The 57,671-nt window shown below is 58.9% G+C and carries 48 protein-coding genes and 1 pseudogene (1 of these 49 running past the window's edge); 16 read left to right on the forward strand and 33 right to left on the reverse strand.

The window, feature by feature from the left end; all coding sequences use genetic code 11:
• Positions 1–126 precede the first annotated feature (126 nt).
• Positions 127–1,575, forward strand: a complete 1,449-nt coding sequence (gene tldD / locus BN1117_RS16640) for a metalloprotease TldD (protein WP_040099196.1) — start codon at positions 127–129, stop codon at positions 1,573–1,575.
• 131 nt (positions 1,576–1,706) lie between these two features.
• Here tldD and BN1117_RS16645 read toward each other — a convergent pair whose 3' ends face one another.
• From BN1117_RS16645 to BN1117_RS16655, 3 genes are all read right to left on the reverse strand, one after another.
• Positions 1,707–1,910, reverse strand: coding sequence for a hypothetical protein (locus BN1117_RS16645; RefSeq protein WP_040099284.1), 204 nt, complete (start codon positions 1,908–1,910; stop codon positions 1,707–1,709).
• Positions 1,911–2,069: 159 nt separating this feature from the next.
• On the reverse strand, positions 2,070–2,792 hold the full coding sequence (locus BN1117_RS16650) for a MarC family NAAT transporter (RefSeq protein ID WP_040099198.1): 723 nt from the start codon (positions 2,790–2,792) through the stop codon (positions 2,070–2,072).
• Between the two features lie 132 nt (positions 2,793–2,924).
• Entirely contained in the window at positions 2,925–4,241 is a 1,317-nt protein-coding gene (locus BN1117_RS16655) for an MFS transporter (protein WP_040099200.1), read from the reverse strand.
• A 197-nt stretch (positions 4,242–4,438) separates the two neighbouring features.
• Between BN1117_RS16655 and BN1117_RS16660 the strand changes: the two genes are divergently transcribed.
• Entirely contained in the window at positions 4,439–5,113 is a 675-nt protein-coding gene (locus BN1117_RS16660) for a Dph6-related ATP pyrophosphatase (protein ID WP_040099202.1), read from the forward strand.
• A 99-nt stretch (positions 5,114–5,212) separates the two neighbouring features.
• Here the strand turns inward: BN1117_RS16660 and BN1117_RS16665 are convergent, their stop codons facing one another.
• Positions 5,213–5,479, reverse strand: a complete 267-nt coding sequence (locus BN1117_RS16665; protein ID WP_040099204.1) for a hypothetical protein — start codon at positions 5,477–5,479, stop codon at positions 5,213–5,215.
• A 168-nt stretch (positions 5,480–5,647) separates the two neighbouring features.
• On the opposite strand from BN1117_RS16665, the gene BN1117_RS16670 reads away from it, so the two are divergent.
• Both BN1117_RS16670 and BN1117_RS16675 read left to right on the forward strand, forming a co-directional pair.
• Positions 5,648–6,469, forward strand: coding sequence for an HDOD domain-containing protein (locus BN1117_RS16670; protein ID WP_040099206.1), 822 nt, complete (start codon positions 5,648–5,650; stop codon positions 6,467–6,469).
• Between the two features lie 128 nt (positions 6,470–6,597).
• Positions 6,598–7,092 (forward strand): GNAT family N-acetyltransferase, encoded by a 495-nt coding sequence (locus BN1117_RS16675; RefSeq protein ID WP_040099208.1) that lies wholly within the window; start codon positions 6,598–6,600, stop codon positions 7,090–7,092.
• A gap of 156 nt (positions 7,093–7,248) precedes the next feature.
• On the opposite strand, the gene BN1117_RS19540 is transcribed toward BN1117_RS16675, so the two are convergent.
• Both BN1117_RS19540 and BN1117_RS16680 read right to left on the reverse strand, forming a co-directional pair.
• Entirely contained in the window at positions 7,249–7,425 is a 177-nt protein-coding gene (locus tag BN1117_RS19540) for a hypothetical protein (protein ID WP_005340085.1), read from the reverse strand.
• Positions 7,426–7,933: 508 nt separating this feature from the next.
• Positions 7,934–9,211 (reverse strand): cation:proton antiporter, encoded by a 1,278-nt coding sequence (locus BN1117_RS16680; protein WP_040099209.1) that lies wholly within the window; start codon positions 9,209–9,211, stop codon positions 7,934–7,936.
• Positions 9,212–9,425: 214 nt separating this feature from the next.
• Between BN1117_RS16680 and metH the strand changes: the two genes are divergently transcribed.
• Positions 9,426–13,121 carry a methionine synthase gene (gene metH, locus BN1117_RS16685; protein WP_040099211.1) on the forward strand — a complete coding sequence of 1,232 codons (3,696 nt, stop codon included), beginning with the start codon at positions 9,426–9,428 and terminating at the stop codon, positions 13,119–13,121.
• Positions 13,122–13,352: 231 nt separating this feature from the next.
• A complete protein-coding gene (gene rimK / locus BN1117_RS16690) occupies positions 13,353–14,249 on the forward strand; it encodes a 30S ribosomal protein S6--L-glutamate ligase (RefSeq protein WP_040099213.1) in 897 nt (298 codons plus the stop codon).
• An 81-nt stretch (positions 14,250–14,330) separates the two neighbouring features.
• Here rimK and argH read toward each other — a convergent pair whose 3' ends face one another.
• The 5 genes from argH to argC all read right to left on the reverse strand — a co-directional run bounded on the left by argH (position 14,331) and on the right by argC (position 20,211).
• Entirely contained in the window at positions 14,331–15,716 is a 1,386-nt protein-coding gene (gene argH / locus BN1117_RS16695; protein WP_040099215.1) for an argininosuccinate lyase, read from the reverse strand.
• 428 nt (positions 15,717–16,144) lie between these two features.
• On the reverse strand, positions 16,145–17,380 hold the full coding sequence (locus tag BN1117_RS16700; RefSeq protein WP_040099217.1) for an argininosuccinate synthase: 1,236 nt from the start codon (positions 17,378–17,380) through the stop codon (positions 16,145–16,147).
• A gap of 84 nt (positions 17,381–17,464) precedes the next feature.
• Positions 17,465–18,376, reverse strand: coding sequence for an ornithine carbamoyltransferase (locus tag BN1117_RS16705; RefSeq protein WP_040099219.1), 912 nt, complete (start codon positions 18,374–18,376; stop codon positions 17,465–17,467).
• Between the two features lie 25 nt (positions 18,377–18,401).
• A complete protein-coding gene (gene argB, locus BN1117_RS16710) occupies positions 18,402–19,181 on the reverse strand; it encodes an acetylglutamate kinase (protein WP_040099221.1) in 780 nt (259 codons plus the stop codon).
• 22 nt (positions 19,182–19,203) lie between these two features.
• The gene (argC, locus tag BN1117_RS16715; RefSeq protein WP_040099223.1) at positions 19,204–20,211 is read right to left on the reverse strand and encodes an N-acetyl-gamma-glutamyl-phosphate reductase; all 1,008 of its coding nucleotides are present in this window, start codon (positions 20,209–20,211) and stop codon (positions 19,204–19,206) included.
• Positions 20,212–20,492: 281 nt separating this feature from the next.
• On the opposite strand from argC, the gene argE reads away from it, so the two are divergent.
• The gene (argE, locus tag BN1117_RS16720; protein ID WP_040099225.1) at positions 20,493–21,638 is read left to right on the forward strand and encodes an acetylornithine deacetylase; all 1,146 of its coding nucleotides are present in this window, start codon (positions 20,493–20,495) and stop codon (positions 21,636–21,638) included.
• Between the two features lie 232 nt (positions 21,639–21,870).
• Positions 21,871–24,504, forward strand: a complete 2,634-nt coding sequence (gene ppc, locus BN1117_RS16725; RefSeq protein WP_040099227.1) for a phosphoenolpyruvate carboxylase — start codon at positions 21,871–21,873, stop codon at positions 24,502–24,504.
• Between the two features lie 370 nt (positions 24,505–24,874).
• On the opposite strand, the gene BN1117_RS16730 is transcribed toward ppc, so the two are convergent.
• Positions 24,875–25,207 carry a hypothetical protein gene (locus BN1117_RS16730; RefSeq protein ID WP_052441545.1) on the reverse strand — a complete coding sequence of 111 codons (333 nt, stop codon included), beginning with the start codon at positions 25,205–25,207 and terminating at the stop codon, positions 24,875–24,877.
• Positions 25,208–25,824: 617 nt separating this feature from the next.
• Here BN1117_RS16730 and BN1117_RS16735 point away from each other — a divergent pair.
• From BN1117_RS16735 to BN1117_RS16745, 3 genes are all read left to right on the forward strand, one after another.
• Positions 25,825–26,715 carry a GGDEF domain-containing protein gene (locus BN1117_RS16735; protein ID WP_040099229.1) on the forward strand — a complete coding sequence of 297 codons (891 nt, stop codon included), beginning with the start codon at positions 25,825–25,827 and terminating at the stop codon, positions 26,713–26,715.
• Between the two features lie 471 nt (positions 26,716–27,186).
• Positions 27,187–28,461, forward strand: a complete 1,275-nt coding sequence (locus tag BN1117_RS16740; protein WP_040099231.1) for an amino acid permease — start codon at positions 27,187–27,189, stop codon at positions 28,459–28,461.
• A 203-nt stretch (positions 28,462–28,664) separates the two neighbouring features.
• On the forward strand, positions 28,665–29,279 hold the full coding sequence (locus BN1117_RS16745) for an outer membrane beta-barrel protein (RefSeq protein ID WP_040099233.1): 615 nt from the start codon (positions 28,665–28,667) through the stop codon (positions 29,277–29,279).
• Positions 29,280–29,369: 90 nt separating this feature from the next.
• Here BN1117_RS16745 and BN1117_RS16750 read toward each other — a convergent pair whose 3' ends face one another.
• The 10 genes from BN1117_RS16750 to BN1117_RS16795 all read right to left on the reverse strand — a co-directional run bounded on the left by BN1117_RS16750 (position 29,370) and on the right by BN1117_RS16795 (position 38,748).
• Entirely contained in the window at positions 29,370–30,293 is a 924-nt protein-coding gene (locus tag BN1117_RS16750) for a GGDEF domain-containing protein (protein ID WP_040099235.1), read from the reverse strand.
• 319 nt (positions 30,294–30,612) lie between these two features.
• Entirely contained in the window at positions 30,613–31,080 is a 468-nt protein-coding gene (locus tag BN1117_RS16755) for an outer membrane lipoprotein (protein ID WP_040099237.1), read from the reverse strand.
• Positions 31,081–31,216: 136 nt separating this feature from the next.
• The gene (locus tag BN1117_RS16760) at positions 31,217–31,675 is read right to left on the reverse strand and encodes a GNAT family N-acetyltransferase (protein WP_040099239.1); all 459 of its coding nucleotides are present in this window, start codon (positions 31,673–31,675) and stop codon (positions 31,217–31,219) included.
• Positions 31,676–31,788: 113 nt separating this feature from the next.
• Positions 31,789–32,193 (reverse strand): nitrous oxide-stimulated promoter family protein, encoded by a 405-nt coding sequence (locus tag BN1117_RS16765; protein ID WP_040099288.1) that lies wholly within the window; start codon positions 32,191–32,193, stop codon positions 31,789–31,791.
• A gap of 87 nt (positions 32,194–32,280) precedes the next feature.
• On the reverse strand, positions 32,281–34,083 hold the full coding sequence (locus tag BN1117_RS16770) for an aminopeptidase P family protein (protein WP_040099240.1): 1,803 nt from the start codon (positions 34,081–34,083) through the stop codon (positions 32,281–32,283).
• A gap of 33 nt (positions 34,084–34,116) precedes the next feature.
• A complete protein-coding gene (locus tag BN1117_RS16775) occupies positions 34,117–34,782 on the reverse strand; it encodes a GntR family transcriptional regulator (RefSeq protein ID WP_040099242.1) in 666 nt (221 codons plus the stop codon).
• Between the two features lie 193 nt (positions 34,783–34,975).
• A complete protein-coding gene (pckA, locus tag BN1117_RS16780) occupies positions 34,976–36,601 on the reverse strand; it encodes a phosphoenolpyruvate carboxykinase (ATP) (RefSeq protein ID WP_040099244.1) in 1,626 nt (541 codons plus the stop codon).
• Between the two features lie 149 nt (positions 36,602–36,750).
• The gene (gene hslO, locus BN1117_RS16785; RefSeq protein WP_040099246.1) at positions 36,751–37,635 is read right to left on the reverse strand and encodes an Hsp33 family molecular chaperone HslO; all 885 of its coding nucleotides are present in this window, start codon (positions 37,633–37,635) and stop codon (positions 36,751–36,753) included.
• Between the two features lie 77 nt (positions 37,636–37,712).
• The gene (hslR, locus tag BN1117_RS16790; protein WP_040099249.1) at positions 37,713–38,111 is read right to left on the reverse strand and encodes a ribosome-associated heat shock protein Hsp15; all 399 of its coding nucleotides are present in this window, start codon (positions 38,109–38,111) and stop codon (positions 37,713–37,715) included.
• Positions 38,112–38,367: 256 nt separating this feature from the next.
• The gene (locus tag BN1117_RS16795; RefSeq protein WP_040099251.1) at positions 38,368–38,748 is read right to left on the reverse strand and encodes a hypothetical protein; all 381 of its coding nucleotides are present in this window, start codon (positions 38,746–38,748) and stop codon (positions 38,368–38,370) included.
• Between the two features lie 185 nt (positions 38,749–38,933).
• Between BN1117_RS16795 and BN1117_RS16800 the strand changes: the two genes are divergently transcribed.
• The gene (locus tag BN1117_RS16800; RefSeq protein WP_040099253.1) at positions 38,934–40,322 is read left to right on the forward strand and encodes a bifunctional NUDIX hydrolase/phosphatase PAP2 family protein; all 1,389 of its coding nucleotides are present in this window, start codon (positions 38,934–38,936) and stop codon (positions 40,320–40,322) included.
• Positions 40,319–41,404 carry an AI-2E family transporter YdiK gene (gene ydiK / locus BN1117_RS16805; RefSeq protein WP_040099255.1) on the forward strand — a complete coding sequence of 362 codons (1,086 nt, stop codon included), beginning with the start codon at positions 40,319–40,321 and terminating at the stop codon, positions 41,402–41,404. The genes BN1117_RS16800 and ydiK overlap by 4 nt, the downstream gene beginning before the upstream one ends.
• Before the next feature lie 562 nt (positions 41,405–41,966).
• Here the strand turns inward: ydiK and BN1117_RS19545 are convergent.
• The 3 genes and pseudogenes from BN1117_RS19545 to BN1117_RS20000 all read right to left on the reverse strand — a co-directional run bounded on the left by BN1117_RS19545 (position 41,967) and on the right by BN1117_RS20000 (position 44,568).
• Entirely contained in the window at positions 41,967–42,401 is a 435-nt protein-coding gene (locus BN1117_RS19545; RefSeq protein WP_156130029.1) for a hypothetical protein, read from the reverse strand.
• A complete protein-coding gene (locus tag BN1117_RS16810; RefSeq protein ID WP_040099257.1) occupies positions 42,401–43,045 on the reverse strand; it encodes a S1 family peptidase in 645 nt (214 codons plus the stop codon). The genes BN1117_RS19545 and BN1117_RS16810 overlap by 1 nt, the downstream gene beginning before the upstream one ends.
• Positions 43,046–43,445: 400 nt before the next feature.
• Positions 43,446–44,568: pseudogene (locus tag BN1117_RS20000) on the reverse strand (agmatine deiminase family protein).
• A 559-nt stretch (positions 44,569–45,127) separates the two neighbouring features.
• Here BN1117_RS20000 and BN1117_RS16820 point away from each other — a divergent pair.
• From BN1117_RS16820 to dhaR, 3 genes are all read left to right on the forward strand, one after another.
• Positions 45,128–46,198 carry a helix-turn-helix transcriptional regulator gene (locus BN1117_RS16820; RefSeq protein WP_040099259.1) on the forward strand — a complete coding sequence of 357 codons (1,071 nt, stop codon included), beginning with the start codon at positions 45,128–45,130 and terminating at the stop codon, positions 46,196–46,198.
• 138 nt (positions 46,199–46,336) lie between these two features.
• Positions 46,337–48,643 carry a hypothetical protein gene (locus BN1117_RS16825; protein ID WP_040099261.1) on the forward strand — a complete coding sequence of 769 codons (2,307 nt, stop codon included), beginning with the start codon at positions 46,337–46,339 and terminating at the stop codon, positions 48,641–48,643.
• Between the two features lie 177 nt (positions 48,644–48,820).
• Positions 48,821–50,722, forward strand: a complete 1,902-nt coding sequence (gene dhaR / locus BN1117_RS16830) for a dihydroxyacetone kinase operon transcriptional regulator DhaR (RefSeq protein WP_040099290.1) — start codon at positions 48,821–48,823, stop codon at positions 50,720–50,722.
• 89 nt (positions 50,723–50,811) lie between these two features.
• Here dhaR and BN1117_RS16835 read toward each other — a convergent pair whose 3' ends face one another.
• From BN1117_RS16835 to BN1117_RS16870, 8 genes are all read right to left on the reverse strand, one after another.
• Positions 50,812–51,894, reverse strand: a complete 1,083-nt coding sequence (locus tag BN1117_RS16835; RefSeq protein WP_040099263.1) for a glycerol dehydrogenase — start codon at positions 51,892–51,894, stop codon at positions 50,812–50,814.
• A gap of 152 nt (positions 51,895–52,046) precedes the next feature.
• Complete coding sequence (gene dhaM / locus BN1117_RS16840; protein ID WP_040099265.1) at positions 52,047–52,763, reverse strand: dihydroxyacetone kinase phosphoryl donor subunit DhaM; 717 nt, start codon at positions 52,761–52,763, stop codon at positions 52,047–52,049.
• 2 nt (positions 52,764–52,765) lie between these two features.
• Complete coding sequence (gene dhaL, locus BN1117_RS16845) at positions 52,766–53,395, reverse strand: dihydroxyacetone kinase subunit DhaL (protein WP_040099267.1); 630 nt, start codon at positions 53,393–53,395, stop codon at positions 52,766–52,768.
• Between the two features lie 9 nt (positions 53,396–53,404).
• Positions 53,405–54,475, reverse strand: a complete 1,071-nt coding sequence (gene dhaK, locus BN1117_RS16850) for a dihydroxyacetone kinase subunit DhaK (RefSeq protein ID WP_040099269.1) — start codon at positions 54,473–54,475, stop codon at positions 53,405–53,407.
• Between the two features lie 238 nt (positions 54,476–54,713).
• Positions 54,714–56,072: an NCS2 family permease gene (locus tag BN1117_RS16855; protein ID WP_052441547.1), complete on the reverse strand. Its 1,359-nt coding sequence runs from the start codon at positions 56,070–56,072 to the stop codon at positions 54,714–54,716.
• A gap of 305 nt (positions 56,073–56,377) precedes the next feature.
• Positions 56,378–56,587, reverse strand: a complete 210-nt coding sequence (gene cspE, locus BN1117_RS16860) for a transcription antiterminator/RNA stability regulator CspE (RefSeq protein ID WP_167334831.1) — start codon at positions 56,585–56,587, stop codon at positions 56,378–56,380.
• Positions 56,588–57,131: 544 nt separating this feature from the next.
• Positions 57,132–57,416: a DUF3811 domain-containing protein gene (yjbD, locus tag BN1117_RS16865; RefSeq protein WP_005340165.1), complete on the reverse strand. Its 285-nt coding sequence runs from the start codon at positions 57,414–57,416 to the stop codon at positions 57,132–57,134.
• 146 nt (positions 57,417–57,562) lie between these two features.
• Positions 57,563–57,671: the end of a cation diffusion facilitator family transporter gene (locus tag BN1117_RS16870; protein ID WP_040099273.1), read on the reverse strand. The gene runs 794 nt beyond the window's last position; 109 of the gene's 903 nt are visible here — the last part of the coding sequence; its start codon lies beyond the right edge, outside the window; the stop codon is at positions 57,563–57,565.

The following is a 57,671-nucleotide window of genomic DNA, read 5'->3' on the forward strand; positions in this document are numbered from 1 at the left end:
GCGCCCGTTTGCTCTGAAGGTGTGGAGAGAAATTGAAACGCAGCCGTTTGTTGTGATGGTGCGGCTTGTTGCCAACCCGTCGGCAAGACGATTTAAAACATCTCGTTACGAGAGTGGAGAAGAAGATTGAGTCTATTGAGCCAGGTTAGTGCCTCCCTGTTGGCCCCGAATGATCTTGACGAAGGGCGCCTGCAGCAGCTGCTCGGCAGCCTGATGAGCCATCAGGTGGAGTTCGGCGATCTCTATTTCCAGCGCAGCTGGCACGAGTCCTGGATGCTGGAGGACGGCATCGTCAAGGATGGCAGCTACAACATCGATCAGGGGGTCGGGGTGCGCGCCGTCAGCGGTGAGAAGACCGGTTTCGCCTACTCGGACGAGCTGAGCCTGCTGGCGCTGCAACAGTCGGTGACCGCCGCTCGCGGCATCGCCGCAGCCGGTGCGCACGGCAAGGTGAAGGCGTGGGCGCGCACCGAAGCGAACCTGCTCTATCCAGCCATGGATCCGCTGCAGACCCTCGACAAGCAGCAGAAGATTGCCCTGCTGGAGCAGATGGACAAGTTCGCCAGGAGTCTGGATCCCGCCATCAATCAGGTGATGGCCTCCATCAGCGGCGTCTACGAAGAGGTGCTGGTGGCCGCGACCGACGGCACCCTGGCCGCCGATGTGCGTCCGCTGGTGCGGCTGTCGGTGACCGTGATCGCCGAGAAGGGCGATCGCCGCGAGCGTGGCAGTGCCGGTGGCGGCGGGCGCTTTGGTTACGACTGGTTCCTCGAACTGGATGGGCTGGAGAGCCGCGCTTTTGGCTATGTGCGCGAAGCGGTGCGTCAGGCACTGGTCAATCTGGAAGCTATCGACGCGCCAGCCGGCACCATGCCGGTGGTGCTGGGCTCCGGCTGGCCCGGCGTGCTGCTGCACGAGGCGGTGGGCCACGGTCTGGAGGGGGACTTCAACCGCAAGGGATCTTCCGCATTTGCTGGCCGCATCGGCGAGCAGGTGGCCTCCAAGCACTGCACCATAGTCGATGATGGCACCCTGCCGGGTCGACGCGGCTCCGTCTCCATTGATGACGAGGGGACGCCGGGGGGCTACAACGTGCTGATCGAGAACGGTATCCTCAAGGGCTATCTGCAGGACAAGCAGAACGCCCGCCTGATGGGTGTGCCACTCACCGGCAACGGGCGCCGCGAATCCTACGCCGCCCTGCCGATGCCGCGCATGACCAACACCTACATGCTGGCGGGTCAGTACGATCCGGCGGAGATCATCGCCTCGGTGAAGAAGGGCATCTATGCCCCCAACTTCGGTGGCGGCCAGGTGGACATCACCTCCGGCAAGTTTGTCTTCTCCGCCTCCGAGGCCTACCTCATCGAGGATGGCAAGATCACCGCTCCCATCAAGGGGGCGACCCTGATCGGCAACGGCCCCGAGGCGATGAGCCAGGTCTCCATGGTGGGGAGCGATCTTGCGCTGGATCGCGGGGTCGGCATCTGCGGCAAGGAGGGGCAGAGCGTGCCGGTCGGTGTCGGTCAGCCCACCCTCAAACTGGATCAGCTCACCGTGGGTGGCACGTCGTAGGCTGGGTTAGCCGCGCCGCGGTGCAACCCGATGCATTCAAGCCCCGGCCCTCGCCGGGGTTTTGCTTTTCAGGGTATCGCAAATAACAAAAAGCCCCGGTCGGTGGACCGGGGCTGGCGGGTTATTCGGTATCAGTTGACCGAGATGGCGCGGGCGTCGATGAAGTAACGGGCATTGCCCTGTTTATCGATCTGGATTTTGGCAACCAGCTGCTCTTGCTCTTTATATTCCCAGCGTTGCTCAATCTTGGCGAGGGATGGGCTCGCAATCCCAACCACGTTCAGGTACTCATGAAACAGGCTATGGCTCCCTATTTCGGTCAGTATCTTGTCCATCAGCATACTCTCCTGAAGTTGAGTGGGTATTCATCAACAAACCTATCAGCGTCCGTCTGAATGTAGTCTGTATAAAAAACAAACTAACCCATTTCTGTGTCAATAACATGATCAGGAACAAGATCAGTGCAGATAGTCAGGGACTTTTTGATACCGTTTTCAATTAGAGCTGGCGGGCTTCTGTGGCAGTTGATCAATTGCACCGGAAACCTGAGGTGGCGCCGGTGCGGTTTGCACGGACTGGCCGCCGTGGAATACCGGATCCTGTGCCACTTCCTTGATGCCGTTGATGCAAAACTGCATACCCATGCAGACCAGCAGGAAGCCCATGATGCGGGTCATGGCATCGATGCCGGTGGCGCCAAGGATCTTGCAGACCGGATCTGCCAGCTTCAACACCCCCCAGCTGATCAGGCTCATCAGGGCGAACGCAGTGATCATGGCGCCGTAGATGGTGAGGCGGTTGTACTCGTCAGGCAGCTCGGCAATCTGGGCGGCCCCGCTTATCACCAGCGCCATGGTGCCCGGCCCGCACATGCTGGGCATGGTGAGCGGTACGAAGGCAATGCTCTGGTTGATATCGACCCCGCTTTGCTGGCTGGGAGCGGGGAACAGCATGCGAAAGCCGATAAAGCCGATGATGAGGCCGCCGGCCAGGCGCAGGCCCGGAATGGAGATCCCGAACAGATCCAGGATCGAGGATCCGATAAAGAAGGTGATGCAGAGGGTGCAGAACAGATAGAGGGCTGCCAGGTTGACCTGACGGCGCACGTGTTCGCGTGACATTCCCTTGCTCAGTCCCAGCAGCAGGGTGGCCGTGGTGGGCGGGTTGACCATGGGCAGCAGGGCCAGCAAGGCGAGAAAGACGACCTGAAAGAACATGTTGAGCCTCGGCTAAAGAGTGAACATCAGGGGATCGACCAGCTGGCTGACCCCGGAGGGAGGCTATCTTATGCTGGTCAACCTGAACACCAGCAGTACAAAAAAGCCCCGAACCGGGTTCGGGGCTTGGGCTCAGGCCGGTTGGGGCTGCTGTTGCCGGATGGCCCGTTGCTGGAACCAGAGCCAGAGGCCGATGGCAAAACCCAGCACCGACAGGCTGACCACATAGTGGGAGGGGGCCAGCATGTCGCTCTTCATCCAGAGGGTGACCAGCATGGGGGTGAGGCCGCCGAAGATGGCGTAGGCCACGTTGTAGGAGAACGACAGCCCGGAGAAGCGCACTACCGGCGGGAAGGCGTTGACCATCACGTAAGGCACGGCACCGACGATCCCGACCGCAAAGCCCGCCAGCATGTAGAGCGGCACCAGCTGGCTCGTTCCGGCTGCCAGACCGTGATAGAAGGCGTAGCTGGCGCCTGCCAGCAGCAATGAGCCGAGCATAAAGGTGAGGCCGCTGCCAAGGCTATCGATCAGCCGACCGTAGAGGATGCAGCCAAGGGTCAGGGCGACGATGGCCAGCGAGTTGGCGGTCAGGGCGTCCGCCGGGCTGATGCCATAGACCTTCTGCAGATAGGTGGGGGTCATCAGGATCACCACCACGATACCGGCGGATAGCAGCCAGGTGAGCAGCATGGAGAGCACCACACTGCCTTTGTGGCTACGCAACACCGTCTTGAGAGGCAACTCGTCAGCCAGGGTCTTGTTGGCCTGCATCTCGGCGAAGACCGGGGTCTCGTGCAACCAGCGGCGCAGATACATGGCCAGGATGCCGAAAATACCGCCCAGCACGAAGGCCAGTCGCCAGCCCCATTCACTCACCTCGAGTGGGCTCATGCTGCGGTTAATCGCGGTGGCGACGAGCGAGCCGAGCAAGATGCCGGCTGTCAATCCGGCGGTGAGGGTGCCGCAGGCGATGCCGATCCGGCGAGCAGGGACGTGCTCGGCGACAAACACCCAGGCGCCCGGCACTTCACCGCCGATGGCGGCGCCTTGCAGGATCCGCAGCAGCAGCAACAGCAGGGGGGCGGCGATACCGAGCACCGCATAAGTGGGTAGTAAACCGATGAGCAGAGTGGGCAGCGCCATCATGATGATGCTGAGGGTGAACATCCGCTTGCGACCGATGAGATCGCCAAAGTGGGCCATGATGATGCCGCCAAGCGGGCGGGCCAGATAGCCAGCGGCGAAGATGCCGAAGGTCTGGAACTGGCGCAACCACTCGGGAATATCGGCGGGGAAGAACAGCTCGCCGATGACCACGGCGAAGAAGACGAAGATGATGAAGTCGTAAAACTCCAGTGCGCCGCCGAGGGCTGCCAGACTCAGGGTTTTGTAATCCTGTCGATTGAGCGGGCGGGCGTGATCGTGTTGTGGTGCAGTTGTGGTCATATCCGTATGTTTCCCATCGGTTTTTTTAGTTATTGTCGCCCCGCTAAAGGGGGCATATGCAGGTGATCGAGAGTATGCTGCCCGTTGCTTGTGTGTAAATCGCGCAATTCGCAACACTGTCTTGCATCTTTTTGGGCAACCTTTTTGGGAAAACCGGAGCGTTTGGTAAACCAGAGCGCCCCGCTGGCGGAGAATTGATGGAAAAGAAACGGGTGCTGCTCTCCTGGAGCAGTGGCAAGGATTGTGCGTGGGCGCTGCATCAGTTGCGGCAAGACCCCGCCATCGAGGTGGTGGGGCTGTTTACCACCCTCAATCAGGCATTTGAGCGGGTGGCGATGCACGGGGTGCGTAAGCAGCTGTTGACCGAGCAGGCCGCCTGCGTCGGGTTGCCCCTCATCACTATCGATCTGCCCTGGCCTTGCAGCAACGAGGATTACGGCCGCATCATGACAGGCTTTATCGCCGATGTGGTGGCGCAGGGGATCCGCCATATGGCCTTTGGCGACCTGTTCCTTGAGGATGTGCGTGCCTACCGTGAACAGCAGCTGGCAGGCACCGGCATCGAACCACTGTTCCCGCTGTGGGGCAGCAATACCCGTGAACTGGCGTCGCAGATGGTGGCCGCTGGGTTGAAGGCGCGGATCAGTGTGCTCGATCCGAACAAGCTGGATGCCAGCCTGGGTGGCCACGATTATGACGAGATGTTGCTGGCGGGGTTGCCGGATGGGGTCGATCCGTGCGGCGAGAACGGCGAGTTTCACACCCTGGCCTATGATGGCCCCATGTTCTCTCGTCCGCTCGCCATTCGGGCCGGCGAGACAGTGCTGCGTGACGGCTTTGTCTTTACCGATCTGCTGCCACTCGAAGAGTAATTATCGGGCGTCAGATGTCCCCTTTTGCAGGCGCATTCATAGATGTGAAGGGCGGGGCCATTGGCACCCGCCCTTTTTGTATCCGTCATCCAGCTTGGGTCAGTCGTCTGCCCACGGCATCTCGGGCAGGCTGTCGAGGAACTCGCCGTAACGGGTCAGATTGAAGGGGCCCTGCTCGGCCTCCATCGCCATCAGCTCGGCCCCGAGGGCGCAGGCGATATATTGCAGCGCCTCTTCCCGCGGGGTGCCCTTCATCACCAGCCGCATCAGGGTCGCCTTCACATGGGGCGGGTGACCATCGTTGAGCTGATTCTCCACCATCTCCAGCAGCGTCTCTTCGTCAAAAAATTCCTGAGTGTCGTTCATCGGATCATCGCATCAGTGAGTGAGGTGAGCAGTATAACCCGAAGTGGAGGTGCCTCCGTTTACCATCAATGCAAACAATCCGGAGCTGTGCTCTTTGATTGCCCATAATTAACGGGAGTTTGCCAAGGCAAACAGGTTGGAACCGAGATCACATGGATGGACACGCTTATGCCCACGATAGATTCCCTGCTGGCCGAGCCCAGGTTGCTGCCACAGATCCCCGAAGTGATGCGCGATTTGATTCAGACCTTCAATGAAAAGGATCCGGATCTGCTCAAGATCAGCAAGTTGATCAACAAGGACCCGGTTATCTCCGCCAAGCTGCTGCGTCTGGCCAATTCGGCCAAGTTTGGCAGCAGTCGCCAGATCGGCACCGTCAATGAGGCTGCGGTACGGCTGGGGTTGGCCATGGTGCGCAACATGGTGTTGGCCTGCGGGCTCACCGAATCGGTCAAGGCTGTGCCCGGCATAGACCTCAAACATTTCTGGGGCTGCGTCTTCAATGTGGCTGAGCTGGCCCGCCGTCTGGCGGTGCAGAAGGGAATGAAGGGGGATGAGGTCTTTACTTGCGCTCTGCTGCACAATCTCGGCCGCCTGGTGATGCATGTGGGGCTGCCGGAAAATACCGTTCATCACATTCAGGGTCTGGAGCGGCACCAGGGGCGGACCAAGGCTGAGGAGCTGGTGGTTGGCTTCAACTATGCCCAGGTAGGAGCGGCCATGGCGCGTTACTGGAAGTTCCCCGACACCATCAGTACAGCGGTGGAGTATCACTACAACCCCATGCTGGCCAAGGCGTTTTCACCGGAGGCTGGGCTCATCCATCTGGCCATAGTGCTGGCGGCGCAATCCGATGTGGCGGAAGAGGCGCCCCCCGAATGGCCTCACAAGGTGGCAGACCTGTTGGGGCTGAGTTGGGCCGATTGTGCCACCCAGTTCACTGCGCTGCGCGAGCAGGGTAATGGCTATGCCGGATTGCTGGCTGCCTGAACCCGTTTATCCCATCTCATCAGGGGCCAACACGGCCCCTTTTTCATGGCTGACGGTGCCACAGGCTTGCCAGCCCAGTATTGGCGGGGCACTCTTTGTCCTTCACTTGCCGTTTGAGAGCCCTTGTCATGATTACCTCCTCCCGCCTTATCCTGCGTGAAATGATCGCCACCGACGCCCCTTTCATTCTTGAGCTACTCAATGACGGCGACTTTTATCGCTATATCGGTGATCGGGGCATTCGCACCCTGGAGCAGGCGCAGGAGTATATCCAGCAGGGGCCGGCAGTCAGCTATGCCCGCTATGGTCACGGCCTCTATCTGGTGGAGCGCAAGGAGGATGGTGCCAGCCTCGGTATCTGCGGTTTGATCAAGCGCGACACCCTGGAGCAGGTCGATATCGGTTATGCCTTCTTGCCGCAGTATCGCGGTCAGGGTTACGCCATTGAAGCGGCGCAGGCCGCCCTTGTTGATGGCAAAAACCGGTTGGGGATCGGGCAGGTGGTCGCCATTGTCACGCCGGGTAACGAGCGATCCATCGGCCTGCTGGCCAAGTTGGGGCTGGTGCGCAGTCGTCTGGTCAAGTTGAGCGAAGATGAAGAGGAGTGTCTGCTGCTGGAGTAGTGCTCAAGGTCAGAGAGCTGGCAAGCGAATGGCGAGGTGGCAGGGCAGGCTGAGTGACAGCAAGAGGCCGGGTCTGGCGAAAGGCGTGAGAGAAGCAAAGAGGCCGCCGTGAGTTGCGGCCTGTCTGCATCGGGCGCTGCCGGAGGGCAGGCAGGATCAGTTGAGGTCTTCGATGGAGAACTCGCCAGCGATACCATCACAGGAGATGGCGAAACCGCCGCTGAAGCGGGTGCTGAACTGGATCAGAAACGCATCATTGTCGTGCTCTTGCACAGGCAGGTTGATGGGCTTGCTACGACGCAGGGGCTTGTGTGTTTGTACTGCTTTCATCATGGTATTTCTCTATATAAATTAGGTGTTTGCTCCTTGTATTGGCAAATGTCAGGTCAATGGGCGCGGTCGATTGGGTGAACGACAAGCGCGCAGGAATACCCAGCCCGGTTAAGGGGCGTCTGCACTTTCAAGGAATATGCTGATGCATAAATCAAATTGGGTGGGCAGATCGGGTCTGCACCGTGAGAGCCGGGCAACGCAGGCAGACAGCCTGACGGTTCTCAAGGCGAGTAAATCAGAAGAAGGTTATGCGGGTACTGACAGGATTCATCGTGAGGTGAAGCATTGCAGGGCAAACATAAACAGGGCTGATTAACTAGCCGGTGCGCATTCTCTCCTCGAAATGCATAAAAAGCAAACAATAATTTGCCGTTCTCGGGAAATAGACACTTTTTTTCTGTGTAATCAAGGTGCTATCAGTAGCAAATATCCGCAGCTATCAGCCATCAAAAGAGGACGCCCGACAGGCGCCCTCTCTCAATTTCTGCAATCAGCACAGTGGGCCGACTCAGTAGTCGCCACAGGCCTTCTTGGCGGCCGTGATCATCGGGGTGATGGTCATGCCTTGTACCACGATGGAGAACATCACCACCGAGTAGGTCATCACCAGGATGACTTGACGCAGGTCGACGCCATGTTCCGGGATCATCATGACGCCGGAGGGGAGCGCCAGTGCCATCGCCATCGCCAGACCACCGCGCAGACCACCCCAGGTGAGGATCCGCACCGAGAAGGTGTTGTAATTGCGGAATCGGCGGAAAGCCACATAGGGCAGCGACACGCTGATAAAGCGGGCGCCCAGGCAGAGCGGCACCGCAATGACCAGCAGGATCCAGTCACGCCAGGCGAGATCCAGCAGTACCAGCGCCAGACCGATCAGCAGGAACAGCAGGGCGTTGAGGAACTGGTCCATCAACTCCCAGAAATGATCCAGGTGATGGCTGCTCTGCTCGGAGAAGCCGGAGTGACGGGTCCAGTTACCGATCATGATGCCGCACACCACCATGGCCAGGGCACCGGAGACGCCGATGATGTTGGCCAGGGCAAACCCTGCCGTCGGGATGCAGAGGGTGAGCAGCAGTTCGAGAGAACCGTCGTCGGTGGCGCTGATCATGACGTGGGCGATAAGGCCCAGCAGGGCACCAAACAGGATGCCACCGAGGGCTTCGTGCAGGAACAGTCCTGCCACGCTGCCGAAGGTGGGCTCGACGCCGCCAAAGGCCACCGCAAACACGGTGGCGAAGATGACCAGACCCACACCGTCGTTGAACAGGGATTCCCCCTCGATCTGGATGGCGATTTGGGGCGGTGCCTGCATCTTCTTGACGATGGCCAGTACGGCGATGGGGTCAGTGGGGGAGATCAGCGCGCCGAACAGCATGCAGTAGACCAGCGGCAACTCCCAACCCAGCTGCTTGGCGATAAACCAGAAGCCGTAGCCGATCATGAAGGTTGAGAGCAGGGTAGCAATGATAGCCAGGATGGTGATCTCCCACTTCTGGCTACGCAGCGCCTTTAGATTGATGCCGAGGCCGCCGGCGAACAGCAGGAAGCCCAGGATCCCCTTCAACAGGAAGTTCTGGAAGTCGATGCTCTTCATGGTTTCGATGGCCAGGGGTTCCAGGTTGAACCAACCCAGTTTGCCGAACAGCACCATGAGTGCGGAGATCAGCATGGAGCCCGCAGTGATGGCGATGGTGGTCTGGATCTTCACCACATACTGGTTGGCAAAGGCGATAAAGATCGCCAACGCCGCCAGAAAGCAGAGTGTGTAGTAGACGCTCATGGTTATTTTTCTCTTTAGTAGACAGCAAGCTCGTATCCTTCTTCGAGGATCGGCATAGGGTACTCTGGGGCCCCCTGTTACTCATTACCCATAAGTGAGTATATGCAGGTGGTGTGGACTTGTAGATGGCTAGATTTCCATTTTTGAGGTTTGCTGTTAGGATGCGGTTTACGCAGTTGCATGGATGTAAGAGGAAGACGCGGTGTCGAACGAAATGTCGAGCAGAGAGCCGAGCAAGCAGTCGGACGTAACAAGGAAGCTGGAAGCCTGCCTCAGTGAGCGGATCCTGATCATCGACGGGGCCATGGGCACCATGATCCAGGGCTACAAGCTGGGGGAGGCGGATTATCGGGGTGAGCGGTTTGCCGACTGGCATACCGACATCAAGGGCAACAACGATCTGCTGGTGCTGACCCGTCCGGCGGTGATCCGCGAGATCCACGAGCAGTATTGTGCCGCCGGGGCCGACATTCTCGAGACCAACACCTTCAACGCTACCCGCATCGCCATGGCCGATTACGAGATGGAAGAATTCTCGGCCGAGATCAACCGGGAGGCCGCCCGTCTGGCCCGCGCCGTGGCCGACGAGTGGACGGCAAAAGATCCCGCCAAGCCGCGCTTCGTGGCAGGGGTGTTGGGCCCCACCAACCGCACCGCCTCCATCTCGCCGGATGTGAACGATCCCGGCAAGCGCAACGTCACCTATGACCAGCTGGTGGCCGCCTATACCGAATCGACCCATGCCCTGATCGAGGGCGGTGCCGACATCATCCTGATCGAGACCATCTTCGACACCCTCAACGCCAAGGCGGCCGCCTTCGCGGTGGAAGGGGTGTTCGAGGAGCTGGGTTACAGCCTGCCGGTGATGATCTCCGGCACCATTACCGATGCCTCCGGCCGTACCCTCTCGGGCCAGACCACCGAAGCCTTTTACCATTCGTTGCGCCACGTCAAACCCGTTTCGTTCGGCCTCAACTGTGCGTTGGGGCCGGACGAGCTGCGCCAGTATGTGGAGGAGCTGTCCCGGATCAGCGAATCCTGCGTCAGCGCCCACCCCAACGCCGGTCTGCCCAATGCGTTCGGCGAGTACGATCTCGATGCCGTCGAGATGGCGGAGCATATCCGCGAGTGGGCCCAAAGCGGCTTCCTCAACCTGGTGGGCGGTTGCTGCGGCACCACCCCGACCCATATTCGCGCCATGGCCGATGCCGTGGCAGGCATCAAGCCTCGCGTGCCACCCGAACTGCCGGTGGCCTGCCGGCTGTCGGGCCTCGAGCCCCTTATCATCACTCCCGAGTCCATGTTCGTGAACGTGGGGGAGCGCACCAACGTTACCGGTTCGGCCAAGTTCAAGCGCTTGATAAAAGAAGGGCTCTACGACGAGGCCCTCGATGTTGCCAAGCAGCAGGTAGAGAACGGCGCCCAGATCATCGACATCAATATGGACGAGGGGATGCTGGACGCCGAAGCGGCCATGGTGCGCTTCCTCAACCTTATCGCCGGTGAGCCCGATATCGCCCGGGTGCCGGTGATGATCGACTCCTCCAAGTGGGAGGTGCTGGAAGCGGGCCTCAAGTGCGTGCAGGGCAAGCCGGTGGTCAACTCCATCTCCATGAAAGAGGGGGAAGATAAATTCATCGAGCAGGCGAAACTGCTGCGCCGCTATGGCGCCGCCGTCATCGTGATGGCGTTCGATGAAGCGGGCCAGGCCGACACCCGCGCCCGCAAGTTCGAGATCTGCCAGCGGGCTTACCGGATCCTGGTGGATCAGGTCGGTTTCCCGCCGGAAGACATCATCTTCGACCCCAACATCTTCGCAGTGGCGACCGGCATCGACGAGCACAACAACTACGCGGTGGACTTTATCGAGGCGGTGAAGGACATCAAAACCCACCTGCCCCACGCCATGATCTCCGGCGGCGTCTCCAACGTCTCGTTTTCGTTTCGCGGCAACGAGCCGGTGCGCGAAGCCATTCACGCTGTCTTCCTCTACCACGCCATCAAGAACGGCATGGACATGGGTATCGTCAACGCCGGTCAGCTCGCCATCTATGAAGACATTCCGGCCGAGCTGAAAGAGAAGGTCGAGGCGGTGGTGCTCAACCTCAATGACAATGCCACCGAGGAGCTGCTGGCCATCGCCGAGAAGTATCGCGGTGCCGGTGCCCAGGCGGAGGATCCGCGGGATCAGGAGTGGCGCAGCTGGCCGGTGGGCAAGCGGCTGGAGCACGCACTGGTCAAGGGGATCACCGACTTTATCGAAGAGGATACCGAAGAGGCACGCGCTGGCGCCGAGAAGCCGCTGCACGTCATCGAAGGGCCGCTGATGGATGGTATGAACGTGGTCGGCGACCTGTTCGGCGCGGGCAAGATGTTCCTGCCCCAGGTGGTGAAATCGGCGCGGGTGATGAAGCGGGCGGTGGCCTATCTGCAGCCCTATATCGAGGCGGAAAAGTCGGGCGGCTCCAGCAACGGCAAGATAGTGCTGGCGACCGTGAAGGGGGATGTGCACGACATTGGCAAGAACATCGTCGGGGTGGTGCTGCAGTGCAACAACTTCGAGATTGTCGACCTCGGGGTCATGGTCTCCTGCGAGACCATTCTCAAGACTGCGCGGGAGGTCGGCGCCGATATCATCGGGTTGTCGGGTCTCATCACCCCGTCCCTGGACGAGATGGTGCACGTGGCCAAGGAGATGGAGCGTCAGGGCTTCAAGCTGCCGCTGCTGATCGGCGGTGCTACCACCTCCAAGGCCCACACTGCGGTGAAGATCGAGCAGAACTACTCGGAGCCTGTGGTCTATGTCTCCAACGCCTCCCGCGCGGTGGGGGTGGCCCAGAGCCTGCTCAGCCCGGATCTCAAGGAGGCATTTGTCGCCCGCATCGACAAGGAGTACGAGATCGCCCGGGATCAGCATGCCCGCAAGCAGCCGCGCTCCCGCCCGGTCAGTCTGGCCCACGCCCGTGCCAACCGGCATCAGTTGGACTGGGTTGGCTACCAGCCGCCGAAGCCCCGCGAGCTCGGGGTGCAGAAGTTCGAAGATGTGGCCATTTCGGTGTTGCGCCCCTACATCGACTGGACGCCGTTCTTCCTCAGCTGGGAGCTGGCGGGCAAGTATCCGCGCATCCTTGAGGACGAGATCATCGGCGAGGAGGCGACCAAGCTGTTTGCCGACGCCAACGCCATGCTGGATCAGCTGGAAAAGGATCAGAGCGTGCGCTGCGCCGGCATCATCGGCCTGTTCCCGGCCAACGGGGTGGGGGACAGCATCGAGGTCTACAGCGACGAGTCGCGCACCGAGGTCATCAAGGTGCTGCACCACCTGCGCCAGCAGAGCGAGAAGCAGGGCTTCCCCAACTACTGTCTGGCGGATTATGTGGCGCCGAAAGAGAGCGGTAAGCCCGACTGGATCGGCGCCTTCGCGGTGACCGGCGGCATCGGTGAAGAGGCCATCGCCAAGGCCTACAAGGCAGAGCACGACGACTACAACGCCATCCTTATTCAGGCAGTGTGCGACCGTCTGGCCGAGGCGTTTGCCGAGTATCTGCACGAGCAGGTGCGCAAGGTACATTGGGGTTATGCCCCCGATGAAGCCCTCAGCAACGAGGAGCTGATCCGCGAAAACTATCAGGGCATCCGTCCGGCCCCCGGTTATCCGGCCTGCCCGGAGCACACCGAGAAGGGGAGCATCTGGGAACTGCTGGAGGTGGAGCAGGCCATCGGCATGCAGCTCACCGAATCCTACGCCATGTGGCCGGGGGCGGCGGTGTCGGGCTGGTACTTCTCCCACCCCGAGAGCAAATACTTCGCGGTGGCGCAGATCCAGAAAGATCAGGTGGAAGATTACGCCGTTCGCAAGGGGATGACGCTGGCAGAGGCCGAGCGCTGGCTGGGGCCAAACCTGAACTGACTCCCGCGTGACATCGGTTGATCTTTAACGAGAAACGGCGGCATCCTTGCTCGGGTTGAACAACCTGCGCAGAGCCGCCGTTTAACTTGTTGGTCACAGTGACCGGGTTGCGTGCGGTTTGGCGTGGTTTGTCTTGTTGTCAGGATAAACAATTGGCGTTGTCTTGGCGTTGTGGCACCTTATACTCTCCCGCCCCATCCTGCCCAGGCACAGCCTTCTAGCGGAATTGTCATGAAGATCGCCATTTTATCCCGTGAGCCGAAAAACTACTCCACCCGCCGTCTGGTCGAGGTGGCACAGGCGCGCGGTCATCAGGTAGAGGTGCTCGACACCCTGCGCTGCTATATGAATATCGCTTCCCACAACCCCTCCATTCACTACGAGGGTGGGGAGCTGGGAAGCTATGACGCCGTGATCCCCCGGATCGGTGCCAGCATTACCGCCTACGGCACCGCCGTGCTGCGTCAGTTCGAGATGATGAATACCATGTCCCTCAACAGCTCGGTGGCCATCAGTCGTTCCCGCGACAAGCTGCGGGCGATGCAACTGCTCTCCCGCCACGGTATCGGCCTGCCCATCACCGGCTATGCCCACAGCACCCACGATGTGCCCGACCTCATCACCATGGTGGGCGGGGCGCCGCTGGTGGTGAAGCTGCTGGAGGGAACCCAGGGGATTGGCGTAGTGCTGTGCGAGACCCAGAAAGCCGCCGAGAGCGTGATCGAAGCCTTTATCCAGACCAACAACAACATTCTGGTGCAGGAGTACATCCGCGAGGCCAACGGCGCCGACATCCGCTGCCTGGTGGTCAACGGCAAGGTGGTGGCCGCCATGCGCCGCCAGGCCCAGCCGGGGGAGTTTCGCTCCAACCTGCACCGGGGCGGCACCGCCGAAGCCATCAAGATCACGCCGGAAGAGCGTGCCACTGCCGTGCAGGCCGCCAAGATCATGGGGCTGGACGTGGCCGGGGTGGATATTCTGCGTAGCGCCCGCGGCCCGCTGGTGCTGGAGGTGAACTCCTCCCCCGGCCTGCAAGGGGTGGAAGCCGCCTCCGGTAAGGATGTGGCCGGCAAGATCATCGAGTTCCTCGAACTCAAGGCGAGCCGCAAGAATAAACCGGTTGAGTAAGCTTCGGGCTTGCCGCCGCCTGAGAAAACGGCAACCGAGGTTGCCGTTTTGCTTGCTATTCTGGATGACGATTAGCGTGGATTAACCCGCTCGCTGGGCCAGCCACTGCTCTGCGGCGGTCAGGGCTGCCTCTACCTGCTCGCGGGCGACGCCGCCTTTGGCGACCCGCTTGGCTAGGGTCGCTTCCAGTTCCAGATTGGGGTAGACGTCGAACGCGATCACCGGGCTGAAGCGCTGGAACTCGCCGATGGAGAGCTCCTCCAGCGGTTTACCCACGCTGATGGCGAATACCACGGTTTCGCCGACGATATGGTGCGCTTCACGGAACGGAATCCCCTTGGCTACCAGATAGTCTGCCAGCTCGGTGGCATTGGCGTAGCCGCCCTGGGCCGCCGCCATGGTGCGCTCGCCATTCACTTTCAGATCGATCAGCACCAGCGCTGCCATATCGAGGCAGTCGTGCCAGGTGTCGAGGGCATCGAACAGCCCCTCTTTGTCTTCCTGCATGTCCTTGTTGTAGGCCAGCGGCAGCGCCTTGAGGCTCATCAGCATGCCCATCTGGGCGCCGACCACACGGCCAGTCTTGCCGCGGATCAGCTCCAGCGCATCGGGGTTTTTCTTCTGCGGCATCAGGGAGGAGCCGGAGGTAACCGCATCGGAGAGTTCGACAAACCCAGCCTCGCCGGTGTTGTAGAAGATGAGATCTTCGGCAAAGCGCGACAGGTGGGTCATGGAGAGGGACGCCACGTGCATCAGCTCCACCACGTGATCCCGGTCTGAGACCGAATCCAGGCTGTTGCGGGTGGCAGCGGCAAAGCCCATGTCCTGCGCCAGCGCTTCGCGGTCGATGGCGTAGGCGGTGCCCGCCAGCGCGCCGCAGCCGAGCGGGCTGGTGTCGAGCCGCTTGAGGGCATCCTGCAGCCGGGAGTAGTCCCGCTCCAGCATCTCCACATAGGCCAGTGCCCAGTGGGCGTAGGTGACCGGCTGGGCCCGCTGCAGGTGGGTGTAACCTGGCAGCACGGCGGCCTGATTGGTGCGAGCGGAGGCGACCAGCCCCTGCTGCAGGGCTGTGATGGAGCCGAGCAGCAGCTCGCCCTGCGCCTTGCACCAGAGTTTCAGGTCGGTGGCGACCTGATCGTTGCGCGAGCGACCGGTGTGCAGTTTCTTGCCGAGATCGCCGACGGCGGCGATGAGTTGGCTCTCGACCCAGGAGTGGATATCTTCGGCATCCGAGCTCAGGATCTGTTGCGGATCCTGCTGCACCGAGGTGAGCAGCACCTCCATCGCCCGTTGCAATTTGCCCTGCTCATCGGCAGTCAATACACCCACTTTCACCAGCGCGCGGGCCCAGGCCATGGAGCCCTGAATATCCTGCTCCGCCAGCCGGTAATCGAACCGCAGCGAATCGTTGAACTGCTTGAACCGGCTATCGGCTCCCTGACTGAAGCGTCCACCCCAAAGTGCCATACTGCTCTCCTTGAATGTGTTGTCGGTAGGCGTTTTCGCCTGCCGTACTCGCGCGGCCTCTTGGCCTGCGCGCAGAAATCTTGCCCTGTATTTTCCTGCATAACAGTGCGGAGGTGAGGAGTGCTGTTGCCGTTGGTCACGTCACATCCAGCAACTGCGAATCGGTTCCCTCTCCCTTTGGGAGAGGGCTAGGGTGAGGGTAATTCCCCCCTCATCCCCAACCCTTCTCCCCCTGTTTTCCACGTAAGCGGGAGAAGGGAGAAAATACGTCAGCATCATATTCACCCAGCCCCTGTTATCTCACAGAAGCGGCCGGGGCGCTGCCGCGCTTGTCACACCCGCCGCTGATGGGTCAGGGGTTATGCCCTCTGCCCGTAGAAGAGGGGGCCATGCCCCCTCTTCGGTACCAGCAGATTAACGCCAGCGGCTTAACCGTGGGTGTGGTCGCCACCGATGGCCTGATGCTGCTCCTTCATGGCGCGGATCCGGCTGGCCAGGGTGTAGAGGCGGATAAAACCGTCAGCATGGCTCTGGTCATACACTTCGTCGGCGCCGAAGGTGGCGAAGTCTTCGGAGTAGAGGCTGTTCGGCGACTTCTTCTGCACCGCGCTGACCTGCCCCTTGTACATCTTCAGCACCACTTCACCGTCGAGATCTTCGGCGATGGCGTTGGCAGAGGCGAGGATCGCCTTGCACAGCGGGGTGAACCAGCGACCGTCATAGACCAGGTGGGAGAACTCGGCACCCAGCTTCTCCCGCCAGGCGCGGGTCGGTCTGTCCAGTACCAGCTCTTCCACGGCACGCAGCGCGGCGACCATCACGGTACCGCCCGGGGTCTCGTAGCAGCCGCGGGACTTCATCCCCACCATCCGGTTTTCGGTGATGTCGATGCGGCCCACGCCGTGCTTGCCTGCACGCTCGTTCAGGGTCATCAGGATCTGGTGCGGGCTCAGCGGCTGGTCGTCAACGGCCACCACTTCACCCTGCGCCACGGTCAGCTTGACGTACTCCGGCTGATCCGGTGCCTGTTCGGCCGGTACGGTCCACTGCCAGACCGCTTCGGAGGGCTCGTTCCAGGTGCTCTCCAGCTCGCCACCCTCGGTGGAGATGTGCCAGGCGTTGGCGTCGCGGCTGTAGATCTTCTTCAGTGTCGCCTTGCAGGGGATGTTGCGGGTCTCCAGATAGGAGAGCAGATCTTCCCGGGAGCGCATGTCCCAGATCCGCCACGGGGCGATCACTTTCAGCTGGGGCGCCAGTGCGGCGACCGCGCCTTCGAAACGCACCTGATCGTTACCCTTGCCGGTGCAACCGTGGGAGATGGCATCGGCCCCTTCCGCCAGCGCCGCTTCGACCATCGCCTTGGCGATCACCGGACGGGCCATTGAGGTGCCCAGCAGATAGGTGCCTTCATAGACGGCGCCGGTCTTCAGGGTCGGGTAGACGTACTCTTTGACGAACTCTTCCCGCAGATCCTTGATGATGCACTTGGTGGCACCGGAGGCGATCGCCTTCTGCTCGATCCCTTCCAGATCGTCGCGCTCCTGACCGACGTCGGCCACGAAGGCGATGATGTCGGCGTCATAGTGCTCTTTGAGCCAGGGAATGATGGCCGATGTATCCAGTCCACCCGAGTAAGCCAGTACGATCTTGTTGATTCCGCTCATGTTACTTCTCTCCGTGATGATTCGATGATGATTCAATAAAAGGGTCGTGATTCAGGTTGATTGCCGCGTTATTTGCCGCCCGGGCTATTTATGTCCAAACAGGGTCAGCAACACGGCGTTCTGGATATGCATCCGGTTTTCGGCCTCGTCCATGATGAGGGAGGCGGGGCTATCCATCACCTGCGAGGTGATCTCCAGCTCCCGGTGCGCCGGTTGGCAGTGCAGCACATGCTGGATGCCGGTGCGGTCGAGCAGGGCCTGGTTGATCTGGTAAGGCATAAAGAGGTCTTTGACCTGCTCCATCGGGGTGTTGTCGCCCATGGAGACCCAAGTATCTGTGTAGGCCACGTCGAACCCTTCGATATCTGCCACGTCATCGCTGATGTGGATGGTCGCCCCCGACTTGGCCGCCAGAGCGTGCGCCTGCAGGAAGATCTGGGTATCCGGGCCGTGGCCTTTCGGGCAGATAAGGGTGACGTCGGTGCCCAGGGTGGCCCCCAGCAGCAGCAGAGAGTGGCTGACGTTGTTGCCATCACCGAGGTAGGCAAGCTTCACCTTCGACAGATCGTCGTATTGCTCGGCAATGGTCATAAAGTCGGCCAGCCCCTGACAGGGGTGGTAGAGGTTGCACAGGCTGTTCACCACCGGCACAGAGCCGTGCTCCGCCAGCTCGACCAGAGTCTGGTGATCGAACACCCGGGCGACAATGGCATCACACCAGCGGGACAGGTTGGCGGCGAAATCCTTCACCGACTCCCGCTTGCCCAGCGCGCCATTCTGCTGATCCAGATAGACGCTGTGGCCGCCCAGTTTGGCGATGCCGATGTCGAAAGTGACCCGGGTGCGCAGGGAGGGTTTCTCGAACAGGGTGACCACGCTCTTGCCGGCCAGCGCCTGGCTGTACTTCTTCGGGTCGGCCTTGACCGCTTTGCCCAGCGCAATCAGCGCTTCGATCTGGGCTTTGTTCAGATCACTGTCTTTCAGAAGATGTTGCATCGGATGTTCCTTGTTCCGGTGGAGATCAAATGGCCACTTGGGTGCCGACCGCGCCGCCAGCCAGCAGCTTGAGCAGCTGATCCGGGTAACGCCAGCTGGCGACACAGACCGGCTTGCCGAGGGTCTCGGCGGCGTGCAGGGCCGCTTCTACCTTGACAGCCATGCCATCCGTGATCACCCCTTTCTCCATCAGATCCAGCGCGGTCAGTTTGTCGAGCTGGGGCACCAGCTTGCCCTTGCCATCGAGGATGCCGCTCACATCGGAAAGCATCACCAGATCGGCACCGAGCGCCTCGGCAATGGCGGTAGCCGCCTGATCCGCGTTGACGTTCATCAGCTGCCCCTCGGCGGTGATGCCGATGGAGCTCACCACCGGCAGGAAGCCCTGACCGAGGATGCCTGCTACCAGCGCCGGGTTGCCCGGCTTGCACTCGCCGACGGCGCCGAGATCCGGGTCGAGCTGGGTCACCTGACAGAGGCCGCCATCCGCCAGACAGAGCCCCACCGCCGGAATGCCGGTGGCGATCGCCTTGGCCATCATCTGCTTGTTGGCAGTGCCCGCCAGCGCCCCGGCAATGAAGGGGATCTGCTCGAACGGGGTCACCCGCAAGCCATTCTTCTTGGTGGAGGTGAGACCCAGCCCCTTGAGCAGGTCATCCACCAGACAGCCACCGCCGTGTACCAGCACCAGAGGACGGTGCTGATCGTCGAGAAAGGTTTTGAGGGTGGCGAACAGGGCGGTCAGCGCCTCGTCGTTCTCGATAAGGGCGCCGCCCAGCTTGATTACCAACGTCTGTTTGTCCATGTTCGAGATCCTTCCTAAGTCCTTAAATCAGGCCGGTGGCCGGTTCAAAACCAAATTTGATATTTATGCACTGCATGGCTTGCGAGGCGGCGCCCTTGAGCAGGTTGTCGATGGCAGAGACCACCACCAGCATGTTGCCCTGCTGTTGCCATGCAATGTCGCAGTAAGGGGTGCCCGCGACGCCGCGAATAGAGGGCATCTGGCCGGTGAGGCGCACCAGCGGCTTGCCTTCGTAAGCCTTGAGGAAGGCCTGATCCACCTGAGTGGGGGTGACGCCGTCCGCCAGCTGCACATAGATGGTGGCCAAGATGCCGCGCACATAGTTGCCAAGGTGGGGCTGGAACAGCACCTCCTTGCCGAGGTGGTGGCTGATCTCCGGCTGGTGTCTGTGGTTGAAGGTGCCGTAAGGGTTGAGGCTCACTTCGCAGAAGCTGGTGTTGATGGCCGCCTTGCGACCGGCGCCGGAAACCCCGGAGACAGCGTTGATGATGGGCTGCCACCCCTTGGCAATCAGGCCATCCTGCTGCAGCGGCTTGAGGGCGCACAGCGATGCGGTCGGGTAGCAACCCGGCACGGCAATCAGCTGGGCGGTGGCGATGGCATCGGCGTTCCACTCGGCCAGGCCATAGACGGCTTGATCCAGCCACTTTTCGCTGTCGTGGGTGAAGCCGTAGAAGTTGTCGTAGAAGCCCTGATCCTTGACCCGGAAGGCGCCGGAGAGATCGAACACCGGCAGCCCCTTGGCGAGAAACTTGGGTGCGAGCTCGGCGCTCACCTCGTGGGCGGTGGCCAGCAATACCAGATCGGCCTGGGTCAGGATCCGGGTCATGCCGTCGTCGTCCAGCGGCAGCAGTGGTTGATCGAGGGCTCCGACCCACTGGGGATGCAGGGAAGAGAAGCGCTTGTGGGCATCCTGACTGCCGGCGGAGACATAGAGACCGAACAGTTTGAGTTGTGGATGGTTCTGTACCAGTGCGGCCAGTTCGGCTCCCGCGTAGCCACTGGCACCGACGATAACGGTGTTAAGCATGTTGAATATTCCAAGTCAGAGTTCGAGATTCACAGCATGGCGCTGCAGTGCATGGGGTTTGTTCACCCCGGAGCACCGTCTTGATAAACAAGTGCGGAGGGGCGATTCAGGCGGGTGTGTGTCGTCGGTTATAGATCAGGTGACAGAACATTAACTTTCCCTTACAACTAGAAGCCTTTGTTGGCGAGCTGCTTATCCTGGCAAAATGACAGAATATTCATGCATTCGCACTGCATTTGTATTTTCTAACAGAAACGTTTTGGGGAAGCAAGGAGGAGCTGATGGCCAATCTGGATTTTTTTTCACTTTATAAGAATATTATTGCGATTCCCTCTATCAGCAGCACGGATCCCAAGTGGGATCAGAGCAACGAGGCGGTGATCCGGCTGCTAGCCGACTGGTTCGGCCAGCTCGGTTTTCAGTGCGAGGTAACGGCGCTCCCCGACCTGCCGGGCAAGTTCAATCTGGTGGCGACATATGGTCAGGGGGAGGGCGGTCTGCTGCTGGCGGGTCACACCGATACGGTGCCGTTCGATGAGGGGGGGTGGAGTAAGGATCCCTTCAAGGTGACCGAAGAGGGCAACCGCCTCTATGGTCTCGGCACCATCGATATGAAGGGTTTCTTCGCCTTTATCGTCGAAGCGCTCAAAGAGATTGACCTCACCAAGCTCAACAAGCCGCTGCGTATTCTCGCCACTGCCGACGAAGAGACCACCATGGCGGGGGCCCGCGCCATCGCTGCGGCGGCCGAGTTGAAACCCGACTATGCGGTGATTGGCGAGCCGACCGGGCTGGTGCCTGTGGTGGCCCACAAGGGGCATATGTCGGAGGCGATCCGCATTACCGGCAAGAGCGGTCACAGCTCGGATCCCGCCAACGGCGTCAACGCCATGGAGATCATGCACAAGGCGATGGGGCAGGTGCTGCGCTTGCAGCAGGATCTCAAAGATCGCTACGCCGACCATCGCTTTGCCGTGCCGCAGCCGACTTTGAACCTGGGTTATATTCAGGGCGGTGACAGCCCGAACCGCATCTGCGGCTGCTGCGAGCTGCATATTGACCTGCGGCCCACCCCGCAAGTGGGGCCAGATGAGCTGATGGGGATGCTCAAAGAGGCGCTGTCGCCCATCGAGATCCACCAACCGGGCTGCCTCCATCTGCAACACCTGCACGAGCCCATTCCCGCCTACGCCTGCGCCGACGACTCTGTGCTGGTGCGCGAAGCAGAGAAGGCGAGCGGTCGCGCCGCCGAGTCGGTCAACTACTGCACCGAGGCACCGTTTATCCAGCAGCTTGGCTGCCAGACCATCGTGCTGGGCCCTGGCCATATCGCCCAGGCACACCAGCCGGATGAGTATCTCGACCTCTCCTTCGTCAAGCCGACCACCTCAGTGTTGCAGCACCTGATCAGCCGTTTTTGCCTGTAGCGGCGGCGGTGAAAGGGGCGTAAAAACTGTAAGTAAGTTACATAACAAGCCGGTTGTGGAGTGGTGAGGGAAATACATGTTCTGAATCGGCCTGTTATTTGACCTTGCGCAGACATTCTGGGTAGATTGTCACCCTAAGATGACGGAGCATATGTTGTAATCGCACAACAATAAGTGAGGTCGTCTCGCACCCCAGGATGGGTGTCAGGCACCAACAAGATAAGGATGTGGAATGAACGAAAAGTACGCCGCACTACGCGCCAACGTAGGTATGCTGGGTCAGCTGCTGGGTAAATCCATCAAGGATCATCAGGGTCAGGCCTTTCTCGACAAGATCGAAACCATTCGCCAACTGGCCAAGTCCTCCCGCAAGGGCAATGAATCAGACCGGGAACGTCTGCTCGATACCCTGCGAACCCTGAGCGATGATGAATTGCTGCCGGTGGCCCGCGCCTTCAGCCAGTTTCTCAACCTGGTCAACGTGGCTGAACAGTTCCACACCATCTCTCGTCGTTATGAGGAACAAACCAGTGGCACTGACTTGCTGGAGGATATGTTTGACAAGCTGAAAGCCTCCAACCTGTCCCAGGAGGCCATTATCCAGGCCGTGCGCGAGCTGGATATCGATCTGGTGCTGACCGCGCACCCGACAGAGGTGACCCGCCGCACTCTGATCCACAAGCACGTACAGCTCAACGACTGCCTCGAAGCGCTGGAGCTCTCCGACCTGTTACCCCGTGAGCGGGATAATATTCTCAATCGCATCGAACAGCTGATCAATCAGGCCTGGCACACCAACGAAATCCGTGAGCAGCGCCCGACCCCGGTCGACGAGGCCAAGTGGGGATTTGCGGTGGTGGAAAACAGTCTGTGGCCAGCGATTCCCGAATTTATGCGCAATCTGGACGAGCGTTTGCAACACCATCTGGGTGTGCGGTTACCGCTGGATGCTGCGCCGGTCAAGTTCACCTCCTGGATGGGGGGCGACCGTGACGGCAACCCCTTCGTCACCGCCAAGGTGACTGCCGAAGTGCTGGAGTTGGGCCGCTGGATGGCGGTAAGCCTGTTCTATAAAGACATCAAGGAGCTCACTTCCGAGCTTTCCATGTCCGATTGTACCGAGGCGGTGCGCGCGCGGGTTGGTGACCACCCGGAACCTTACCGCGTACTGATCCGTGAATTGCGTGACGGATTGCGGGAAACCAAAGAGTACCTGACAGCCAAAGTTCAGGGGCAGAGCAGCGAGAGCCGTGATCTCATCAAAACCACCGCTCAATTGCGCGAACCGCTGGAGCTCTGCTACCACTCTCTGCACGCCTGCGGCATGGGCAACATCGCCGATGGCATGCTGTTGGACGTGCTGCGCAAGGTCGCCTGTTTCGGTATCCATCTGGTCAAGCTGGATATCCGTCAGGATGGCGAACGCCATGGCCAGGCATTTTCCGAACTGACCCGCTATCTGGGGATGGGGGATTACGCGGAGTGGAGCGAAGATGACAAGCAGAGCTTCCTGCTCACCGAATTAAGTTCCCGCCGTCCGCTGATCCCTCTCGATTGGGAACCGAGCCCCGAGACCCGCGAGACGCTGGATACCTGCAAGGTGATTGCCCAGCATGACCCGGATGCATTCGGTATCTACATCATTTCCATGGCGGGTGCCGCATCCGATGTACTGGCTGTACAGCTGCTGCTGAAAGAGGCAGGTTGTACGTTCCGAATGCCGGTCGCCCCGCTGTTCGAAACCCTGGATGATCTGGTGGCCGGGCCTGCGGTCATGGCGCGTCTGTTGTCGGTGGACTGGTATCGTGGCTACATTCAGGGCCGCCAGTATGTGATGATCGGCTACTCCGACTCCGCCAAGGATGCGGGCATGATGGCAGCAGGTTGGGCCCAGTACGCCGCCATGGAATCTCTGGTGGGGCTGGCGGAGGCCAACAATATCCGCCTCACCCTGTTCCATGGCCGAGGTGGTACCGTGGGTCGTGGTGGCGCACCGGCTCAGCAGGCGATCCTCTCCCAGCCGCCGGGATCCCTGCGCGGTGGTCTGCGTACTACCGAACAGGGTGAGATGATCCGCTTCAAGTTTGGTCTGCCGAAAGTCGCCATCAAGAGCCTGGAACGTTACACCAGCGCGGTGCTGGAGGGGAATCTGTTGCCACCGCCCAAGCCGAACGCGTGCTGGCGCGAGGTGATGGAACAGCTGGCTGCTGACTCCTGTGATCACTACCGTAGTATCGTGCGTGGCCACCCTGATTTCGTACCCTATTTCCGTGCCGCCACACCGGAGCTGGAGCTCGGCAAGCTGCCGCTCGGCTCCCGCCCCGCCAAACGCAAGCCAAATGGCGGCGTCGAGAGCCTGCGTGCCATACCGTGGATTTTCGCCTGGACCCAGAATCGCTTGATGCTGCCAGCCTGGTTGGGGGCTCACAAGGGGATGCAGAAAGCCATCGACAGCGGCAAGCTGGCGGTGCTGGAGGAGATGAGCGCCCAGTGGCCCTTCTTCCGTACCCGTCTCGAGATGCTGGAGATGGTATTCCTCAAGGCCGATGCCTGGCTCGCCGAGTACTACGACACCCGTCTGGTGCCGCAGGAGCTGTGGGGCCTGGGCAAACAGCTGCGTCAGGAGCTCGCCGAATCCATCGAGGTGGTGCTGAAACTGAGCCCGCGCGGGGGGCTGTTGGAGGATCAGCCCTGGATCAAGGAGTCCATCAAGCTGCGCAACCCCTACACAGACCCGCTCAACGTGCTGCAGGCTGAACTGCTCAACCGCTCCCGCAACCACCCGGAGACCCTGCACCCCGAGCTGGACAAGGCGCTGATGGTCACCATCGCTGGTATCGCGGCAGGGATGCGCAATACAGGTTGATAAATATCATCCCATAGACCTAAAAAGAAAAAGAGCGCATAGCATGCGCTCTTTTTTATGGCGAGCTTATATCGTCTACTGCATATAAACAGGACGTTTCAGGTTAGTCTCAAGACTAATGGTTGCAAATAAAAAATTATATAACAGCCCAGTATGACATCATCACGATGCACCTTGGTAGAATTATATTTAGTCTTTAAAATAATAGTGAAAACAATAAAGGAAATATGTATCCAGACTGATAAATTATTAGGGAAGTAATTGCTTAATATTGCACTGAGCGAGATTAGCAGCAGTGCTATTCGATAAAAATATCTAGTAGTTAATATAAAAGGTGCAGCAATTGCAGCCATCAACGTCAATATTTCTATCATTGATGGCATAAGGCGCTGCCACCGCTTGTTGACAACCCTGGGCGCTCTGAAGCCATCATGCCAAGTGCTCCAGCCTCCATTATGTGGCGCAATTCATCTGTGAGCACACCACCAAAGGCATCAGCAGTAATCTCTCTTGTGCTTGCCCCATGGTTGCTGGCAATGACACTCATCGCCCCCATGACGGCGGATCCGCCGCCTGGCCACGCCATTACAGGAGGCGCTCTTTTCGAAAGTGTATTGGGGTTGTCATCCCTTATGAAAATAAGGTCATCGTGCTCGACGTCGAGAATGGTTATGCTCGAGTTGGTGATCATTAATTTCGACATTGTAGAGATATTTTCACCCTGGTTGTGAGAATTTAAACTGTGAGGTAAATATTCCAGAACTATGTTTATGGTGGTAAGAATTATGCAATCCTCAACATATCCTCTTTATTGTTTTAAAATATATCTCGTTCGTCTCAACATAATAAGGTTTACTCAGTTTTATGGTGTTGAAGTTGGTGCAAAAGCTGTTATTGGTATTGACCCCTGAAATACGGCACAGCCACAGCGCTGTGACAAAGTTGAATTTCATATTGCTTCCCATCATGGTTCTTTTGCAGATCAATTTTCGATCCAGTGATAATGATTGTCAATTGCATTTGTTGGTTGCATATAATTGATCTTGTTATCAAATAGGCTGGGCGTACCGCCGGTCTTACGGATTATGGCGCAGTGCTTGCAGATGAAAGGGGGTGGCAGGAGCTGCGCTGCTCCTCACTGTTCCCTGATTTGAGTGGGGTTTGCTGGTCGCGCCGGGTTATTTCGCCATGCGGGGTAAACTTGCTATAAAGGGCTGTTGGCTAGTGTTGTAAAGCTATCGCTTATGCTGATTTTTGGCGGAGCACTGGATTGGGTCACAATGGGTGGCTCCGCTTGGTCATAGAAGTGCAGGAGTATTTATGGCTCTTTCGGTATCGCAGCTTTACGAGGTGATGGCCCAGCTGCCAGATCCGGTCTTTATCCTCAGTGAAGATGGCTATTACGTGGAATATATCGGCGGCATGGAGCATGAATCCTATCAGGACGGCAATCCGCTGGCAGGAGTGCGGTTGTTGGATGTATTGCCCGAGGCGATGGCGCATTGGGTGATGGCACAGGTCGCGCTGGCACTGGATAGTGGCCTGGTGCAGGTGGTTGAGTACGATCTGGCTGCCAGCGAGGTGGGTGGCATTGATGCCGGTGTCGGGCCGCAAGGGGTACAGCGTTTCGAGGGCAAGATTGCGCCGCTGCCCTCCCTCTATGATGGCAAGCGGGCGGTGGCCTGGGTGACCCGCAATATTACCCGCCAGTTCGAGTTGCAGCAGCGTCTGCAGCATCAGAGTGAAACCGACCAGCTGACCGGCCTCTATAATCGTCGTTTCTTCTTCGAGCACTGTCAGCAGGTGAGGGGCAACGAGGCGCCTGGCGGTCTTATCATGCTCGATATCGATCACTTTAAACAGATCAACGATCGCTTCGGTCATCAGCAGGGGGATCTGGCGCTGCAGCGCTTTGCCGCCTGCGTCGATGCCCGGTTGCGGGCTGAGGATCTATTCGTGCGCAGCGGTGGCGAGGAGTTTCTGATCCTTTTGCCGCGGATCGATGAAGCCGGTTTGCTGCAGATGGCGGAGCAGGTCCGTGCCGCCGTCGAAGCGCTGCCTGCCGATCCGGTCGCCATCACGGTCAGCCTGGGTACAACCCTGGTGCAGCCGGAGGAGGATATCAATCAGGCGCTGGCCCGGGCCGACGAGTGGCTCTATCGGGCCAAGCGGGCAGGCCGCAACCGGGTGGCACACTGCCCGGCAGGTTGAGAGTACCGCCCCGGTCGCTGTCTGAAATAGTCTGCGCTTTTCCCCTGAATAAATTGGCTGACATCACTGTCAATTAGTAGAAAAGTTGGCCGTATTATTTAACTCATATTCCACAGCTTAAGGTGTTAATATTATCGACCTGTTCGCTGGTCTTATTTATGTTGTTGGGCAACAGCATGAGGTTTTATCGGTATGTTATCAAACAGGCCTGAATCGGGTTTTGGGTGACGAATTTGATACATTCAGTTGTCTTTTGAAACATTCCGATTCAAACAGTCATGAATTATTAACCTTGACCCGGATAGCGATTTCAACGATGGTAGCATGGCAGCTCCGTTTCTCTCCGGTGGCCCTATTGGCCACTGGCGGCGTTGTTTTTTCATGTGCAGGGCGATATGCAACGACATATCTCCAGCCTGTTATTTTGGCCAATAAAAATAATGATGACAGACTAATAAGGTATATATTGCAATGAGTGTTTCTATTGCTGAAAAGAGTAACCCTGTTTCAAAGTTGAAATGGGAGAAAAGCGATTCGGTATGGACCATGGGCTTATATGCCACGGCTGTTGGTGCCGGTACCTTATTTCTCCCTATTACCGTTGGCAGTAATTCTCCGGTTATTTTGCTGTTTATATTATTGCTGGCTTTTCCGCTCTCTTATTATGCCCACCGGGCATTGAGCCGCTTTGTACTCTCCAGCTCCCATAAGGAAGGGGACATCACTCATGTGGTGGAGGAGCACTTCGGTGCCAGGGCGGGCAAGCTGCTGATGCTGGTCTATCTGATGGCCTTCTACCCCATCATTCTGGTCTACAGCATCTCCATCACCAATGCGATCCAGAGCTTCGTGATTCACCAGTTGGGGGACGCCGAGCTTCCCCGCGGCTTGCTGGTGCTGGGGGTGATGCTGGGCCTGCATCTGGTGCTGCTGGCCGGCAAACAGATCGTGGTGTCGGCCATCAGCGTGCTGGCACTGCCGATGGTTGCCTTTCTGATTGGCCTCTCCATCTATCTGCTGCCCCAGTGGAGCCTCTCCTATTTCAGCGAGAGTCAGGGGGTGGAGTGGCGTGACCCGGCGTTCTGGAAATCCCTCTGGCTGATCGTGCCGGTGATGGTGTTCTCGTTCAGTCATGCGCCTATTATCTCCTCCTTCAGTGCGGCGCAGAAGAAGCGCTGTCAGGAGCGTGCCGACCTGCGTGCCAAGCGGATCATCAAGTGCAGCAGCATGTTGATTTGCGGCAGCGTGCTCTTTTTTGTGGTGAGCTGTGTAATGAGCCTGAGTCAGGTTGAGATGGCGCAGGCACGCATCGACAATATCTCGGTGCTGTCGGCGCTGGCGAACAAGTTCTCCAATCCGCTGATCGCTTATGTGGGGCCGCTTATCGCCATTCTGGCCATGTCCAAATCCTTCCTTGGCACCTCCATGGGGGTGAGCGAGGGGACGGTGAGCATGGTGAGCGGCGTCTGTCATGGCTTGGGACTTTCGCTGCGCGAAGCGACCATCGCACGGGTCTCGTCAGTCATTCTGTTCGTAGTGACCGGGGGGATTACCTACCTCAACCCCAATGTACTGGAGATCATCGAAAAGGTGAGCGGGCCTTTGATTGCGGTGATCCTGCTTCTGCTGCCGGCCTGCTCCATCTATCGCTTGCCCGTCCTCAAGGGTTATCGCGGGCTGAGTACCCTTTTTGTGTTGGTGATGGGGCTGCTTGCCATCTCGGCCCTTATCTACGATCTGCTTTGACCAGGCGGTATCCCGCACAAATCAAAAAGGGCGACCATCTGGTCGCCCTTTTTCTGTATATCGGGGTTAGCCCAGCAGGCCGTTGGCGCAATGGTGGTGTGTGGCACAAGCATGAAAACGAACCGGTACAGCCGCCGTTTAGGATGGGGGGTGGAGGCTTCTGGTATGCTTTTCGCATAATCACACCAACGCAGGGGATGATAATGAAGAGAGCAGGGATGGCTATGGTGGTGCTGTTGCTGCCTTTCGGGCAAGCCTGGAGTGTGACTACATCAGGTTGGCAGGTGACGCCGTTCTTTGGCTACAGCTCATCCATCGACTTCGAGAAGAGTGACGATGTGGTGCAGCCGGTGCCGCTTTCTGCATCGTTTGATTCACTGCAGGGGCAGCGATCCGGTAGTTGGGGCCTATTTATCAGCAAGGAGGTGGATGACCCAGGCATGATTGAGCTGCTCTACAGCCATCAGACCACCAGGATCTCTCCCGAACAACCAGACCGCCTGACCATAGATATCCTGCACTTTGCCGGGGCGCTGACCCTCTCTGACAACTTGATGGCGCCCTATATCGGCGCCGGGATCGGGGTGACCCGCTTTGCCGCCTACGACAGCGAGGTGACCCCTTCCATGTCGCTGGCGCTCGGGGTGCAACCCAGGCTGAGTGAGCATCTGGCGCTGCGGGCCGAGGTGCGCGGTTATGGCTCGCTGGTCAACGACAACAACCAGTTTCTCTGCAACCCGGAGCAGTGCGTGTTCAAGGTGCGGGGGGAGCTGGTAACCCAGTGGCAGGCCAATATCGGTCTTACCTTCCGCTTTTAGGCGAGGGGATTTCCCCCATGAAACAGGGCTCCCTGGGCCCCTGTTTCAGCAGCAATCTTCCGCTGTGATCGGTAATCAACCGGCAGATCTTCACGTCTCCTTGTTAGTTGGCGTCGCCCATACCGCGCAGTTTCTGCCCGCCTCCTTGGCGCCATAAAGCGCCTGATCCACCCGTTTGAACAGCGAGACTGCCGGTTCCCTGGGCTCGCGGACTCCTACTCCCAGACTGACCGTCATGGTATGGGTCGGGTCGGGGGCTATGGCGCGGGTCGCAGTGAGCAGGGTGTTGGCCAGTTGCTGCAGCTCGGCTTCGTGGGCGACGGGCAGCAGCAGGGCAAACTCTTCACCCCCGACACGGGCAGCCAGCGCACCGGGCGGGCAGTGTTGTTGCAACAGCTCGCCAAACTGCTGCAACACCCGATCCCCGATATCGTGGCCGTAGTTGTCATTGATCCGCTTGAAGTGATCCAGATCCAGCAGGATGAGAGCGTGGCAAATCCCCTGTTCCAGAAACAGCTGCTGATGAAAGTAGCGCCGGTTGGGCAGCCGGGTCAGATCGTCGAACAGCGCCTGTTGTCTGAGCTGGGTATTGATGTGGAAGAGGTGGTGCATGGTGCTCAGGATACCGATGCTGCTGAGCAGGATGCCGCTGGAGCGCAGCAGATCCTCGGCATAGATGGCGAGCCAGAGTGGCTGCGCCACCAGTTCATCCATGATGTCGGCGGTGGCCCCCATGATCCACAACATCAGACCGCAGGAGAGCATGCGGTAGGTGTGGGTGGGCAGGTGGGCGCACTGCACCACCCAGAACAGGAACAGCATGGTGAGCCAGTTGATCACCTCGAAGCCAAAGCTGACGGCGTAAAAGCGCTCGTAAGGGAAGTGGGGCAGCAGCAACAGATGAAGGGCCATGATGACCAGCATCACGACAGCCAGTGAGACAACGTGGGCTTTGTGCTCCCAATCGAGACGCTGATAGCGGCAGAGACTGATATCGAGACGATTGAACTGCATGGGTTTCCTCGAAATGGGCCCGGTTTCACCCGCCAGCAGGGTCTGTGAAATGGCGCCCTGACCAGATAACTAAATCAGGCTGGCCTACCAGTGTATACGCGCAGGCTTGCCCAGGCGATCTTGATTGCATCAGCCTGTGGACCAGCTCGGGTTTATCTCACGTTTTTTGGTGAGGGGGCGCCATGGGACCAGAGGGATGCTGGTTGCCTCAAGGGGTAACCGATGCTCCATCATTGCCCCACCGGGTTCATCTCGATGAAAAAGCGCCGGAGCTGGGTCCGGCGCGTTGGGTATTTATTGCGAGGGTGACAGGTGGCGGTTAGTTGACCACCGCCACGTTGATGCTGCCATTGCCCTGGGTCATGCGGACGCGGGCGCCCGGGGTGAAGGTGGGGCTGGCTTTCTGCACCACCACGATGGCTTCGCCATTCTCTTTCTTGATCTCCAGCTCGACCCCGTCGACCTGATTCATCTTGTCGCCGACAGCCTTGCCTGCCGCGGCACCGGCGATGGCGCCGCCTGCGGTTGCGATGTCGCGTCCGGTGCCGCCACCGACTGTGCTGCCCAGCAGGCCGCCGACTACGGCACCGCCAATGGTGCCTATCAGGGAGTTCTCATCGGCCTGGATCTTGACCGGGCGGGTGGAGATGATGGTGCCGTAACTGACGGTTTGTACCTGTTTGGCACGGTCCTTGGTGTAGACATCGCCAGAGTAGATATCGCTATTGGCGCAACCGGTCACGGTGGTAGCGGCCAGCAGGGCAATAAGGGTCATACGTTTCAACATGATGGGCCTCCGGGGCTGCATAAAACTTGAACAATTCGAGTGCTGCAGTGAACTGTACTGCAAGCTTGTGGTACATGAAATCAGCGAAATGTAACCAATTATGTAACCTGTTACGGCGAAATGCCCCGGTGGCGAATTATTCTGTTAGGCGCTTGACCAATACCAACCGGTGCTCGCCAGCGCCAAAATAGTCTGCTACTTCTTCAACCAATTGATAACCAAGGCGATAGTAAAGACGTTGCGCAGGATTGGCAGGATCGACCGTGAGCCGCAGTTCGCCGACCTGCAGCGCCTGCTGGTGTGCCTCCATCTGGCGCATCATTCGTTCGGCCAGACCAAAGCCGCGGGCCTCGGGCAGTACTGCCAGCGAGAGCACCCAGCCTTGCGACCGCTCCTGACCGAAGCCACCCAGTACATACCCCACCAGTTGCCCCTCGTATTCGGCAACCAGCAACAACTCGGGCCACAAATCCATCGCCTGCCGGAAGAAGAAGGCGGGATAGACATCGTCACCAAACACCTTGGCATCGATCTGCCAGATGGCATGCATATCGGCATGGGTGGCGGTGCGTAGCAGGGGGGGGTTGTGGTGCATCAGGACTCCATGGGTATCAAACGGATCAGCAACGCCGCTGACCTTGGGGTCAACGGCAGCAAAGGAGTCATAGGGTAGTGGTCATCCCCTGCCGGATGCAAGGGATAGCGCGGTTATGGCGGCAGGGGGCGGCTCTGGGGCAGTTTGGGGGCTTTGCGCAAGCCGTCGAGCAGGTGGCGAAGGGTGAGCCAGGGGTGGCGCAACAACATGCGCGGGCCGCTCCACTTCATCACCTGCTGGATCTGTTTGCGCATCGCCGGGGCGTAGCAGTGGATATTGCAGTTGGCGCAGGTGGGTTTGTGGCCATGGCCATAACGGCAGCGACGAAGGCGCTGATGGGCGAAATCCCGCAACTGGCGACAGTGGCGGCAATGGGGATCCTGATGATGGTGCTGGCAGTAGAGGCGGATCATGGCGCTGACCGTCTGCTGCTCGCGCATGAGTCTGGGATGGTAACTCGCCTTTTTGCTGGCTGCGGCGTGTGAGGCCCGGGCTGGGCTGGCATGATGACTTTTCATGGCCGCCATTCTCCTGACCTGTTCGCTTGGGGTGTTGATACAGGTCAAAAGGGGGGGATAAAAACAGGGCCCGCGGGCCCTGTGTCATCAGATGAGGCTGGTTGCCTGCTCCAGCCAGGCGAGATCCTCGCCCTCGAGCAGCGGGCTCAGGCGGCGGAACACCTCGACATGGTATTCGTTGATCCAGCGGAATTCGGCCGGGCTCAGCAGGCTGCGGTCGATCAGACGGGTATCGAACGGTACATAGGTCAGGCGCTCGAAGCCCAGCATCGGCAGCTCGCCGATCTGCTCCAGCTCGGTGACCACCACCAGGTTTTCACAACGGATGCCAAAGCCATCTTCCCGGTAGTAGCCCGGCTCGTTGGAGAGCACCATGCCCGGCTGCAGCGCCACCATGTTCCCTTTCGGTGAGATACGCTGAGGGCCTTCGTGCACGCTCAGGAAGTGGCCGACGCCGTGACCGGTGCCGTGGTCATAGTTGTAACCGGCTTGCCAGAGCGGCATGCGGGCCAGCACATCGAGCTGGATACCAGCGGTACCGCGCGGGAAGCGGGCCTGATCCAGCGCGATATGGCCCTGCAGCACCCGGGTGAACATCGCCTTCTCCTCGTCACTTACCTCACCCACCTTGATGGTGCGGGTGATATCGGTGGTGCCATCCAGATACTGGGCTCCGGAGTCCAGCAGATAGAGGCTGTCCTGACCAAACGCGCGCGGGGTGCCATTGGTGTGGTTGTAGTGGCACATGGCGGCGTTGGGGCCGAGTGCGGAGATGGTATCGAAGCTTGGCTCGACGTAGTGCGCCTGCTCGCGGCGGAACGTCTCTACCTGATCAGCCAGGGTGGCTTCATCCACCCCTTCGAACTCGCCGGAGGCGATCAGCCGATCCAGCCAGGCGAGGAAGCGGGTCATGGCCACGCCATCGCGCAAATGGGCTGCACGCATGCCGATCAGTTCGATCTCGTTCTTGCACGCTTTCGGCAGCATGGTGGGGTCTTGCCCTGCCACCAGAATGGCGCCCGCCTCTTCCATGACGAGCTGGGTCCAGGCGTTGGCGCTGTCCGGATCGGCCAGCACCTTCTGCTGATCTTCACCGATGCGTTGCAGCACGTCGCCCAGCTTGTCGATGGGGTAGACGGAGACATCCTGCCCAACGTGCTGGGTGAAAGCGAAGCAGTCAATCTTGTCGGTATCGACGAAGAAATCCATGCTGGTGTTGGCGTAGAGCACCGCAAAACCCAGCACCACCGGCAGCCGGTCGATGTCGCGGCCGCGCAGGTTGAGCAGCCAGTTGATGGGCTCGGCCTGGGTCAGCAGCACGGCATCCAGCCCGCGCTTGCGCAGGTCGGCCGCCAGCTGTTCACGTTTGGACTGGCTGGACTGGCCTGCCAGCTCCTCGCTGTAGAGGATGACCGGGCTCTTGGTCGGCTCCGGGCGATCGCTCCAGTTCAGGTCGATGGGGTTCTGCTCGACGCGGATCAGCTCGATACCGCGATCGGCCAGCACGGCCTTGGCATTCTTGTACCAGGTCAGGCTGTGCAGGCGGGCATCAAAGCTAACCCGGGAGCCTGACGGCAGTTGCTCGGCCAGCCACTGCACATGCGGATTTTCAATGAGGTGGAGGAATTCGAACAGTTCGGCGGGAGTTTGCATCCGCGCCTGCACCGTATAGCGACCATCGACAAAGAGGGCTGCCCGCTGGGCCATGATGATGGCGACCCCGGCAGAGCCGTTGAAACCGGTGAGCCAGTCAAGCCGCTCGGCATAGGCGGGGATGTACTCGCCGAGGTGTTCATCATCGTGGGGGACGATAAAGGCGTCCAACTCCTGCATGGCCAGCTCGGCCCTGACTTGGGCGACGCGGGTTTCAATTATCTCGAAATTATTCATGTCGTTAGTGCCAGATGGTTGCTATATGAGTGTTCAGTTTTTATGGCCGCTGGCCAGGATCCGCTTGATCGACTGACCCGCTGCTTCGATATGCTGCCTGAGCAGCACCACCGCCTCGTGCTTGCGCCGGGCGCGGCACAGTTCCAGCAATTGGGCGTGTTCACGCTCCGCCTTGTCCACCCCGTTGCTGGCAAACAGCAGCTCGAAGCGGACATAGCGGTCACAGCTCAGATTGATCTGGGCGATCAGTTCAAGTGCCTGGGGGCGACCGGCTGCCTGATAGAGGGTGGCGTGAAAGCTGTGGTTCAACTCGGCCCAATGTTCGATCTGGGTGCCTGACTCCAGGGCGTGATCAAACTGGGCGAGGATCGCCTCCGCTTGTGCGAAGGTGGCTTCCGTCATCTTGTCGACGGCGTGAAACAGGGTATCGGCTTCCAGCAGCGCTCGCAAATAAAAGAGCTCTTCAATGGCCGAGGCGTCCAGCATGGTGACCACGGCGCCGCGATGGGCTTCGAACTTCACCAGCCCCTGCGCTTCCAGTTGCATCAGGGCTTCGCGCACCGGAATGCGGCTCACGGCCAGCTCTTTGGCAATCGCATCCTGACGCAAGGGGGCGCCAGCGGGGAACTCCCCACGGAGGATCCGGCCACGGAGGTTTTCCATCACCATCTGGGTTCGGGTCTTGTAGGGTGGGGTCATGGTCGGGTCACGATTGGGCGTTACAGAATTGTATATTGTATAAAGTTTGGCTGAATCTAACCTGTCACAATGGGCAAAGGCAAGGTTTTGGCCCCTTTAACGGGGCCGATGGCGGCGTTCGGGGCTCCACAAAAGCAAAAATGCCGGTCAGCGTGGCTGACCGGCATGATGTCACTGATACGAAGCGAGCCAGTTACAGCTGCGGGCCTGCCGCAACCAGACGTTTGCCTTCGTCGTTATCGGTGAAGCGCTCGAAGTTTTTGATGAAGCGCCCTGCCAGATCGACGGCCTTGGCATCCCACTCGGCCTTGTCGGCGTAAGTGTCGCGCGGGTCGAGGATCGCCGGGTTCACATCGTGCAGTGCGGTCGGGATCTCCAGATTGAAGATCGGCAGCACCTTGGTCTCGGCCTTCTCGATGGAGCCATCCAGGATGGCGTCGATGATGGCGCGGGTATCCTTGATGGAGATGCGCTTGCCGGTGCCGTTCCAGCCGGTGTTGACCAGATAGGCCTCTGCACCTGCCGCTTCCATCCGTTTCACCAGCTCCTGACCGTACTTGGTCGGGTGCAGGGAGAGGAAGGCTGCGCCGAAGCAGGAGGAGAAGGTCGGAGTCGGCTCTGTGATGCCGCGCTCGGTACCGGCCAGTTTGGCGGTGAAGCCAGACAGGAAGTGGTACTTGGTCTGCTCCTTGGTCAGTTTGGAGACCGGAGGCAGCACGCCGAAGGCGTCGGCAGTCAGGAAGATCACCTTGGTGGCGTGACCTGCCTTGGAGACCGGCTTGACGATGTTGTCGATGTGATAGATGGGGTAGGAGACGCGGGTGTTCTCGGTCTTGGAGCCATCATCGAAGTCGATGGTGCCATCGGCAGCAACGGTCACGTTCTCCAACAGCGCATCGCGACGGATAGCGTGGTAGATGTCCGGCTCAGCCTCTTCGGAGAGCTTGATGGTCTTGGCGTAGCAGCCCCCTTCGAAGTTGAACACGCCGTGATCATCCCAGCCATGCTCGTCATCGCCGATAAGTGCACGCTTGGGATCGGTGGAGAGGGTAGTCTTGCCGGTGCCGGAGAGGCCGAAGAAGATGGCGACGTCGCCATCCTGACCCACGTTGGCAGAGCAGTGCATGGAGGCAATGCCGCGCAGGGGCAGGAAGTAGTTCATCATGGAGAACATGCCCTTCTTCATCTCGCCACCGTACCAGGTGCCACCGATGAGCTGCATCTTCTCGGTCATGTTGAAGGCCACAAAGTTCTCGGAGTTGAGACCCTGCTCCTTCCAGTTCGGGTTGGTGCACTTGGCACCGTTCATTACCACGAAGTCAGGCTTGAAGGTTTTCAGCTCGGCATCGCTCGGGCGGATGAACATGTTTTTCACAAAGTGTGCCTGCCAGGCCACCTCGGTAATGATCCGCACGGCCAGGCGGGTATCCGGGTTGGCACCGCAGAAACCGTCGATCACAAACAGGCGCTTGCCGGAGAGTTGCTTGGTCACCAGGGATTTCAGATGTGACCACACTTCCGGGGTAATGGGTTTGTTATCGTTTTTACCCTGGTCAGACCACCATACAGTATCCTGGGTAGTGGCATCTTTGACGATATATTTATCTTTCGGGGAGCGACCGGTGAAGATACCGGTGTTCACATTGACGGCGCCCAGCTCGGTCACCACACCGCGCTCGAACCCTTCCAGGTCAGAACGGGTCTCTTCTGCGAAAAGCTGCTCGTAAGAGGGGTTGCGAACGATTTCTTGGCTGTTTTTGATGCCGTACTGGTCCAGTCCTAATTGTTGGGCCAGGGTGGGTTCTGCCACGATTGTCATTATATGCTCCTGGGTTCAGAGGGGTGTAGGGTTCTATCTGGCGTCCATCCTATCACTTAGGTGGTAGAGTTTAGCGATCGCCATCAAACTTTATAAAATATGGGTTATTTTTGTTATTAAAGTTAAAGGCGGGTTTTACCCGCCTTTAATTAGTGTAACTGGTTTGCATCATTGCCGGAAACCCTGCTGAACAGGGTTTCGACATCGATCCCATTAAACTGGTACTGGGCGCCGCAATAATCACAGTGCATGTCGATCTTGCCGAGCTCCTTCACCATCTCCTGTACCTCTTCCTTTTCTATCTGCAGCAGGGCCCCTTCGCAGCGCTCGCGGGAGCAGGTGCAGCGGAACTCGACTGCCTGCGGATCGAACACCCGCACCTTGTCCTGATGGTAGAGACGGTAGAGGATCTCTTCTGCCTGCAGGCCGAACAGCTCTTCATCCTTGATGGTGCTGGTGAGCTGGGTCAGGTGATCGAAATCGTTGCTGTGATCCTCGCTCTGGGCCGGCAGCTCCTGCAGCATGATGCCGGCGGCGCGGGGTTCCCCTTCATGGTAGCCGGTGCGGATCCACAGCTTGGTGGCCAGCTGTTCGGAGCGGGCGAAGTAGTGCTCCAGGCAGCCCGCCAGAGTATCGGCGTCCAGCGCGATGATGCCCTGATAGCGCTCGCCCTGATCCGGGGTGATGGTGATGATCAGCTGGCCATTGCCAATCAGGCTCTGCAGCTTGCCATCGCTCGGCAGCTCCCCTTCATAGCGGGCCACGCCGCGCAGCTGCTGGTTGTTGTCACCGTTGATCACCGCCAGACGCACCGGGCCATCGCCCTGCAACTGCACAGTGATGGAGCCTTCAAACTTGAGGGTGGCGGTCAGCAGGCTGGTGGCGACCAGCAGCTCGCCCAGCAGTTTTTGCACCTGCACCGGGTAGTTCTGGGCTTCCACTACGTGGCGGTAGGTGTGATCCAGCTGGACCAGCTCGCCACGCACTTCGTACTCTTCAAACAGATAGCGATACAGCAGATCTTGGTTGCTCATCATGTATTCCTGGCTTTTCGGTGAGGTAAATCGGGCGGGCTGGGGTTGAGGCCAGCCCGGTATCAAATCGGGGTCGGTCAGTACTGTTTGACCTTGAGCAACTGGCGTCGCTCCTGCTTGTCGGGGCGGCGCTCGGGGCTTGGGGCAAACTGGCTGTTGAAGCGGCGCGCCTCGCTATTCTCGGCCCGCTTTTTCAGGCTCTCGGCGGTCTCTTCATAGAGCTGCTGGGCCAGCGGGGCCGATTTGCGCTGATCACTCAAGGCCAGCACCCGCACTTCCCGTTCGTCCTGCCCCTGCCAGAAGCGGATCAGTGCGCCCACTTCCACCTGTTTGCCCGGTTTGCTGCGCTGACCATTGTAGTGCACCTTGCCCCCGTCTATCTGATCCCGCGCCACGGAGCGGGTCTTGTAGAAACGGGCCGCCCACAGCCACTTGTCGAGACGAACCTCGAGGGCACTTTCTGCATGATTGGGCATGAACAGGCTCCATAACGGGGAAAAGAGGTGGTCGATTATACCAGAGCACGGGGTCGGGATAGAAACCGGGCCGCCGCCGCGCGGGGCGCCAACCATCTCAAGGTGATGCAACATATGGGCAGTTTGCTGATTCACAAGGGAAAGCCGCTGCTTTATCGGGTACTCATGGTGGCTGGGAGGGGCCTTTATACCGCACATATAAAGCTGCCGCCCCGGTTGGGGGCGGCAGCGTTCACATCCATCGACCATATCAGAGTCAGAAGTGATCGTGCTGATCCGGCTTCTTCTGGTCGTGGGGGCCTTCGCTGTGGGCGATGGCGGTGCGGATCAGATCAACCCCGGCGCGGATAATCAGCACCCCCATGTTGACCAGCTTGACGCAGACCCACATGAAGGTGATGAGCAGGATCAGCTTGAGCACGGTCTGGAACGCTTCCAGGAAGTTCTGCTCCAGCTGAGCGGTCAGGCCGTTGGCGCTGGTCATCAGCCAGGTGTAGACCTCGCGCACAAAGGGGATGCGGCTTGGCATCTGCAGTACATCCAGTGCGGCAGGGAGCGCCTGAAAGATAACGATGCTGCCGAACAGTATCAAAATGACACCGATGGCGATGCCGAGGAAAAAGCCGAACTGTCTCATGGAGGGCTCCAGCATTTGCTGTGTGAAATTGAAGATAGCCGCCAATAGTAGGGAGTGCCCTCGCTCATCGCAATCTTCCGTGCACCGCCAGCGCGGCGGGAACGGCGACGATCCGGCCGCTACCGTTGCCCAACTATCTGATTTCTGGGAGGCTTGTCGCCATTGTGCATAGGGAAAGCAAATTGATGTCGAGAACCCTCTTTTTACTCTTGCTGGCGCTGTTTGCCGCTCTGCCAGCCCTGAGTGCCGAACCGGCGGCGCCGACGGCGGCAGTGTGCGCCATCCGCCATCAGGATCAACTGCTGCTGGTGCAGGATCGCATCTCCTCCCGCTACAGCCTGAGCGGTGGCTATATAGATGGCGGCGAGAGCCCGCAGCAGGCGGCGCTGCGCGAACTCTATGAAGAGACCGGCTTGCGGGGGGAGGTGGTGCAGGAGTTGGGCCGCTGGCAGCGGGCGCTTATCTTCGCTTGTCGCACTCTGGAGCCTATCGTCGCCCAACAAGATTCCGATTTTGTCTCGCTGCTGAAAGCTCCCAATCTGGGGGGAGAGATCCTTAACGCCCGGCTGATCGCCATCGACCAGCTGCCCCGCGAGCAGCGCCGCTTCCCGGATCAGCTCGACTGGCTGCAAGCCCTGCTGGATCAGGTGCCCGAGAGCGAGGTGCACTGGCAGGCCGATTTTGTGGCGCAGGGCAATGCGCTGCATCAGGTCGAGATCCCGCTGATACTGCGGCTGCAGCAGTGGCTGGGGCCCGATCTCTGGTGGCTGTCGGTCAGCAATCTGTTTGGTTCAGGCGGCTTTCAGCTTGCCCTGATACCTTTGCTGCTCCCGCTGCTGGGGTGGCCGCGACTGCGTCAGCTGCTCTTTGCCATGCTCTGGCTCGGCTTGCTGGTGCAGGCAAGCAAAGAGGGGATTGGCTGGCCGCGCCCCTTCCATCTGCAACCGCTGCTGGCAACTCACAGTGCGCAAGGCTTTGGCATGCCGAGCGGCCATACCGCCTCGGCCTTGCTGTTCTGGGGGGCGCTGCTTGGCTGGCTCTGGCCTGCCCGGCGCGGGCTGGCCTATTCGCTGGCCTTGCTGCTGGCGCTCACCACTGGGCTGGCGCGGGTCTGGCTCGGGGTGCATTTTATCTCCGATGTGGCGGCGGGGCTGCTGCTGGGCGGTTTGCTGCTGGCTGCTCGCCCCTGCTGGGGTGCCGACAGGCAGTCGGCGGCTTGGCTGCTGCTGATTGCATCTGCGCTGGCGCTTGGGGGGCTGACCCAATCTGCCCATCTGGGCGGGATCGGCCTGACGGCCCTCGGGCTCTGGCTTGGCGGTTTGCTTACCCTGACTCGCGGCGGTTATCCCCCCATTGTGACCGGCGTGGTCACCCTGGCGGGGGGCGCTCTGATAGGGGCGGGACTCTGGGCGCTGCCGCTGTTGACCAGCAGTTCGCTCACTATCCTGCTCGGTCAGTTTGTGCTCTTTTGCGGGCTGGGGCTCTGGTTGAGCGCTGGCCTCTGGTGGATACTCTCTTTCTTGAAATGCGACACACGACCCAAGGGCAACAGCCCTGACAAGGGAACCCTATGAATATGAAAAAAGTGGATTTGGCCAAGATAACCCTGGGGGTGCTGTTTCTCAGCCTGCTCATCATCTCCTGCTTTATGGTGCTGCGCCCCTTCCTGCCTGCGCTGGTGTGGGCCACCATGATCACCATCGCCACCTGGCCGCTGATGTTGATGATGCAGCGCCTGCTGTGGGGCAAGCGCACCCTGGCGGCCCTCTTTATGACGCTGGTGCTGCTGCTGATGTTCGTTATCCCGCTCTTTATGACCCTGGCCAATGTGGCGGAGAAGGCCCCCATGCTGATCGAGCTGGGCACCCATATCAGTCAGTCACCGCCACCTGAGTTGCTCTGGCTGCAACAGATCCCGTTGGTGGGCGACAAGCTCTATGACTTCTGGCAGCAAATTCTGGCAAGCGGTGGTCAGGTGCTGTTTGCCAAGCTGGCCCCCTATTTTGGTCAGACCGCCCGCTGGCTGGCCTCTCAGGCCGGTAATCTTGGCTTGCTGTTCGTCCACTTCCTGCTGACGGTCGGTATCTGCGGTCTGCTCTATCACTCCGGTGAAGTGGTGGCGACCGGCATTCGCCGCTTTGCCCACCGGCTGGCGGGTCAGCGTGGCGACAACGCCACCGTGCTCGCTTCACAGGCGATCCGCGCCGTGGCGATGGGGGTGGTGGTGACCGCGCTGGTGCAATCCTCGGTGGCCGGGGTGGGACTGTGGATCGCCGGCATCCCCTACGTCATGGTGCTGGTGGTGGTGATGTTCCTGCTGATCGTCGCCCAGATCGGCCCCTTCCCGGTGCTGATCTCCTGCGTTGGTTATCTCTACTGGAGTGGGGACACCACCTGGGGCACCTTCTTGCTGGTCTGGTCGCTGATTGCGGGCACCATGGACAACTTCCTGCGTCCCTTCCTGATCAAGCGGGGTGCCAATCTGCCGCTGATCCTCATTCTGGTGGGGGTTATCGGCGGCCTGCTGGCGATGGGGATCATTGGTCTCTTTATCGGCCCGGTAGTGTTGGCGGTGGGCTACACCCTGCTGGATGCCTGGATCAAGGAAGATGACCAACCGGCGGCTGCCGCGGTTGAAGCGCCCAAGGCCCAATAACGATTCAGTAAAAGACGATTCAGCCATCAATCGCTGATGCCAGGAGCCGCCTATAAGGGCGGCTCTTTTGTTTATTGCCGTCCCATGCCGGTTCGATTGGCGAAGCGTGATCGGACGAGCGAGATGCCGCTGTTCCGGTTCTATCCATAAGTCGGCGGTGACCCGACTGAGGGGAAATGCGGGTGACTTATGGCGGCAAAGCAGACCGAGTAAGCGGTATAAGCTGAATTTATGGATTTGTGCTAAATGCCCCAATTTTTGCTTATACCGACGCCTGTCCAGCCCCAGCGCCACGATTTGGCTCGAAACAGGTCTGCCACAGGCAATTGCCGATTTGTGCCAACCCGTATGTACCCCGTGTTACCGCCTATGCCGGTTTGATTAGCGAAGCTTGATTGGAGGATCGAGATGCCGCCGTTCCGGTATTTCCGTGAATCAGCGGCATCTGGCAGAGGAGAAATATGGATGGCCGTTATCGCGGGGAATTTATTTACGCGAACGTCCGATTACGCCTTACGGCTAATCGAACCTACGGGCTCTAATTTCCTCGTTGATGGAGTTGTTAACCAACTTCACACCATGCATTGACTCCCACTTTACCAATAACATGAAGCAGTATTGCAATTGCAGGAGTAATTAGAGCTGCTGCTAAACCTAAGGTTGATGCTATAACACTACTGATGCCAGATACAATAAACATTGCAGTCGGAGTCGCTTGAGCAAGAAGTTTATCCCTGTCTTTTTTATACTTTTTGTCGCCGCATATAAATAAGCGGAACTCCGCCATAAGCCGCTCCCAAAATGGCTGAGGATTTCCTTGCGGTTTTCCTCCAAATTGCTGAGTACTCGAGGGACCATTAGCTGCTAACCATTGTTTTGCAGCCTCTTCTTCACCATGGGCTTCGATTAGTGTTGTAATTGAACTCCTCTGGTATGGCTTCAACCCCGCTAATAGCTCATCAAGACTAAATGTTGGCAATGTGTTTAGGTCTGTCATTACATCATCTCCCGAATGTACTCAGCAGAAATTATGTGAGTTGTTTGATTCAATTCAGCTGGATTGATTCCCCCAAGAGAGATACCAAACTGGGGAGCGTAAGTTCCAACCAACAACCCTACAATCTTTTGTAAGCGCGGACTAAACACCATGGATCCGGATTGGCCTGGGCGTGACTGAATATTAAGAACCGCATGCTTGCTTTTTATTGAACTTGACTCAAGAAGGATTTTTGCTCCAACAGCAGTGCTTTGAAATGTTAGGACACGACGCCCTTCTGTGCAGTGAGGGTAGCCAAATATTCCTAGAGTCTCGCCTACAATCACCTCATCAAGAGATGCAATGGCTGGAATGTTTCCAGAAAATGTCACATCAGCCTTAAGTATTGCAAGGTCTTTGATTGGGTCTATTTCTAAAACAACAGCATCTATTGGTTGGCAATGCGTGTCTGTTACATCTTGATACTCATTTATTTTTTGAATGTGAGGTGCCAAAATAACCAGCCCATTTGGATTGTCACCGATCACATGCCGTGATGTTGCATAGGCACCATCACTTGAAATCATAAAAGCAGTACCAAGCATTTCAACATGGCTGGGAGTCATGCGACCGACAATTACAACAAATTGAGTAAATATGTCCATTGTATATCCTGATAGCTAACTGTTATTAGATGAGAGATTGTGTTTACTCGTTATGTAGAGCCTTTCATATATTCCATAACCTTTCTGGAGAATACCACGTAAAATTAATTTTCAATTATCACGTTGCCAGCCAGTCTATGGTGTTGAGCGTATTTGTGAAACATCCTCTTTTGACTCTGTTTTCTACTGTGAGTAAAAATACACTTAAGGCGTAGCAATTGAAAGTACCGCTCAGGCTCGGCTTTGTGAACAGGTTAGGAGTGTGATCGGGGTAACGTCTTATATGGTGTCGCTGGCCAAGAGTTAGGCGGTGAGTCTGGTGTAATATTGGTACGCATTGAGTTGGGATAAATAACCCGGGGCGTGGCAACGCCCCGGGTTATCAGTGGGTAGGGAAGGGTCAGGCTGGCTGGTGCAGGGTGATGCAGTGAATGCCGCCGCCACCGGCGGCGACCGGATCGATATTGATCTGCACGATGTCGCGGCCGGGGTAGAGGCGGGCCAGCAGATCATGGCAGTAGCGGTCGGCAGCCTTGTCGCCAAACTCGGGTGCGATCACCGCACCATTGATCGGCAGATAGTTGATATAACCGGCGGCAAAGTCGCGGCTGCGGCTGAAGCGGTTGTCCCGCACATCGAGCGGGGCGGCAGCACATGCAGCTCCAGCTTGTTGCCGTCGGCATCGGTGGCCTGCTTGAGGATGGCCAGATGCTGGCGGGTCACCTCGTAGTCGTGGGATTCCGGATCGTTGTCCATATTGACCACCACCACCCCGGGGCGGACAAAGCGGGCGTAGAAATCGACGTGGGCATCTGTGATGTCTTTGCCCTTGATGCCCGGCAGCCAGATGATTTTGCGCAGCCCCAGATTGGCTTTCAGCTCCGCCTCCAGTTGCGCCTTGCTCACCCCCGGGTTGCGGTTGCTGTTGAGCCAGCAGCTCTCGGTCATGATGCCGGTGCCGTTGCCATCCACCTCAATGCCGCCCCCCTCGCCAGTCAGCAGCGGGCATCCGCCTGCTTGCTGACCAGTTCGGCCACCCCCGCATCCTGTTCGTGCTCCTGCTTGTCGCCCCAGCCGTTGAAGTTGAAATCCACCAGCCCCAGCTCCCCTTCGCCGTTCTGGACGAAGACGCCACCGGTATCGCGCAGCCAGATATCGTCCAGCTCGGCGACGATAAAGCGGGTGTTCTGCTCGCCACAGAGTTGGCGGGCCAGCGCCTCCTCCTCTTCGCGGCAGAGCACACTCACCTTGGTGTAAGGGGTCATGGCTTTAACCAGCCGCCCTATGGTGGCCTGCACCTCTTTGTAGTCGCGGCCCCAGATATCGGCGCTGGCGGCAAAGGCGACCCAGACTTGCGCCTGAGGGCCAGCCTCATCGGGCATATGGAACTGCTCGCCGCTGGCGCTGGTTGCATTCTCATCGGCATTGCTGCTGGCCGCGTGGGCCTTGCCCGGCAGGTTGCCGAGCCCGGCCAGCACGCCAATGGCCGCCAGCTGTTTCAATACGTTGCGTCGGGATAGCATGAAAACTCTTTGGATGAGGTCGCTCTTTGCTGTCGCTGAATGACCGGAAGTGACAAGCGCTGTTAATCGAATTGCGTTGAGTAATAGACTATCCGTGGCTGTGGTGGCGAACAAACGATCTCCCATAAAAGGGATAAGTGCAGCCAATCAATGACACTCAAACCGTGGCCCCGCAGGTGCATCAGGAGAGTTAAGGAGTACCAGCGCCTTCTGCCACTGGCTCGGCCAGCAGTTTGCCGACGGTGAACCCGACCGGGAGGAGGGCGGGGTTGCCACCCTCTGAGGCAGGTCACTGGGTCTGGCTAGGTGATGTACCAGATGGCATACGCTTGATGTCATTTGGAAATTGGCTGGGATGGGCATCTTGTCAGATGGACTGGCACTGCCTGACATATCTTAAATGAACCCCGTGTGATGATGAACAGATGATGTTCTGGCATCTGACCATATCTCTTCCGCCACAGATCACATAAATAGACAGCCTCGCTTTCACTGGCTTCTGTATACGCCAGAATGGGTAGTGCCCATATCATCACGCTAACAGTGGAGGTTGGTGTGTATGTCAATTTGTATCTCGAAGCTACTGGAATTGCAGGGGCGCCTCTACGAAGCGGAGCAAGACTATGAACTCCTGTGCAAATTGTTTGATGAGGTGAGAGTCCTGTTCAATGCATCCGCTGCCAGCGTGGTGCTGGCGCCAAGACACGCCCCTGAGGATGCCATCGTTTGGACCAAAAGCTACTCTCGCTCTGACTTGGAATTTTATTTTGAACGCATGACAGACGATGTCTTTCTCAATACCTATATGCAGCACATGCTGGCTGGCAAGGCTGTCATCGTTGATCAGCTGTTGAACTTTGATCGCATCGACAACCCCGTGTTCAGGGAAGAGATGGTGCCGCGTTTTCAGGCTCGCTATGCTCTGTGCATTCTGGTTCCTCTGAGTACCTTGGATGAGTTTGCGATCACTCTCCATCGGGATCAGACACAATCCCCTTTCACCCCGGCTGAGCAACAGATGTTGCAGTTGCTCTCCGACGGTCTGGGATGTTGGGCCAGAAGTTATCGTCGACGTCAGAGGTTCAATAAGGAACGTACACTATTGACTGCCCTGCTGGAGCGGGATAATCGTCCCCGCGCCGTTGTGGATCAATATGGACATCTGCAGCTGACCAATCGAGCTATGCAACAGGCGCTGGGTGAATATCGCATCACACAGAGCCCTGTTGACCTTCAACTGGTCATCCCTTCTCGCTGGCAGACTCTTTGGCGGGAATCGTTGAGCCGTGGGAGTGAAGGGCGGCTTGCTCTGCCTCTATCAGAATCTCATCGCGTAATCCTCGAATGGGCACCACTGCCAGAGCCCGTTGGGTGGTTTGAACTGATGTTGATTGACCCGCGATGGGAGCATGAGCGACACCTTCAACGCATGGAGCTACTCTATGGGCTGACCAAGAGCGAACAGGATGTGCTTACCCTGCTCTCACGTGGCTTGACTGGAGCAGAGGTTGCTCGTCTTCGTGGTGTCACGGTCGAAACCGGCAAAAGCCAAATAAAAATGCTGTTGCATAAAACTGGCACCAACAACCAAAACGATCTACTTAACTTGTTGTTCAATATTTCTCATTAAATACACCACTACTCTCCTTCCCCACATGCAACCGATCCCCCGATAGGGGGATGCGGTTTATGCACGACGAGCCTATAACCAACACAGTCGCTAAAGCGACATGTCAGGTATTTAAAGGGGTCTGTCGGTGCATCCGTCATGGATGACAGCAAGCCATATAAAAAGTCAGGGACCGGGGGATATATGAAACTTTTTACTCAATCATTGCTGGCCGCCAGCATCATTACCGCTCTTGGCGGCTGTGGTGGCGGAGGCAGTAGTGGTGACAGCACAACGCCACCCGAGCCTAAAACCACGCTTCAGATAAGAGCGATTGATGGCGTGTTACAGGGCGCATTGGTGTGGATCGATCTCAACGGAAATGGCCTGCGTGATGCTGCAGAACCCTCAGCCAAGTCAGATAGTGAGGGGAGAGTGCTGTTCACCCTTGAGCCTGGCCAAGCGCGCACCAATGTGTATGTGGAAACGATTCCCGGCGAGACCGTCGATCTGGAACGAGGACCTGTTGATACCGCCTTTACTATGGTTGCTCCTGCAGGTTCGGGCAGTAATGGTGCAGAACGAGTCGTATCTCCTCTGACCACGTTGCTGCATCTCGAAACACAGAAATATAGCGATTTGGCACAGGCTCGGGAAGCATTGGCTCAGCGCTTGGGCATATCTTCAGACATGCTGGATGCAGACTTTGTCGCGTTGGGTGATGGGCGGGCCCTGTTTATCGCCAAAGTTATCGCCGATGCGCTACCAGCCTCGCTGCCAGCAGAGGCAAACGAACAGGATGTCCTGCGTTTGGCTCTGAACAATAAAAGCGGTCAAGCCACTGCTATTTACGACAAACTGACAGATGAACAGATCACCGATCAGGGGGCTCCCACCCTGAAGAGTGAAATCGATTACAACACTCATAAGGCAACATTCACCATTGAGTTTGCCACCCGTAAAACGGAGGGCGGTGTCGAGGTAAGCCAAGGTACCAAATATTACTGGGATAAAAATGCCAACGATTATGAGAGATACAATGGTAAACCACTGATCGCTACCACATGGAGCCTGGAGACAACACGCAAAGCTGATGGAACCATAGAGCGCTATGCAAAATGGGAACATGACTTTAACAAGGATGGCGAGCGAAACTTCAAGGGACAATCGCTGAGTGTGGGGAACGACACCAAGTGGGTGGAATATTTTGACGAGGACACCAACTGCAAAGAGCTGAATGAACATCAGTGCAATGATCCCAAACGTATATATGAAGGGCGAGACTTGCGAGCCGAGTTCGTAGCGCAGGATTACAGTACTATCGATTTTGTTCAGATGTGGACGAAAAATGCCAATGCCACGGGCCACGACATCGAGATGATCGAGTACAAAACCGATGCACCGACGCGCGACTGGTTCAAGCCGGACAATCCGGGGCAACCCGGTTTCCGCCGACTGGAGCATTACGCTAAAGAAGGCGACGGTGTACGTATCACACATGAGAGTGACTGGAACGCTGATGGCTCCATCAATCAGCGAGAGTCACTGCTCAGTCGCAAAAATGGCACAACGCGTTATGAGTCAGGAAAAATTGTTTGGGCCAATCCTCTCGATGATTCGTTCGAAGAGTATGCGGACTACAACTTCCACACAGATACACGTTTGCCTTATTGGTACGAAAATGTGGTCGAATCTATCCCCCTGGGAGATGGGCTACAGCAGTTAACCATGGAAGGGAAGCGCTATTTGCTGGATGAGGAGAAACAGCTGCGCAAGAGCGATGACTCACACCCGGATGGCTACCTGTTCCATCAGTACAAAGTGCAACAGAAAGAGGTATCTGCCGATGAGCAGCAGATCCATGTGACTTGGCAGCACATTGCGCTGGATGGACATGACTTCAACCGTAACGATATTGGCCAGGAGTTCAAGGTCATGCGTCGGCACAAGGTTGATGGGGATGCAATGAAAGGGTGGTGGATTGGCCATAACTATGCCGAGTGGGGTAGTCAAGCGGTGGACAATCTCCCTAGCAAAGTGCTCGCGCTGCTGGCAGAAGGCAAGAGCTTTGCTCAAATTACAGCCGCTGAGCTGCCCGGATTGGGGGCTTATGACCAAGTTGCGCTGTCTGGTCCTCTGTTTACCACTGCGTTCAAAGGGTATCTGGTGACAAACGACAGTTGGCTTGGTGCCTCTGGCAAACAAAAAATGACGGTGAATGGTCAGCGTGTCGGCACACAGGACCTGTTGCTACAACAGGCGGGGGGCATGACTTCGCTGGTTTTCCTGAAAGGAATTGGTTCGGAACCCTGTGCCTGGTGGACTTGCTGGGAGCAACGGATTACTTCGCTTGACGGCGTTGACCCAGCGAAAGGGATCATGACATTCAAGCGCTGGAGTGACACTGACCCATTTACAACACTTTACCTGCGTGAAGCGGATGCTGACGTAGCCATGGCTCCTTGATTGTCAGGGAGGAGTTTATAAATAGAGTGATCGCGGGGCTCCTGAGGCCCCGTGATGCATTTATGACGAACGATATCTCCGGCGTTGTGGTTGCCACCCTCTGAGGCAGGTCACTGAATCGGGCAAGCAAGAGTGGTTAAATGGTCGGCTTACATCTTGCCGGATATTGCTGTGACCATGCCATCTGAACTTCAGCCGCTGCTCGCTTGGCCCGACTATCTGCAGGCATCCTGGCTGCGCTGCGCCCACCAGACCAGTGCCACCTTCTGGCATCCGCCCCACAGCGCCAAGGGGCAGACCTTGCAGAGCCTGCGCCAGCGCAAGCGGGACCTGCTTACCACCGGCGAGATGGCCCTCGAGGATCTCTACGAATTTATGGAGGGGCGCCCCTGCGCCCTGCTGCTCACCGACGAGAGCGGCTGCCTGCTGGCCCAGACCGGCCACCCCGACACCCTGCGCGAGCTGGCGGTGCTGGGGTTTGGCCCCGGCGCTTTTTTCAGCGAGGGGCGTATCGGCACCAATGCCATCAATCTGGCGGCACTGGAGGGCGTGCCGCTCTGCGTCAGCGGCCCCCAGCACTTCAACCAGACCCTCCATCCGTGGCACAGCTGCGCCAGTCCGGTCTACAACAGCAATGGCCGTCAGGTCGCCATCATCGCTTTGATCTGCAAGGTGGAGGAGGCGAGCGCTGGCGATCTGGCGCTCACCGTCAGCGCCGGACGCGAGCTGGCCCATCTGCTGCAGATGGAGACCCTGATGCAGGAGTCCCAGCACCACCTGAGCGAACTTTACGCCCTGCTCGATGGCATGGATGACGGCGTGCTGGCCTGGGATCCGCAGGGTCGGCTGCGCTACCTCAACGCGCTGGCGGCCAATCGGCTGCGGCTCGATCCCGCGCTCTGTCTCGGCCAGCCGCTGGAGCAGCACCTGTTGCTGCCCCAGCGGTTGCAGCTGGCCATCAGGGGGCAGACGCCGCTCAGCCATGTGGAGGTGACGCTGGAGCGGCTCGGCGCGCAGGAGGGGGAGTTCATCAATGCGCTGGTGAGCCTCAAGCCGCTGCCGGGGCCGGAGGGGGTCAGCTTTATCGCCCTGCTGCACCCGGTCGATCGGCTGCGGGCCATTCACCAGCTGCGCCAGACGGTGTCCGAGCTGTCGGCACTGGTGGGGGAATCGAGCGCCATGCGCAAGCTGCTGCGCTATGCCCGGCAGGCGGCCCAGAGTCAGGGGCCGATCCTGCTGCGCGGCGAGGAGGAGGTGGGCAAGGCCCAGCTGGCGGAGGCGATCCACTTTGGCAGTGAACGGGCCGCCGGGCCGCTCATTACCCTTAACTGCAAGGCGCTGCCGAGCGAGCGGATGGCGCTGGAGCTGATGGGTTCCGACGAGGCGGGGCAGGAGCGGGCGGGCAAGTTCGAGCTGGCTCACGGCGGCACGTTAGTGCTGGAGCAGGTGGAGTGCCTCTCTGCTCCCATGCAGGCGGCGCTGCTGCAACTGCTCAAAACCGGTCGCATCCAGCGCTTCGATTCGGCCCGCATCCTGCCGCTCAAGGTGCGGATCATAGCCACCAGCAGCGCCCCGCTGGAACAACTGGTGCAGGAGGGGCTGTTTGGCCGCCAGCTGCTCTATGCCTTGCAGGCGTGCGAGCTGTGGCTGCCGGGGCTGCGGGAGCGCGCGGCGGATCTGCCGGGCCTTATCAGCCAGCAGCTGGGGGCGCAGGGGCGCGAGCCGGTGCGCCAGTTCAGTCCGGCGGCCCTCGATTGTCTGCTCGCCTATCCCTGGCCCGGCAATCTGGGGGAGCTGCGCAGCGCCGTCGAGCATGCCCTGCTTCATGCCGGTCAGGGGCCGATCCCGCCCGAGGCGCTGCCCGCCGCCATTCGCCACGGCTATCAGCGGGTGGCCGACGAGGTGGTGGGGCAACCGCTGCTCACCCTGGCGGAGTTGGAGCAGCAAGCCATCTTGCGCTGCGCTCACGCTTGCAAGGGGCAGGTGAGCCAGATGGCCCAGCATCTTGGCATCAGCCGCACCACCCTGTGGCGGCGGCTCAAACTGCTCGAAATTGATCCCGCCGACTATCACGGCTGACGGTGAGCCGTCGCGAACTGGCCCGCAGAAAGCGAAACGGCCCCGCAGATGCGGGGCCTTGTTATATGGCAGGGTCAGTGGTGGCGTGGTTACAGCCCCAGCTGGTGGGCGGTGACGATGGCCGCCAGCACATTCTCGGCCGTGACCTTGAACGGCATGTTGTGGATGGTTTCGCCCTCGGCGGTAGAGGCTTTGGCCACCTCCATCAGGCGCGCCATATCCAGCTCCTTGACCCCCATCATATGCAGGTTGGTCGGCAGGCCCACCGAGCGGCAGAAACCCAGCACCGTCTCAATCTCCGCTATCGGGGCGTTCTCCAGTACCAGTTGCACCAGGGTACCGAACGCCACTTTCTCACCGTGGTAGAGGTGGTGACACTCGGCGAGCTGAGTCAGACCGTTGTGGATGGCGTGGGCGGCGGCCAGTCCGCTGCTCTCGAAGCCGATACCGCTCAGGTAGGTGTTGGCCTCGATAATGTTCTCCACCGCCTTGGTGCAGAGCCCCTGCTCCACCGCCAGCTTGGCCTTGTAACCATCGGCCAGCAGGGTCTGGTAGCAGAGCTCGGCGATGGCCTGCGCCGCCAGCGTGGAGGCGCCCCCGGCCATGGTCTGGCAACCGGAAACCTTGTTGGCGCGCGCCTCGAAGTAGGTGGAGAGCGCATCACCCATGCCGGAGACCAGCAGCCGTACCGGAGCGCGGGAGACCACGCCGGTATCCATGATGACCATATTGGGGTTGGTCGGGATCATCAGGTATTCGCTGAACTGCCCTTCCGGGGTGTAGATGACCGCCAGCGCGCTGGTAGGGGCATCGGTGGAGGCGATGGTCGGCACTATGACCACCGGCACCTTCTGGTAGAAGGCGACCGCCTTGGCGGTATCCAGGGTTTTGCCGCCGCCGATGCCGATGATGACGTCAAACGGGGTCTGCTGGCAGCGGGCCAGCAGGCGGTCTATTTCGGGGCGGGAGCATTCGCCGTTGAAGCAGTCGAACTCGGGCTTGATACCGGCGCCGTGGAAGCTGGTGGCCACGGTATCACCCACCAGCTTGGTGACGAAGGCGTCGGCCAGGATCAGCGGCTTGCTGCCGAGCGCTTTAACGTAGTTGCCGATATTGGCGAGGGCCCCGTTGCCTTGCACGTATTTGCTGGGGCTGATGATAATGCGGTCCATATTTTATCCCTCTCTCTAGTTCATAGACTTCTTTTGAAACTAACAGGGGCGAAGGGGCGGCTGTGCTGGGGACTCCTTCGTCTTGAATGAAGCTGCACAGGCTCAGCGAGCGAGTGCAGCCCCTTGAAACCTTGATACAGTGGCGTGCGGCGTCAGTCGCCAAAACGCTCGTCGGCCAGTTGCTGGAAGCAGGCCAGGGCGGCGTTGGCATCCTCCCCGCGCGCCAGCAGGGTGAGCGTATTGCCCTGACGCACGTCGAGCATGGTGAGCCGGGTCAGGCTGCGGGGATTGGCCTCTTTATCCCCCTTTTGCAGCTTGAGTTCGGCGGCAAAGGGCTTGAGGGCGGCCACCAGTCGGGCGGCGGGGCGCACATGCAGGCCGTGGGGGTTATCCACCACCACCTCGCAGCGCAGCCAGCCGTCATCGGCAACGGGGGCTGTCTCGGTAGCGGCCTGCGCCGTGCTGGCAGGCAGCATCGCCTGTTTCGGGCCAAGGGCGCCGAGCGCCTCGGCGGCCACCTCATCCAGCGTCAGGCCGGAACCAGCCGCCACCACAGCGGCCAGCGTGCCTTCGACCAGCGGGGCCGGGCAGAGCCGCACCCTCGCGCTTAACTCGGGGGGCAGCAGTTCGAGGGCGGTTTCGGCGCTCAAGAGGGCGCTGCCCAAGTCCATCAGCACCAGCACACCGCTGCCGTCATCCGCCTCTTCAATCGCACTCATCACCGCGATGGCATCGGTGCCGATGGGGTGGTCGGGGTCATCGACCCCGGCCGCCAGCAGCAAACGAGCCGGGCTGCCGAGCTGATCGGCCAGCGCTTTCAAACCGGCCGCCAGCATGGCGCTGTGAGAGACAACTACGATTCCGATCATGTCTACAACCTCGCTCTGTCACGCAGGGCGGTCAGCAGCAGCAGGGTCGAGGTGGCCCCGGGATCCTGATGGCCGATGCTGCGCTCGCCAAGATAGCTGGCGCGCCCCTTGCGGGCCTGCATCTGGATGGTGGCCTCGGTACCGGCTGCGGCAGCCGCCACCGCCTTGTCCAGCGCTTCGTTGAGGGGCAGCTCTTGCTGCTGCGCCTGTTGCAGGGCGGCCAGTGCCGGCCACCAGGCGTGGCACATGGTCTTGTCGCCCGGCTCGGCACGGCCGCGGGAGACGATCCCCTCGACCCCGTCGCTCAGCATTTTGCACAGCTGACTGAGACTGAGGCTCTGGCAGGCATCGCTGCTGGCCGCCGCCCGGATAAAGAAGGTGCCGTAGAGCGGGCCGCTGGCACCGCCGACCGAGGAGAGCAAGGTCATGCCGGTGGTTTTCAGCACCTGACCGATATCCTTGTCCGCCACTGCTGGCAGCTTCTCGGCCACCTTGGCGAAGCCGCGCTGCATATTGAGGCCGTGGTCACCGTCGCCGATGTCGGTATCCAGCGCGGTGAGGTAGTCACGCTGCTCGGTAAAGATCTGTTCGCAGTCGAGCAGCCAGTTGACGATGTGATGCTTGCTTAACATGGGTTCTCCTTAGCAGCCGCGACGCAGGGCGGGGGTGTGAACGGGGGCATCCCACAGGGTCATCAGCTCATCATCCACCTTGAGCAAGGTGATGGAGATACCGGTCATGTCGAGGGAGGTGCAGTAGGGACCGATCAGGTTGCGCACCAGATGGATGCCCGCCTCCTCGCACAGGGTGGCGAGGCGGCCATAGACACCATACAGCTCTGAAATCGGGGTGCCGCCGAGGCTGTTGACCAGCGCGATAACCCGATCGCCCGCATTCAGCGGTTCGATAAAGGTGTGCTCCTCCTGCCAGCTGCCGCTGGTGCGATCCCAATGACGCAGGGTGCGGCCGTAGGGGGTGTTGTCAGCAAGCTCGCTGAACATGTCGTCCACAAGGGTATTGAGGTCGGTGAAGGGGCGACGCTCGATGCCCGGCTCACCGTGGATGCCGACGCCGAACTCCATCTCGTTGTCCGCCAGAGTGAAGGAGGGCTTGCCAGCGGCCGGCACGGTACAGGCATGGGTGGCAACCCCTATGGTGCGGCTCTGGTTGTTGATGCGACGGGCCAGCGCCTCGCAACGCGCCAGATCGTAGCCCGCTTCGGCGGCGGCACCGACCAGCTTCTCGCACAGCACGGTCGTGGCAACCCCACGGCGGCCGGCGGTGTAGAGGCTGTCTTTGACCGCCACATCGTCATCGATCAGGGCGAAGCCCACCTTGACACCATCGCCGTGCAGCAGCTCGACCGCAGTTTCGAAGTTGAGTACGTCGCCGGTGTAGTTCTTCACCAGAAACAGCACGCCAGCGCCGCCATCAACGGCCTGACCGCACTCGTACATCTGATCCGGGGTCGGGGAGGTAAAAATTTCGCCGGGGCAGGCACCATCCAGCATCCCTTTGCCTACCAGACCACCGTGCATCGGCTCGTGGCCGCTGCCACCGCCACAGACCAGCGCCACCTTGCCCATCACGGGGGAGTCGGCGCGGGTGATGTAGTGGGGCTCGATACGTACCTTGAGCTCGGGGTGGGCGGCTGCCATCCCCATCAGTTGTTCACGGACCACGGCATCGACGGCATTGATCAGTTTCTTCATGGCTCACTCCTTGGCTTGCCACCGCTCGGGTGGGCAAATGGTTGATGGAGCCAGTCTAACGACAGAAAAAGGGATAAAAATGACGGCCGATTTGGTTCGGATTTGAAACAGCAGAAGGGGGATGGGTGTTTCAATCTGAAACAACGCAGGGCAAGCGGGCGGGAAACTGTTAGCTGACTCACAGCCATGAAAAAGGGCCCCGCAGGGCCCTTGGCTATAACCGGAATATGCGGGCGGGTTAGATGGCCCAGCCACCGGCATAGAAGACCACCAGCGCCAGGGCGATGATGACGGTGCCGACGTTGAGCTTCTTCCACTCGGCAGCGAAGATGCGGCCAACGACCAGCGCCACGAAGCCCAGCATGATGCCGGTCACTATGTTGCAGGTGAGCACGATGAAGACGGCGCACAGCATCCCGGAGAGCGCATCGACCGAGTCGTTGAAGTCCAGCTTGGTGACGTTGCCCAGCATCAGCAGACCGACGTACATCAGGGCCGGTGCGGTGGCGTAAGCCGGTACCAGATAGCTGAGCGGGGAGAGGAAGATCATCAGCAGGAACAGCACGCCGACCAGCGCGGCGGTCAGACCGGTCTTGCCACCGGCCGCGGTGCCTGCGGCAGATTCGATGTAGACGGCAGCCGGAGCGCCACCAACGGCACCTGCCACCATGCTGCTGACGGAGTCGGCAGTCAGGGCCTTGCCGCCGCTGATGATGTGGCCACGTTCGTTGATAAGGCCCGCCTGACCGGCCACGGCACGGATGGTGCCGGTGGCGTCAAACACGGCGGTCATCACCAGCGCCAGCACGGTGGGAATCACCACCGGATTGAGGGCACCCAGCAGATCCATGCTGCCCACTAGTGAGCCCTTCTCGCCAGTCAGGCTCGGCATGGCGAAGAAGCCGTGCCAGGCCACGTTCGGGTCGAAAATCAGGCCGATAATAGAGATGGCGATGATCACCATCAGGATGCCGCCCGGCACCTTGCGGCGCTCCAGACCGAAGATGGCGGCCAGACCCAGCACCGTCATGACGACAGGGAAGGCGGTCACTTCACCCAGCTGAACCGGCAGACCGGCCCCTTCGTTCTTGATCACCATGCCGACGCCGTTGGTGGCAATCAGCAGCAGGAACAGACCGATACCGATACCGGTACCGTGAGCGATGCCGGAGGGGAGGTTATCCAGGATCCACTGGCGCACGCCGGTGACGCTGATCAGGGTGAACAGCACCCCCATCAGGAAGATGGCACCCAGGGCGACCGGAATGCTCAGTCCCTGGCCCAGTACCAGACTGAAGGCGGTAAAGGCGGTGAGGGAGATGGCGCAACCGATAGCCATCGGCAGCTTGGCCCACAGACCCATCAGCAGGGAGCCGAAGGCGGCGATCAAGCAGGTGGCCACAAACACCGGGCCCTGCTCAAAGCCGGCAGCACCCAGCATGTTCGGCACCACTATGATGCTGTAGACCATCGCCAGGAAGGTGGTCAGCCCCGCGACCAGCTCCTGACGCACGCTGCTGCCGCGCGCAGAAATGGAAAAATAAGAGTCCAGAAAGCCGCCGGTCCCTGCCTGGGCGGCCATATCTTGCTTTGCCATAACTAATCCTGAAAGTGTGAAGGAAATCGTTTGCGTTGGTGGCGCGCAAAATAGCAAGAATTCGCGGTAAATGCAGTGCATAACCTGATATTTTCGTCACTATTTTACATTTTGAGTCCATTCGGAGCTCTTCGTTAGACTCAAGTGGTAAGAGCGTGCAAGGCAGGGATCAAACGGTCGGCGGCGGGGAGTGCGGTGAGCAAAAAGCAGGGAACAACAAAAAACCCGCCGAAGCGGGTTTTTTTAAATTTTTGCAGAGCTGTCAACCGTTGGCGTCAGCCATCTGCAGCATGCTTCAGCTGTAATTACAGAGCAATTACGTTGGCAGCAGCCGGGCCTTTCTGGCCTTGCTCGATGGTGAACTCAACACGCTGACCTTCGTCCAGGGTTTTGAAGCCAGGGGTCTGGATGGCGGAGAAGTGAACGAACACGTCTTTGCTGCCGTCAACCGGGGAGATGAAGCCAAAACCTTTTTCGGAGTTGAAGAACTTAACGGTACCAGTCACTTTAGACATAATAATTTCTCTTTAATTTAGTGTTAGAAATGCCATCAGATGGCAAATTTGATTTTTCGTCAGCAATACGTATGGGGAGCACTAAAGAAGGAGAATTATTTGATAAGAACTATCCGAGGATAACGCTTATGCTAATCACTGCTTTACTAAAATGACTGCCTAACATAATCAGGTCTGAACTGCCGAATCATCGTGAAAGATTAAAACACGCTCTCATTTTTAAAGCAAACTTTATCTCGATATTAATGTTTTGTAACAGCTGAAAATCTCACTTTTTATAGTAAACATGATGTATTTCAACTGCATAGCAAGATCCGTAAGGACTCGTTTCACCCCGGCGGGGGGCAGATTCGGCTTTTTTGTCCTGATTATGTAGCCAGTTCTGGTAAAAAAATGAGAGGAAATGCAAAGGTGGCGTTTGTTGGGGAGTGCCCGTTCGGGTTCTCTCATCGCTCATTTGCGGCAAATGGCTGTGTGATATCACTGCTCTGACATGCAAACGCCCGCTGACACCAGATGCCAGCGGGCGTTTTGAAAGAGGTGATCAGCGCTTGCTGCGAAACTTGTTGCTGACCGAATCAATCCAGCTGAAGGTTTCCGGTAGTACCTGATTCTTGGCGCGCTCTTTGGCTTTCTCGCGAGCCAGCTTGGAGGCTGCCTTGGCCGCTTCGGCGCGGTCGGCCACAATTTTCAGGCGACCCTCTTCGCGGATCTTGTTCCGCTCTCCGTTGGTCAGCTGGTGGTCTGCATTGGCTTGTGCCTTTTGCAACAACAAGGCTATCTCGGCTTTTTCGGCCTCGGTCAGATCTTTCATTTCCAGCTTTTTCACGGCGGGCTCCTGCGGCAGGGTGGTGAGACACCCTAACACAGTTGTGCCGATCACTTCTTATGCAATCGGCTTTCCGGCAGTAAAAATGCGAGTTTGTGCCAACTTTCCGTTATTTCGCTGCCACTTTCCCGCCTGTTTGCCACATTTCAGTTTGTGGCGAGCGGCGAGGGCATCTCTTGCTCCTCCGGCTCGACGTGGATAAGCACGATGGCGTGGGGCAGTTGCGCCATGATGGCGTGTTCGATGCGATCACAG

This window comes from Aeromonas australiensis, from assembly GCF_000819725.1.
GTDB classification, from domain to species: domain Bacteria; phylum Pseudomonadota; class Gammaproteobacteria; order Enterobacterales; family Aeromonadaceae; genus Aeromonas; species Aeromonas australiensis.

Bases quoted from the DNA above. Each gene is read 5' to 3' on its own strand.
- argC (WP_040099223.1), bottom strand. From the start codon at position 20,211: ATGCTTAACACCGTTATCGTCGGTGCCAGTGGCTACGCGGGAGCCGAA.
- hslR (WP_040099249.1), bottom strand. From the start codon at position 38,111: ATGCCCAATCATGCAGAAAGTGCCCTCGAGGTTCGTCTCGACAAGTGG.
- BN1117_RS16835 (WP_040099263.1), bottom strand. From the start codon at position 51,894: ATGGACCGCATTATCATCAGCCCCAGCAAATACGTGCAAGGCAACGGG.
- BN1117_RS16745 (WP_040099233.1), top strand. From the start codon at position 28,665: ATGAAGAGAGCAGGGATGGCTATGGTGGTGCTGTTGCTGCCTTTCGGG.
- pckA (WP_040099244.1), bottom strand. From the start codon at position 36,601: ATGACAATCGTGGCAGAACCCACCCTGGCCCAACAATTAGGACTGGAC.
- BN1117_RS16800 (WP_040099253.1), top strand. From the start codon at position 38,934: ATGTCGAGAACCCTCTTTTTACTCTTGCTGGCGCTGTTTGCCGCTCTG.
- dhaM (WP_040099265.1), bottom strand. From the start codon at position 52,763: ATGATCGGAATCGTAGTTGTCTCTCACAGCGCCATGCTGGCGGCCGGT.
- BN1117_RS16730 (WP_052441545.1), bottom strand. From the start codon at position 25,207: ATGTCGAAATTAATGATCACCAACTCGAGCATAACCATTCTCGACGTC.
- hslO (WP_040099246.1), bottom strand. From the start codon at position 37,635: ATGAGCAACCAAGATCTGCTGTATCGCTATCTGTTTGAAGAGTACGAA.
- BN1117_RS16660 (WP_040099202.1), top strand. From the start codon at position 4,439: ATGGAAAAGAAACGGGTGCTGCTCTCCTGGAGCAGTGGCAAGGATTGT.
- BN1117_RS16810 (WP_040099257.1), bottom strand. From the start codon at position 43,045: ATGGACATATTTACTCAATTTGTTGTAATTGTCGGTCGCATGACTCCC.
- BN1117_RS16650 (WP_040099198.1), bottom strand. From the start codon at position 2,792: ATGTTCTTTCAGGTCGTCTTTCTCGCCTTGCTGGCCCTGCTGCCCATG.
- BN1117_RS16645 (WP_040099284.1), bottom strand. From the start codon at position 1,910: ATGGACAAGATACTGACCGAAATAGGGAGCCATAGCCTGTTTCATGAG.
- BN1117_RS16735 (WP_040099229.1), top strand. From the start codon at position 25,825: ATGGCTCTTTCGGTATCGCAGCTTTACGAGGTGATGGCCCAGCTGCCA.
- BN1117_RS19545 (WP_156130029.1), bottom strand. From the start codon at position 42,401: ATGACAGACCTAAACACATTGCCAACATTTAGTCTTGATGAGCTATTA.
- BN1117_RS16655 (WP_040099200.1), bottom strand. From the start codon at position 4,241: ATGACCACAACTGCACCACAACACGATCACGCCCGCCCGCTCAATCGA.
- BN1117_RS16765 (WP_040099288.1), bottom strand. From the start codon at position 32,193: ATGAAAAGTCATCATGCCAGCCCAGCCCGGGCCTCACACGCCGCAGCC.
- BN1117_RS16770 (WP_040099240.1), bottom strand. From the start codon at position 34,083: ATGAATAATTTCGAGATAATTGAAACCCGCGTCGCCCAAGTCAGGGCC.
- BN1117_RS16820 (WP_040099259.1), top strand. From the start codon at position 45,128: ATGTCAATTTGTATCTCGAAGCTACTGGAATTGCAGGGGCGCCTCTAC.
- argE (WP_040099225.1), top strand. From the start codon at position 20,493: ATGGCCAATCTGGATTTTTTTTCACTTTATAAGAATATTATTGCGATT.
- BN1117_RS16775 (WP_040099242.1), bottom strand. From the start codon at position 34,782: ATGACCCCACCCTACAAGACCCGAACCCAGATGGTGATGGAAAACCTC.
- BN1117_RS16675 (WP_040099208.1), top strand. From the start codon at position 6,598: ATGATTACCTCCTCCCGCCTTATCCTGCGTGAAATGATCGCCACCGAC.
- BN1117_RS16855 (WP_052441547.1), bottom strand. From the start codon at position 56,072: ATGGCAAAGCAAGATATGGCCGCCCAGGCAGGGACCGGCGGCTTTCTG.
- BN1117_RS16670 (WP_040099206.1), top strand. From the start codon at position 5,648: ATGCCCACGATAGATTCCCTGCTGGCCGAGCCCAGGTTGCTGCCACAG.
- rimK (WP_040099213.1), top strand. From the start codon at position 13,353: ATGAAGATCGCCATTTTATCCCGTGAGCCGAAAAACTACTCCACCCGC.
- BN1117_RS16700 (WP_040099217.1), bottom strand. From the start codon at position 17,380: ATGAGCGGAATCAACAAGATCGTACTGGCTTACTCGGGTGGACTGGAT.
- BN1117_RS19540 (WP_005340085.1), bottom strand. From the start codon at position 7,425: ATGATGAAAGCAGTACAAACACACAAGCCCCTGCGTCGTAGCAAGCCC.
- BN1117_RS16740 (WP_040099231.1), top strand. From the start codon at position 27,187: ATGAGTGTTTCTATTGCTGAAAAGAGTAACCCTGTTTCAAAGTTGAAA.
- BN1117_RS16755 (WP_040099237.1), bottom strand. From the start codon at position 31,080: ATGTTGAAACGTATGACCCTTATTGCCCTGCTGGCCGCTACCACCGTG.
- argH (WP_040099215.1), bottom strand. From the start codon at position 15,716: ATGGCACTTTGGGGTGGACGCTTCAGTCAGGGAGCCGATAGCCGGTTC.
- ydiK (WP_040099255.1), top strand. From the start codon at position 40,319: ATGAATATGAAAAAAGTGGATTTGGCCAAGATAACCCTGGGGGTGCTG.
- dhaL (WP_040099267.1), bottom strand. From the start codon at position 53,395: ATGTTAAGCAAGCATCACATCGTCAACTGGCTGCTCGACTGCGAACAG.
- BN1117_RS16665 (WP_040099204.1), bottom strand. From the start codon at position 5,479: ATGAACGACACTCAGGAATTTTTTGACGAAGAGACGCTGCTGGAGATG.
- dhaR (WP_040099290.1), top strand. From the start codon at position 48,821: ATGCCATCTGAACTTCAGCCGCTGCTCGCTTGGCCCGACTATCTGCAG.
- cspE (WP_167334831.1), bottom strand. From the start codon at position 56,587: ATGTCTAAAGTGACTGGTACCGTTAAGTTCTTCAACTCCGAAAAAGGT.
- BN1117_RS16795 (WP_040099251.1), bottom strand. From the start codon at position 38,748: ATGAGACAGTTCGGCTTTTTCCTCGGCATCGCCATCGGTGTCATTTTG.
- BN1117_RS16750 (WP_040099235.1), bottom strand. From the start codon at position 30,293: ATGCAGTTCAATCGTCTCGATATCAGTCTCTGCCGCTATCAGCGTCTC.
- BN1117_RS16825 (WP_040099261.1), top strand. From the start codon at position 46,337: ATGGATGACAGCAAGCCATATAAAAAGTCAGGGACCGGGGGATATATG.
- argB (WP_040099221.1), bottom strand. From the start codon at position 19,181: ATGGACAAACAGACGTTGGTAATCAAGCTGGGCGGCGCCCTTATCGAG.
- ppc (WP_040099227.1), top strand. From the start codon at position 21,871: ATGAACGAAAAGTACGCCGCACTACGCGCCAACGTAGGTATGCTGGGT.
- metH (WP_040099211.1), top strand. From the start codon at position 9,426: ATGTCGAGCAGAGAGCCGAGCAAGCAGTCGGACGTAACAAGGAAGCTG.
- BN1117_RS16760 (WP_040099239.1), bottom strand. From the start codon at position 31,675: ATGCACCACAACCCCCCCCTGCTACGCACCGCCACCCATGCCGATATG.
- BN1117_RS16680 (WP_040099209.1), bottom strand. From the start codon at position 9,211: ATGAGCGTCTACTACACACTCTGCTTTCTGGCGGCGTTGGCGATCTTT.
- dhaK (WP_040099269.1), bottom strand. From the start codon at position 54,475: ATGAAGAAACTGATCAATGCCGTCGATGCCGTGGTCCGTGAACAACTG.
- BN1117_RS16705 (WP_040099219.1), bottom strand. From the start codon at position 18,376: ATGCAACATCTTCTGAAAGACAGTGATCTGAACAAAGCCCAGATCGAA.